Consider the following 57345-nt stretch of genomic DNA (forward strand, 5'->3'; position numbering starts at 1 on the left):
CACGGCGTCTGGCTTCGAGTGGTCGGAGAGGTACGCCTGGAGCTTGGCCACCGCCTGCGCCCCGTCACCACCATCGTCGATGACGGTCAGCTTGACCTGCCTGCCGTCGATACCACCGGCCTTGTTGACAAGGCTTATACCCGCGTCGAGCGAACCCTTTGACTGTGATCCGTACGTCGCCAGCGCACCGCTCGTCGGCAGCACCGCGACCAGGTTGAAGGTCTTGCCACCACCGCCGCTACCCGAACCCGAGCCCGAACCGGAGCTGGATCCGCAACCGCTCAGCGCCAGCGCCCCGCCTAACAAGAGCGCGACAACCCCGTGCGCCCGCCCCAACCCTCTTGGCCCCCTCATCAAACTGCTCCTTCCATGAGCGCACGCCCGGCGCCACGTTCAATGATCACTGTGATGTCAGCCACACGCTAGCGGGTTGCGAGTTAGCCAATCAACCTTTTCCTGCTAATCCTTCAAGGTGACCAGTTTGCTACGGAGAGGATCGGTCGCCGCAACAGAGTCGGTCGTTTTGTCCGGATTTTACGAAGAGTACGGACCATCGTAACTTTCAGTGTTCGGATCAGTCGCGGTGCCAGTCCCGTCAAACAGGCGCACCTCCGGATGGACGGCGAGGGAGGCGCGCAGGTACCGAGCGACCTTCAGGACATCGGGACCGGACATTGGCGAAGGCAGGTTGAGCACCACCAGGGCCAATGTCACGCGGCTCCTGCCGTCCAGCAGAGGCACTCCGATCCAGTCGATCTCGCGCGCATTCGGGTCATCGAAGTCGAGCAGCACGTACGGGGCACGCCGCATCTCGCTCAACAGCGCGGTCACCGACTCGGAGTGTTCGGGCCGCTTACCCAGGTGGAGCTCGTCGAGAGCGCGCTCCAGGCGTGCCTTCGCATCGAGCCGCGCGGCCGCCGCGAAGCCGTTCGTGCGCAGCACGTCGATGGCACTCAGGTTGAGTTCCTGCTCAACCGCACCCAGTGCCGGGCGGGCGCGACCGAGCCAGTCGTGGATCTCGGACATCGTTCGCCCGGGAAGGAAGAGGATTCCCATGGGCGGCGCGAAGGGATTGCTTCTGCCACCCACGCGGAACAGCGTCGTCACCCGGCTGGGTTCACCCGCTGCGGCAAGGGGGACAATCCAGTCACCGATGTCGGCGCTGACGAGGCAGTGGGAGTCGAGTGTCCTGGCGATCGTCTCCATCGCCGGGCGAAGCGAGTCGATCAGGTGACCTCTGCGGCCGAGAGCCGAATGACCGATGCCCGCGAGCACCGGGCCGAGTTCGATCGCCTTCGTATCCTCGTGCCGGATGAGATAGCCGGCTTCGACAAGAGTCTCGACGAGCGCGTGGAGCGTGGACTTGCTGATCTCCAGTTCGCGCGCGAGTTCCGAGAGCGAGTAGGTCCGCCCGGGGTGCCTGCCGAGGAAGTCCAGGAGCGCGACGACCCGCCGAGTCGGGTTAGACATCGCACTCGGTCCGGCCTAAAGTCACGCGTCATCCTTTCCGCTCTTCGGGCTGAGCACGGTGCTGATCGGTGTCCGGTGCAGGGTCCTGGTCGACTGGTACGCGTGCAGGATCCGCGGCGCCAGGCCCGTGAGCCGCACGCCGGCCGCCACGAGTGCCATCGTCAGAAATGCCTTCCTCATACGAGCTGCTCCATTCTTTCGGCGAACGCCGGCGGGGGCGCCTGTTGGGGAAGTCCGCCGACGGTCTCGCCAACCTTGTAGGTGAGCTTCCAGAACGGCGCCCGGAGCAGCTTCGTGAGGATTCCGTAGAGGATCACGCCGTCGGGCCACTGCGTCGCGATGCGACCGGAGCCGCTGCGGTAGTAGTTGTTCTCGTAGTGGAAGGCGGTTCCCGCCAGGCGCTCCTGGAGCTTGTGGTCGTAGATGTCCATCGCCCACGGCTTGATCTCGATGGCCGACGCGCCGCGCCGCCACGCATGTCGAATGGCGGCCAGGATGTACTTGGCCTGCAACTCGAGGTTGGAGACGATCGTCCCGCCATTGGTGTTCGGCCCGTACATGATGAAGAAGTTCGGGAGGTCCTTTGCCATCATCCCGAGGAATCCGGTCTCGTCGCCGGACCAGAGCTCGTGGATGGTCCTGCCGCCGCGGCCGACCACCTCGTAGGTCGAGATGAAGTCCGCCTTGTAGCCGGTGGCGAGCACTATCGCGTCGAAGTCGTGGACGTCGCCCGTCACGTCGACCAGCCCGGTCCGGGTCACCCCCTTCACGGCTCGGGGCACCAGCGTGACGTTCTCCCTCAGCAGCGACGGATAGAATTCGTCCGAGATGACCGGCCGCTTGCCCGAGTACAGGTATGTCGGGGTGACCGCCTCGATCAGATCCGGCCGGCCCTCGAGCGTGCGGTTGATGAAGGCACGGGCGGCCTTCTCCGCGGCGGTGTGCTGCGGCGTTCCCTCCCGCCAGATCGCGCCGCCGAGCTGGGCCCGTTCCCGCTGGAGAAGGATCTTGGTCCGAATCACGCGCTGCGCTACCCGCGAATCCATCGCCCGCCGCTCGGCTGGCGTGAACTCCCGCGACAGCTTCGGCACGATCCAGCCGGGCTCGCGCTGGAACATGGTCACCTGAGCGGCGATCTCCGCGAGCGCGGGAACCACCTGCGTCGCGGTGGAGCCGGAGCCGACGACCGCGACCCGCTTCCCGGCGAGCTTCGCCGAGTGGTCCCATCGGGAGGAATGGAAGATCGGGCCTTCGAAGTCCCCGATACCGGGCCACTGGGGAATCTTCGGGTCGCTCAGCAGTCCGACGGCGCTGATCACGTAGTTTGCCCGCGTGATTTCCCCGGCTGGACCGAACACGTGGTAGATCTGTCGGGCCTCGTTCCAGACCACCCGCTCGACAGTGGTGTTGAAGCGGATGGAGGGCCCGAGCCCGTAACGGTCGATCACCGCCTCCATGTACTCCTGGAGTTCACGTTGCCGGACGTGCGTCCGGGTCCAGTTCCAGGGCATGTAGGAGAAGGAGTAGACCATCGAGGGCGTGTCGACCTCGGCGCCGGGATAACTGTTGTGCCACCAGGTGCCGCCGGGGCCGGCGGCCCGCTCCAGGACTGCTAACCGGTCGAAGCCGGCTTCCTTGAGCTGTATCGCGGCGCCGATTCCGGAGAAGCCCGCGCCGATGATGACGATGGACGGCCGGCCGGCTTCGGGTCGGGCGAAGCCTCTGATCTTCATCTGATTCGCCTTTCTGTGGGTGCCCCGAGTGGGTCCGTGGATATCTCTGACCGCACGCCCGTCACAGATCGATCAATGAGTGCCTGACACCGACGCCACCGTCGACCACAAGCACCTGGCCCGTGATGTAGTCGGCCTTGTCCGAGGCCAGGAACGCCGCCGCCGCCGCGATGTCCGCCGATCGGCCCCTGCGGCCGAGGGGAATTCTGGCCGCCAGATGATCGTCACCCTCGCGGGCCGCGGTCGCGATGGTGCCCGGCGCGACCGCGTTGACCCGGATGCCCCGGCCCGCGTTCTCGATCGCAAGGGTGCGGACGAGGCTGATCAGACCTGCCTTCGCGGCTCCGTAGGCGCCGTGACGGGTTGACGCCGTCAGCCCACTGACGGAGGCGATCGCGACGATCGCGCCCCGCTCGGCCGTCATGACCTTGAGCGCCTCCTGGGCGACGACCCACTGCTGGCGCAGGTTCAGCACGAAGGAACGGTCCCACTCCTCGTCCGATGTCTCGGCCGCGAGCGACCAGTCCGAGCCGCCCACCACGTTGACCAGCACGTCGACGTGCCCATGCTCCGACGCGACCTTGGTCAACGCCTCCCGGACCGCCGCGCGGTCCGTCACGTCGACGACGGCGCTGGTGGCCGTGCCCCCCGCCGCCGCCACCGCCTCGGCGGAGGCCTCCGCCGCCGACTCGTCCCGGTCGAAGCAGACGACATGCGCGCCGTCGGCCGCCACGGCTACGGCGCAGGCCCGGCCGATGTCCGGCCCCGTCCCGACCACCACCGCCGTGCGTTGCGCGCCTAACGCTCCGGGCATCGCGGCCCCTCCACTCCGTAGTTCGAATAGTCGAACTATGTGCCCAACATGCTGAACGGAGGATGTGGCAGGCGACACACCGTGTCAAGCCGTTGATGCGCGATCGTCCCGACACTGTCCGCGCGGAGGATCACCGGAAACGAGGTCCGGCCGGGCGCGGAAACGCGCCGAACCGGTCAGAAGAAATTCTTCCGCAGGTTGACGGGGCACAATCAATCGTGCTGCGCCGGAGGCTGCGCTAAGGCGCGGCGCCAGACGCATGACCGCCGTTTACCCGATTGACCGGCGGGTCGGGCTGGTCAACCTGCCAGCGAATCAAGAAAGGCAGCGGTAAGCCGGAAGGAGTCGAGACCCGCCGGCACCTGTGGATACAGGATGTGCCAGTCGTGGGCCTGGTTCGGCACTTCGCGGAACCACATCTGTACGCCGGCCTCGATCAGGCATCCGGCCAGCTCTCGGGCGTCGTCGCGCAGCACCTCGGTGGTGCTGGTCTCGAGCAGGACGGGCGGCTGGCCCGACCAGGAGCCCAGCACCGGGGAGACCCGGGGATCGGCGACGGGAACGCCCACGGCGTACAGGCCGGCGGCCTCCTCGGCCGCGGCCCGGGAGAACTGCTGATCGTGGTCGGCGTTGGCCTCGTAACTGGCATTGCGGACCCGCAGATCAAGCCACGGCGAGAAGAACACGGAGCCGACGTGCGCGCCGCCGTGCTCCTTCGCCGCGACCGTCAGCGCCAGGGCGGCCGCGATCCCGCCCCCCGCGGAATCACCGGCGAGCACGATCCGGACACCCTGCCCGGCCAGCCACCGGTAGACCACCTCGCCCGCGTCGAGCGCGGCCGGAAAGGGGCTCTCGGGAGCGAGCGGATAGTCGACCAGAAAGCATTCGCGACCCACCGCGGCGACGAGCCGGCTGGCGAACGGCAGCCAGCCGGCCGCCGATCCCAGCCGGAATCCCCCACCGTGAAACCAGAGCAGCGCGCTGTCCGCCCGGGCGTTCAGCGGAGACACCCGGGCGACCGGGACGCCCCCGGGCCCGATCCGCTCGACCGTGACACCCGGCGCCAGCGGCTGCGCGCCCAGCGCCTGCTCGATCATCGCCCGCCGCTCGACGAGCCCGGGATCCGCGGCCCGACCGCGCGCACCGCCTCCGGCGGGATTCCCGATCGTCTCCTCCACCGGCCCACGGAGCTCCATCGGGTCACCGTAACAGGCAAGATTGCCAGGAGACAGGCGTCCGGAACCCTCCAGCCAGCAGGCCAGCCGACGCGAGCCCAGGTCAGGCGAGTCGGGCGGGGAAGCCACCGGTGGCGATCGGACCCCAGCGCACGGGGGTGACGCGGAGCAGGGACTTGCCCTGGTCGAACATCGCCTGGCGGTACTCGTCCCAGTCGGGGTGCTCGCCGGCGATGGTGCGGAAGTAGTCGACGAGCCCGTCGACGGCTTCGGGAACGTCGAGGACCTCGCAGCGGCCGTCGATCTGGACCCACGGCCCGTTCCACTCGTCGGAGAGGATCACCACGCTGGCTTCGGGCCGCTCCCGCAGGTTGCGGGTCTTGGCCCGCTCCGGATAGGTCGAGATCACGACGCGACCGGCGTCGTCCACCCCGCCGGTGACCGGAGATGCCTGCACCGACCCGTCAGCGCGGCGGGTGATGAGCAGCATCCGGTGCCGTTGCCGGGCGAACTCCACCAGTCCGGCGAGATCAACCCGGTCGTTCGTCGCGATCGTCCGTGCCATCACCGACCACCCTCTCCACGTCCGGATTCCCACCCTTGCATCGACACCATCCTCCACGCCGGTCCGGCGCGCCTGCCAGGAGATGCGTCGGTGGCCGCCGGGCTGTGCACATCGGTGAGCGGGCTGCCTCGCGATCACCGGACACGTGCTGGGCAGGGACGCGCGTCTGAACCCTCCGTGAGCGATGGAGAAGGGCACCCGGTGAGAGTGCTTCCGGCGACGCCCCGCGAGTTCGCCTCAGGCATCGCGGGTCGTCAGGGAGTACTGCGCGGCGCCGATGGACAGGGCGAGCCAGCCGGCGACGACGAGGATGGCGGCGCCGATGGGGAGGTACTGCGGCGAGGGCTCGAGGTGGGAGAAGCAGATGCTGTCACTCGCGGCGGTGGGCAGGTAGGCGAGCACGTTGCGCTGCCACCAGACCGGCAGCAGTCCGCCGAGCACCGCGGGCGCGAACAGCAGTCCCAACACCGCCGAGATCGCGCCGGCCGCGCTGCGGAACATCATCGCCAGGGCGAGGCCGAGCAGTGGGAACAGTGGCGACGTCGCGACGCTGGTGGCGACGGCCCGCAGGGCGCCCGCCTCACCGAACCCGGGCATCGGCACGCCGTACGCGCCGAACACCAACCGTGCGGCAACGGCGATCCCGACCGTGGCCACGCCCATCACCGCCCAGCTCATCAGCGTGACCAGCAGGCATTTGGCGGCCAGCACCCGACCTCGGCGCGGGGTGACCGCGAAGGTGACGCGCGCCAGACCCCCGTGGTACTCGGACGCGCCGACCTTCACACCGAGCACCACCACCAGCACTCCGGTGAAGACGGTGCCGACAAGCGGTGCCACCACCGGATCGAACTCCGCCCGGTCCGCGGCGGACCAGCCGTCCCAGGTCGCGCCGACCGCCACCGCCAGCAGCGCGGCGACCGCGATGCCGAGCACCGTGCCGACCGCCACCAGCACCCAGGTGGACCGGATGGAGCGCAGCCGCATCCATTCGGCGGCGAGCGTGGCCGTCAGCGGAGGCCGACTCCCGCCGCGGGACCCGATCGCGGGACGCGGCACGGCAGATGCCGTGTCCTGCGTGGAGGTCCGGTCTGTCCTGCCGGGCTGCCTCGTCGTCGCGTCGGCGTTCATGCTCACCGCTCCTCACCACGGTCGGGGATACCGACAGCAGCAGGGCTGCCGGCGGATGGGACGGCGGCCGGGCCGACGGCACCGGGGCCGGTTGCCGCGCGGTGCTCGACGGCGTCGCGGGTAGCCGCCAGGTAGGCCTCCTCGAGCGACGCCCGACGCTGGACGAGTTCGTGCACCGCGATGCTCCGAGCAGCGGCCAGGTCGCCGACACCCGCCGCGCTCAGCCCGGTGACCAGCACCGCTCCGCTGCCATCGCGGTGGACGGCGGCGCCCGCGTCGCGCAGCAGCGCGGCGAGCTCCTCGGCACGGGGGGAGATCACCCGCACGCGGCCGCCAAGGCCTGATCCGGTGAACTCGGCGACGCTCGCGTTCGCCAGCAGGCGACCGCGGCCGACGACCACCACCCGGTCGGCGGTGTCCTCCATCTCGCTCATCAGGTGGCTGGACACCACGATCGTGCGCCCCTCGCCGGCAAGCCGGCGCAGCAACGTGCGCACCCAGCTGATGCCCTCCGGGTCCAGGCCGTTGACGGGCTCGTCGAGCAGCAGGGTGCCCGGATCACCGAGCAGGGCGGCCGCGATGCCGAGGCGCTGCGCCATCCCCAGCGAGAAGCCACCGATCCGACGGTCCGCCACGGCCCCGAGCCCCACCATGTCGATCACCTCCTCCACCCGGTGGGTCGCCACCCCGCCAGCGCGGGCCAGGCAGGCCAGGTATCGGCGGGCCCGCAGCGCGCCGGGCGCGGCTCTGGCATCGAGCAGCACGCCGACCTCGTGCACGGGGGCCGGGATGTCCCGGTAGGACCGGCCGTGGACGCGCGCCGCGCCGGCGGTCGGGCGTACCAGGCCCACGATCATCGCCAGCGTCGTCGACTTTCCTGAACCGTTCGGTCCCAGGAAGCCCGTCACCTCGCCGGGGGCGAGGTCGAAGGTCAGGTCGTCGACGGCGAGCCGGTCTCCATACCGCTTGGACAGGTTGCGGACCTCGATCACCGTGGATCGCCTTCCTCGGTCTTTCCCCCGCTCGGACCGTCGTCTTTCACAGGACTGCGGTCGGTGGCCGTGCTGCGCGGGGAGGAGCGGCCCTCGCCGGGGGCGTTCTGGTTCGTCCCCCGCCGCCGCCGTCGGAACTCGCCGTACGCGCCGGCCAGGACCAGCAGCGCGACAAGGGCGTTCTTGATCGGCCGCACCACCGCGAGGACGCCATCAGCCCAGCCGGGCAGGTCGATCCAGGTGCGTGGGCTGACGTGCACGCCATCGATCGACGACGGTGCCGGCAGGCCCACCCGCGGCAGCCCGAGGCCAGCCAGGGGAACCAGCGTTCCCACCGCGAGCACGATCAGCACGGCGATCGCTCGCGTGACCCGCGCGCGTCTCGCCCACCGCCGCGTCCCGGCGAGCCATGTCCGCGTACCGCTGGTCTCGTTCATGCCGAGAACGGTAGATCCACATCGGCCGCTCGCCATCAGCCCCGAGACGGGACATCGTCTCCGTCTGAAGGCGGAGGCGCCTGCGACTCGCGGGCGAGAAACTGACTGCCGTCAGGTCGTTCTGGGCCGCACCAGTCCCACGTCGTAGGCGAACACGACGGCCTGCACCCTGTCCCGCAGGCCGAGCTTGCGCAGAACGGAGGAGACATGCGTCTTGATGGTCGCCTCGGTCAGCACGAGCTCGGCGGCGATCTCCGCGTTGGAGAGCGCGAGGGCGACGAGCCGCAGTACCTCGGCCTCCCGGTCGGTGAGCGTCTCGAGGGCCGAGCGGTGTCCCCGCAGGCCCACCCATCCCCCCAACGGCCCACCGCCGGTCCCGGGTGCGGTCGCGATGCTGGTCCGGGAGCCGGTCGGCCGCGCTTCGCCGCCGAGTACGTCGACGAAGCGGTCGAGCAGCCGACGGGTCACCGTGGGGGCAAGCAGTGCGTCGCCGCGGGCCACGACCCGGACCGCGTCGACGAGCTCGGCCGGCCGCACGTCCTTGAGCATGAATCCGCTGGCCCCGGCGCGCAGCGCGGCGAAGACGTACTCGTCCAGGTCGTAGGTGGTAAGGATGATCACCCGGGCGGCGCTGCCGGAGGCGACGATGGCGTGCGTCGCCTCGATGCCGTCGACCGTCGGCATCCGCACGTCCATCAGCACGACGTCGGGCGCCAGGCGAGCGACGAGGTCGACGGCCTCGGCGCCGTCACCCGCCTCGCCCACCACCTCGATACCCGGCCGGGAATCGAGGATCATCCGGAAGCCGCCGCGGACCAGCACCTGGTCATCGGCGACGAGAACTCGCAGCACCGCGGGCACCGCCTCGTCCTCGGGGATGCCGGTCATCGCCCGGCGCCCGTGGTCATGCGGGGAGGAGCGGGGAGGTCCGCGCGCACCTGAAATCCGCCCGCCCGGATCGGCCCGGCCCACAGCTGACCGCCAAGCAGGTTCGCCCGTTCCCGCATTCCGAGGATGCCGTGTCCCTCGCCGGGCGCCGCGTCGGTCAGCACAGAGGCGGGTCCCCCCGGTCCGGTCCCCTGGCCGTCGTCGACGATGTCGATCCCGACCGCGTCGGCCGAGTAGGTGATGGTCACCCCGACCCGGGTCGCGCGGGCATGGCGGACCGTGTTGGTGAGCGCCTCCTGCACGATGCGGTAGGCGGACACGTCCACCCCGGCCGCGAGCGGGCGTACCCGGCCGACGCGGCTGATGCACACGTCCAGACCGGCGGCCCGCAATGGCCCGGCAAGCTCGTCGATCCGGGCCAGGCCCGGTTGCGGCCGGTTGGCCTCGTCAGTGCCGGATCCGACGGCGCCGGGCCCGAGAGCACGGGTGGGCTGACCATCGTCCGGGCGGACCGCGCCGAGAAGACGGCGCAGTTCCGCGAGCGCGTCCCGTCCGGCCGCCTCGATCGAGCGCAGGGCCTGCCGGGCCTGGTCGGGCCGCGACTCGAAGACGTCGTCACCGGCGGCGGCCTGCACGACGATGACGGACACGCTGTGCGCGATCACATCGTGCAGCTCGCGGGCGATCCGGGCCCGTTCCTCCATCACCGCCCGGCGGCTCTCCTCCTCGATCGCCACCCGACGGTTGCGCATGATCTCCCCAAGCGCCCAGGCGACGACCGCCATCGCCATCGTGAAGTAGGCGTCGCCGGCGGGCGCCGTGCGGAAGTTGGCCGCGGCGAGCCCGACGAGGGCCAGCAACGCCGGCACCGAGATGGTCGGCGGCCGCGCGGCGGCCAGCGAGCAGACCGCGACCAGGCCGGCGAACGGGATGACGAGATCCGGTGCGACGACGTGCAGCGCCAGGCCGCCGGCCAGGGTGATCGCCACCACCGGCACCGGCCGGGCCCGCCGCCAGTACAGCGCCACGCCCTGGATCACCGCGGCCGGCACGCCAAGCCAGAGCACCAGCGACCGGGAGGTGGTCACCGACGGGTCCGACAGCGCGGCCAGCAGGAACAGTGCCATGGCCGCCGGCAGGACGACGTCGATCGCCGTGCGCAGCCACCCGAACCACCGCCCCTTCACATCCCGATCGTGCACCATGCGCACCGCCCCGGGGCTCTCACCATCACAAGCACCGACCCCGAGCAACGACACCCGCGGCTCTCGCCCTGGATCCCTCAGCGGCCGCGTTCCGGGCGATCAGGGGCGTCGCGCGACCGCGCCGTAGATGCCGACCTCGGCGTCCTTCAGGCCCGCCGGGACGCTGTCGTCGGGACGCCACCGATGCACGGGCCGCACGCCTGGATCCAGCAGGTCGAGGCCGTCGAAGAACCGCTCGATCTCGGCCCGGCGCCGAAGCCGCAGGGGAATGCCTCGGTTCCGGTAGGCCTGTTCCCCCTGCGCATCCACGGCCGGATCGAAATCGGATGTGCCATGGGTGAGCGCGAGATAGCTGCCGGCGGGCAGGGACTCGACCAGCCGGCGAAGGATGCCGTACGGATCATCGCCGTCGGGAAAGAAGTGCAGGACGGCGACGACGAACAGGCCGACGGGACGCGAGAAGTCGATGGTGTCGCGCAGAACGGCGGAGTCGAGGATCGCTTCGACGTCATGCAGGTCGGCGTCAAGGTAGACCGCGCGGCCGGCTGGGCTGCCGGTCAACAGCGCGCGGGCATGAGTGAGCACGATCGGATCATTGTCGGTGTACACGATCTGCGCGTCGGGCGCGATCCCCTGGACGATCTCATGCAGGTTCGGCGAGGTCGGAATACCGGTGCCGATGTCGAGAAACTGCCGAACTCCGGCCTCGGCCACGTGCCGGGCGGCACGGATCATGAACGCCCGGTTCTGTCGGGCGGTGGTCCGGGCGTGCGGGAAACCAGCCAGCGCCTTCTCGGCGGCCTCCCGGTCGGCGGGGAAGTGGTCCTTGCCGCCGAGCAGGTAGTCGTAGATGCGGGCCGAATGCGGCTGATCGATGTGAAGGTCGACCGGACCGGCATCGGAAGCCGGCTGGCTCCACGTCAGTCGACCACTTGGCCATATCCCATCCGTCGCCACTGCGCCTCCCGGAGAGCCCAAGCCGCCCGAATCACCGTAACTGCACGATTACCCTAACCTCCTATCGCCCTGCACCATTGCCCGGACGCCCAGAGCATCGACGACCGGACGTGCCGGAACCCAGCGACAGCGGCCGGACAGCGTTTTCACGATCAGGATGCCGGGCCGTGACCACCGCGGTGGCGACCGGGATGAGGCTGCGAGGACGCCACTCGAACAGCAGCAGTTCGACGGCGAGCAGGATCGAGGCGAGCGGCGCGTTGAACGTCGCGACCATGCCCCCGGCCGCCCCCGCGACCAGCAGCGTCTTGCGTTCGTCGGCGGTCAGCCGCAACGTCTGGGCGACGATCGATCCGACCGCGCCGCCGGTCATGATGATGGGCCCTTCGGCGCCGAACGGCCCGCCGGTGCCGATGCTGATCGCGGCCGAGACCGGCTTGAGGACCGCCACCCTCGGCGCGACCCGGCTCCCGCCGGCGAGGTTCGCCTCGATCGCCTCGGGCATGCCGTGGCCGCGGATCTTCTCCGATGCAGTAACGTCACTGTTCCTGCACTTGTCGTGGTTTGGCCGAGACTCAACCCGCCCGCACACTACATCTCCGGCGCTTTCATCGCCATCACAGCGGTCGGCGGTCTGGCAATCTTCAGCCTCACAACAGCCTGGTTGAGCCGCATGTCGCGCGCTATGCAGAGCCGCGCTGCGGACGAAATCACGCCAACCATCGAGCGACTCGTAGAGAAGACGCTGGACATCGACCGACTTTCAGCTCCGGAAGCCGGTCGTGTCCATCAGGGCCTGGAAACGGCACTATCCCTGCGCAGCCATATACTCGCCGAGCATCCGGCCCCTCGCGTTCGCATCGTTCTTCAGGCGGTCTCGACAATACTTATACCGGCCATCATGATCACACTTCAGCTACTACTCCAAAAAATGTTCGCCTGATCCATCAAATCTTTCGGAGGGTTGTCCGACGACAATGGGAATCTGACTCAAAGAGATCAGCCGGTAGAGCCGATACCAGGTGGTCAGGCAGGGTCGGTGAAGCCGGTGAAGCCGTAGCGGTCGTTGGGGCCGGCGATCACGTAGTTGACGATGCCGTAGCCGACCTCGCCGGTGTCGGTGGTGAACCGGGAGACGTGGTCGTAGGTCGACGACAGCAGCGCCGCGGGCGGGATCTCCGACATCTTCCAGGACAGGCCCTCGACGGCGAGCGGCCCCTGGTACATGCCGTGCCGCCAGGGCCGCACGTCGGCGGCGCCGCTCTGCGGGACGGCCTCGCCGCCGTAGCCGGTGCCGAGACTGAGCACCATCGGCACCAGCGGTTCGACCTCGATCGTCGTCGGCTCGGCGTCCGGGCGGGTGAACGTCAGGCGGCCGCCGGAGAGCTGCCGGGTGCCCGGTGTGAACGTCCAGTCGTGCCGCGGGACGCCCAGGTGCCGGACTGCCGAGGTCTCGGCGCCACCGGATGTACCCAGACCGTGGTCGATGCGCAGGGCCTCCTCGAACGAGCGCGCGCCGTGCTGGTCCTCCTGGACGGCGTAGAGCACGGTCGCGTCGGCGAACTGGATCGGCGCCCAGTTCCAGAAGTGCCCGGGCGGCGGGGCGGCGCCGTCGATGCCCGGCGGCTCCGGGGCGCCGACGGGACGCACCCCCCACGAACGGTCCCGGACTCCCCAGTACCGGCCGGGCGTCACGGTGATCGTGGCGCCGTCGACGGTGAGATGGCCCGACCAGGTGCCGGTCTGGCAGAACCGGCACATGTCCATGACCACCCGCTCGTTGCGGTAGAGCGTGTGGCGCGGCTCGTGATGCGCGGGAATCGCGCCGGTCCAGACCAGGTCGCAGTCGATCCCCCACTCGTTCGGTTCGCAGGTCAGCCGCAGTCGGCGCAGCCCCTCGACCACCTCGATCCGCAGCGGCCCCACCGACGTGTCGGCTCGGTCGGCGCCGAGGACACGCGACGCGCGCACGACCCGGTGCACGCCGTCGACGAGCACGGCGAGGAAGCCGTCGACGACGCCGACGTTCGGGTAGAAGCCCATCCCGGCGGCGAGGACGACCTCGTCCGAGCAGGAGTGCAGGTTGAAGTAGTAGCGGTCGTAGAAGTTGCGGTCGCTGGTCCCGACCCGTCGAATCGGTTCGATCGTCTGGTGGAGCGGAAGGTCGTCGTACGGAGACAGCATGGTGGCTCCTCGGTCTCGCGACGCTGGGTGACCTTGGCTGCGGGGCTGCCGGGAACGCCCGGTGCGCCCCGGCGCTATGCGGAGGGGACGTGCAGGTCGAAGGTGCGGGCGAGGCGGGCGGTGAGGGTCTCGAGGTTGCCGAACTCGCCGGGGCCGGGCAGCGGCGCGCCCAGTGAGCGACGGATGGCCACCGCCCGCAGCAGGATCACGGCGAGGCGGAGTCCGGCGAACGCCTCGTGCCACTCCAGATCGGCCGTGTGCTGGCCGGTGCGCTCCTCCCAGAACGCGATCGTGGCGGCGCGGCTACCGAGCCCGTCCAGCCGGGGAACGCCGAGGTCCTCGCTGTGGGACAGGTCGAGGCACAGCCACCAGCCGAGATCGGCGAGGCCGCCGGCGAGGGAGACCATCTCCCAGTCCAGTACCGCGACGCAGCGGAACCCATCGAAGATCATGTTGCCCATTCGGGCGTCGCCCCAGGACAGGCCGGTGGGCCGGGCCGCGGGGCGATGCGTGAGCAGCCACTCCCACAGCGCCGTCACGGTCGGGTCGGGCACGTCGGCGACGGCCCGTTCCATCGACAGCCGCCAGTACTCCAGTTCCTGGTCGATGCCGGTGGTGCCACGTTCGGGTCGGTCGAGAAGGCGAAAGGCGGCCGTGTCGGCGCCGATCTCGACGCGGTGGATGGCGGTGAAGGCCTCCATCGCCGAGAGCCACAGCCGCTCCCGCTCGGCCGGTGTCGCCTCGACGAGGAATCCGGCCTGGTTGTAGGGCGGGAAGTCGCTCGGCACGACACCGTCGACGCGGCTCATCACCCAGAACGGGGCGCCGAGCGTCGCCGCGTCAGGTTCGAGGCCGTGCAGCGAGGGGACGGGGACGTCGCCGTGCTCGGCGAGATGGTCGAGCACCGCGTACTGCCTGCCGATGTCCGCCTCCAGAAAGATCTGGAAGCCCGTCGGCGCGAGCCGCACCACCAGCCCTTCGCTGTGGACGGCCCTCCGGTCGTCCCGCCAGGTCGCGGTGCACAGGAACGTCTCGTTGGAGCCGCCCGCGCCCTGCGGCAGGCAGACGTCGGTGATCCGCAGGTCCCGCGCGTGCGGCCACCGGGCCGCCAGCCAGCCCCGCAGGGCGTGGCCGATGGCCTGGGGATCGTGCTGGACCGGTGTCGTCGGCGCCTGGTCCGCACCCCCCGCCATGATCAGTAGCGCTCGGTCGACGGGATCCTTCGGATAGCACTTTCGGGTGGGGCGGGCGAGAGCCGAAACCCCGCCGATAACCCGGGTCGCCTCCGCGCGTCGGACCGGCTGTGCGGGTTTCTGGTTGGGAGTGCGGCCGGAACGTTCATCAAAGCCTCCCGTTTACACGATGCCGGCCCGCTCGGGCCTGGCCCGGAACGCATGGCTCTTCCGTAGGCGGCCGACCTTCGCTCTCGGGTGACACCGGGGACGTCCCACGATCACCTGCCGATAGCACGGCGAATATGCGGCCATTTGTCGCCACCACGCGCTGGACAACAATGCACATAGCGGGCCGATGGCGTCAACAGGTCAGCCGACCGCCCCCGGCGGCGCGAGGGCCGCCGGGGTCCCGCGCCGCGTCAGGGCGGGTGATCGGTTCTCAGCGGGCGCGAAGGCGCACGGGGAGGGACGTCGGGCCGGCGAGGGCATCGGCGGGGCCGCTCCAGGTGATCTCGCCGGCGATCTCGACGTCGTCCACGCGGGCGGCGAGCACGCCGAGGGCCTCCTCCATCTCCGTGCGGGCGAGGCTGTTGCCGATGCAGACGTGCCGGCCGCGGCCGAAGGCGAGGTGCGCCTGGCGATCGTCGCGGTCGGGATCGAAGTCGTCGGGCCGGTCGAAGGCCGCCGGATCGCGGTTGGCGGCGTACGCGTTCACCACCATCGGAGTGCCGGCGGGAATCGCCAGACCATCGGCCTCAAGGTCCACCTCGGGCACCCGCAGCTCCCACGGCACCGCCGGCGCGTAGCGCAGCGACTCCGTGACCGCGCGGCGGGCGAAGGCGCCGTCATCGCGCAGCCGCGCCCAGCCGCCGGGGCGGGCGGCAAGCTGGTGCACGCAGCTCGCCAGCTGGAGCTTGGTGGTGTCGTGGCCGCCCATGATGACGTTGATGATGTTGGCGACGAGTTCCTCGCGAGACAGGCGGTCCAGGCTTTCCTGTGCCTCGATCAGCGCGCTGACGAGATCATTCCCGGGGTCCTTCGACCGCTGCTCGACCAGATCGTTGACGTAGCCGCCCAGATCCCGGATCGCCTGTTCGAGCCGCGGCAGCTCGGGCGCCAGGGGCACCGCCGCCAGCGCGTTCATCTCGGCGCTGGAATGCACGAAGCGCGGAATGTCGTCCACCGGAACGCCGACGAGGCGGGCGAGTACCTCGATCGGATACCAGTAGGAGAAGTCGGCGACGAGGTCCGCGGTCTCCGCGGCCAGCAGCCGGTCGGCGGCCCGCTCGGCGACCTCGCGCATCATCGCCCGCTGCTGGTCGACCGACCGCAGGCTGAACGCCCGTTCCATCACCGACCGGATCCGCCGGTGCCGGTCGCCCTCGATCCAGGCGAGCAGCCCGTTGTCGATGTAGTCGACGACCAGCGGGGTCGCACCCTCGCTGAGGTAGTAGTCGCGCATCGACGACCGGGTGCGCGGCGCCGCCAGCAGCTGCTTCGCCCGCTCGTAGGTCAGCACCTCGATGCCGCGCACGCTGCGGGCGAGACCGCCCCTGGCGCGCAGGCGCCGCACCGTCCCCGCCGGATCGGCCGCGTACTCGTCCCCGAACAGGTCCAGCTCGGGGAGGTCGTCCGTGTCCAGCGGACCGGCAGCCGCCCGGGCTGACCCCACCACGCCGGCTAAGTCGTCCGTCATCGCGCCCCGCTCCCTCCACCGTGAGCTACCCACGGTGTCTGACCTGCTCGGATGTTTCCACCCGCATGCTTTCCCGTCCGTCGGCGACGGGTCAACGGCTGCCCGTCGCAACCAGGCCCGCCGACCGCGGCGGCCGCTGTCCGACGGGCACTGTCGGACGGGCACTGTCGGACGGGCACTGTCCGGCGCACACGCCCTGCTGCCGGCGGACCCGCGCGCGTCGGATTTCGGTGCTTTTCAGCGCGCACGCCGCCCTTGCGGCGATAGATTTGGTGATCGGCGGAATGGCGGCGGCGCGGCGCGACGGGGACGGCGCAGGCGCGGCGGGGAGGGGCTCCGGCATCGGTCAGCGGTGGCTGCGGGCACTCCTTGGACCGGAGGCGGAATCCCGATCGACCCGCGCAGCTTCACGCACAGCGCTGATAGTCGTCCATACGGTCACCGCGCTGACGCGTCTGATGGACGTCCTGCCGGCCTTTCTCGGCGACGGCCGGGTGCGGCTGCTGTTCACCGTGATCGACGGTTCGCCGTTCTCGACCGGCGCGGACGAGTTCCTCGCCGACCTCGGCGCGCGGGTGATTCCCTGGGAACACGCCGTCACGCACCGGTTCGACCTGGCTGTCGCCGCCGGGCGCAGCGGCCCGCTACATAAGATCCGCGCACCACTGATGGTTATTCCCCATGGCGCGGGATACAATAAATTCAAACAGGAAACAGGAAACAGGAAACAGGAAACAGGAAACAGGTTTACGGGTTCGCTCCTGATCAGCTCCTGCATGAGGGACGACTGGTACCGCGCGCCGTCGTGCTCTCCCACGCCGAGCAGTTCGCCCGGCTGAGCCGCAGCTGCCCCGAGGCACTTCCGGCCGCCGTCGTCGGCGGCGATCCCTGCTTCGACCGCATCCTGGCCAGTCGGCACCGCCGCCGCGAGTTCCGCGGCGCGCTCGGCGTCGATCCTGGCCAGAAGCTCGTCGTCCTGACGTCGACCTGGGGACGCGGCTCGCTGCTCGCCCGGGCGGCGGAGCTGCCGGCGCGACTGCTCGCCGAGCTGCCGGTGGACGAGTACCGAGTGGTCGCGGCGATCCATCCCAACGTCTGGGACTGGCACGGTGCGCTGGAGGTTCGCGGCTGGCTGGCCGAGGCCGCCCGGGCGGGGCTGGCGGTCCTGCCGCCGCGGGAGGGCTGGCGGGCCGCGCTCGTCGCCGCCGACCTCGCCATCGGCGATCACGGGTCGGTCGGCGTGTACGCGGCGGCGATCGACCGGCCGGTCCTGCTCGCCGCCGGCGATCCCGCCGAGCTGGATCCGGCCGGCTCGACGGCGCGGCTGCTGGCGCTCGCGCCCACCCTGCGCCCGGCCTTCCCGCTGCGACGGCAGGTCGACGACGCGATCAGCGGCCACACCTCCGGTCGCTACGCCGAGCTCGCCGCGGGCACCTTCGCGCTGCCCGGCGAGTCCCTGGCGACACTGCGCCGCCTGCTGTACGGCCTGCTTGACCTCCCGGAGCCGGCCACACCTGCCCGGGCCCGCGCGCTGGATCCCCCGACGGCCGACGGTGCGCCGCCCACCGCCGTCTGGGTGACGACCACGGTCCTGTCGCCCGCCGCGGAGCCAGCCATGGGGCCAGCCGCAGAGCCAGCCGCGGCGTCAGCGGCGGTGGCGGTCCATCGCCGGCCGGCGGTCGCCGACGTGCCGTGGTACGTCGATCCGCCCGGCACCGACCGGCATCTCGCCGTGGACATCGCCGACACGGATCCGCGTCTGCTCGAAAGCGCCGACGTCCTGCTGCGCGGCGTCGCGACGCCCGGCTACCCCGCCGCCGAGTGGACGGCCGACGTCCTCACGGACCATCCGGGCTGCCGCCTCGCCGCCGACGTGACCATCCCGGGCCGCCTCGCGCTGCGCCCACGCGGCGGCCCCGTCCTCGAGTTCCGCCACCTCCCGCCGACGCCCGCGGCATCGGTGCTGGCCTCGGCGGCGTACGCGTGGATCGCCGACGGTCGCCCCCTCGCCGGGCTGGTCGACGCCGGGGTGGAGATCCGCCTGGGCAGCCGACTCCTGCGCATCCGCGGCGCCGCCCCATCCGACGACGCCACCCCATCCAACGATGCCAAGGCCGGGACCAGGACCGCCTAGGTCGCACCGGCTCTGTTCGGGCGGGGTCAGGACGGGGCGGGGCTGTCGCCGCCGGTGAAGCCGTCGTCCAGCTGCCGTCGCACCCGATCGGCGAGCGGGCTGCCCACCGCGGCGAAGGTCTCGAACGCCTCACGCAGGCAGGATTCCCAGCGGTGCGCGTCGCCGGCCCGGGACGCGACCACGGCCCGAGCCCGCAGGACGAGCGCGACCTGGAACGGGATCGCGCGGCGGCGCATGATGACCTCCGCCTCGCGCAGCACCCCGTCGGCTGGCCCGTCCTCGCGCAGGTCCAGCAGCGCCTCGCCGAAGCTGAGCAGCACCCGACCTCGATTGTGCTCATCGCCGATGGCGGTGAACCCGTCGAGCGCGTCCCGCAGGACCCGCGCCGCCTCCTCGGCTCGTCCCGCGGCACGCAGCGCCCGACCCAGGTGATGGGACTGCAGCGCGACGCCGCGGGCGTTGCCGATCTCCAGGTTGATCTCGCGAGCCCGCTCGAACAGCGCGATCGCCGAGGAGTACACGCCCTGTTCGAGGTACGCCCGCCCGCTGAACTCGAGGACCGACGCCTCCATCCGGCGATCGGCGGCGCCGCGGCTGCACGGCAGCGCCGCGTCGAACTGCGCGTGCGCCTGCTCGTAGCGGCCCTGCTCGTAGAACGCCCGACCCAGCAGGCTGCGCATCCGCGCCTCGGCCGCGGCGTCACCGAGACGGACCGCGGCCTCCACCGCCAGCTCGCACACCTCGGCCCAGTCGCCGTAGCGCTTGCGGTTGAGGAAGTACGCCCACATCGCGTCGGCCAGGAGCACCACGACCAGGTCCCAGCGACGCCGCGCGGCCGCCCGCACGGCACCCAGCAGGGCAGCCCAGTTCGCCTCGAACCACCGCAGTGCCTCGGCCGCCGAGCCGAACGACGGTGCCGGCGGGGCGACGGTCTCGTCCCACCAGGGTTCCGCCGGCGGCGGATACTCCACGAGCCGCATCCGCGACCCGATCACCGCCCGATCGGCGAGCATCGCGTGCCGCAGGTAGACGCCGACCATCCGACCCAGCGCGCTGTCGCGGTCCGCAGGCTCGTCCTCCAGCTCCGCGCGGCGCCGCGCGTGCGACTGGACCAGGTCGGACACCTGGTAGCGACCCTCGACGTCCTCGTCCGCCCCAATCAGGTGCGCGAGCACGAGTTCGGAGTCGAGCACGGTGCGGACACCGGCGAGCGGCCGTCGAAGGCCCGCGGCCAGCACCCCCGCGTCGCAGGAGGTCCCCGGGTGCACGCCCAGCATCCGGTAGACGGTGCGAACGCCCTCCGGAAGCCGCCAGTACGCGCCCTCCAAGGTGACCTCGATCACACGCTCCCCGCTGTCCCCCACGAAGTAGTCGAGTCGCCGATCGATGTCACGTGTCTGGTCGGCGATGGTCGACACGCGGCGCGTCTGGTGCATCTGCCGGTCCACGCCGACCAGTTCCAGCAGCAGCGGCAGGCCACCGCAGTACCGGATGACCTCGGCGGCGGCCTCGGGCTCGCGCCGCAGCCAGTCCGGGCCGGCGTACTCGCCGATCAACTCGGCGCTGTGCACGTCACTGAGCGGCCCGAGGACGATCTCCCGCCCACCAGCCCGGACCAGGGCGGGGAACCGCCGGGCACTGACCACGATCACGACGCAGCCCGCGAGCAGCGGCAGCGCGTCCCGAACGCTCAACGCCTGCGCGGCCGAGAGCACGCCATCGAGCACGATCACCAGCCGCCGCCCGGCGATCCGCCGGGCGAGCATGCCCGCGAGTCGGTCGCGCCGGCCCGCCGGCCGATGACCGGCCCCACCGGGGTCGCGTCGTTCCCGTTCGTCGGACCCGCCAGCGGCATACGGGTCGCCGCCGAGCGCCGCGATGATCCGTTCCAGCAGCTCGGTGACGTCGACGGCGTCGCGCTGCGCCAGGTCGGCGAGGTCGAGGCGAAACTGGCCGCCGTCGAACCGGTCGCCGATGTCGGGGACCCATCGCAGGACCGCCTGCGACTTGCCGACCCCCTGAGGGCCGCTCACCACGATCAGGAGCGGACCACGCTCGTCGCGGGACCAGTCGACGAGCTCGAGGAAGGCGGCACGCTCCTGGAACCGGTTGACGAACACCGGCCTGGGCGCGTCCAGCCGCAGCAGCGCGTCAGACACGTCGACCCACCCCACGAAACCGCATCCTGCGCAGCCGCCCTGCTGCGGAACGTGACAACACGGGATCAACCTAGCCGATCGGACGCCGTCCGGTCCCGCTCTCGGCCTAGCCGATCGGACGCCGGTCCGGTCCCGCTCTCGGCCGTGGTCGAGATACCTACCGGCAACACGTCTACTTCGCCTCTTCTCGTGGCCGCAGCCGTCGGGGGCGACCTAGCGTCGATGGACGTGACCGTCGTCGACACCTCCACTGCGCCCGCCCTGCTGTCGCCCGGGTCTGCGGCGCTGCGCCGGCTGCAGGTGGCGATGGTCGCGGCGGGGCTCGCGGCGTTCGCGATGCTGTACTCGACGCAGGCGTCGCTGCCGCAGATCGCGGCCACGTTCGGCGTCGACGCGACGCTCGCGAGCCTGACCGTCTCGGTGACGACCGGCGCGCTGGCGATCTCGGTGCTGCCGACGTCGACGCTGGCCGAACGGCTCGGCCGGGTCCCGGTGATGATCGCCGGGCTGGTGGTGGGCTGCGTCTGCGTGGGCCTCGGCGCCGCCGCGCCGAACCTGCCGTTGTTCCTGCTGGCACGGGCGCTGGCGGGGGTGTCGCTGTCGTCGGTCGTCGCGGTGGCGATGGGGCACATCGGCGAGCAGGTCCGCCCGGACGCCGCGGCGCCGGCGATCGGCATGTACGTCTCGGCGACGTCCCTGGGCGGGCTGCTCGGCCGGCTCGTTCCCGCCGGGCTGGACGCCCATGGCGGCTGGCGGGTGTCCATCGCGACCATCGCCGCCGTCGGCGCCGGGTGTACCGCGGTGTTCGCCGTGGTCATGCCGCGCGGCCGCGCCGGCGCCAGCGCCAGCGGGCGCCGAGGCCGCGGTCAGGTGATCCGCCGGCATCTGCGCGACCCAGGGATACTGCGCCTGTGCGGGGTCGGCATGGTCGAGATGGGCGGATTCGTCGCCACCTACAACTACCTGACCTACCGGCTCACCGGCGCGCCGTTCCGGCTGTCGAGCACCGCCGTGGGCCTCGTCTTCTGCGCCTACCTGGCCGGGACGGTGACCTCGACCGCCGCCGGCCGGCTGGCCGTACGCGTCGGGCGGCGGCCGGTGCTGCTCGGCGCCGTCGCGACCGGGCTGGCCGGGCTCGCCCTCACCCTGCCGGACGACCTCGGCTGCGTCCTGGCCGGACTGGTCGTGTTCACCGCCGGCTTCTTCGCGGCGCACGCGGTCGCCAGCGGCTGGGTCGGCGCCCGGGCGGGCACCGGGCGATCCGAGGCGTCGGCACTGTACCTGCTGGGCTACTACCTGGGTTCCAGCGTCGGCGGCACGCTGATCGGCCTGGCCTGGACCGCGGCCGGCTGGCCCGCGACCGTCGCCTGCGTCGCCGCCACCCAGCTCGCCGCCGCCCTGCTCGCCCCCCGTACCGAACCGCTTGACACGCCCCCCGCCATCCCCACCGCCCGCGCCCAGACAGCCGCCACCGAGCCCTAGATCGCGTGGGTGGCTGTGCCCAGGGTGCTCTGCGGGAGACAGCGCCGCGCTGCGGGTACCGGGGGTGCGGTTACCGGGGGTGCGGTGCTCGGTGCGGTGCCGGGGTGGTCTTGGGGAGCTCTCTCGGCCTGACTTCTCGCACGGGGGACGTGCGTGCGGGGACACGTGCGGGGAACAGCGGCACCGTGTCGCGAACACCTGGTTCGGTGTCCGGTTTGCCCCAGAGTTCGCGACACACACGGCCACAAGGCTGCCAGGATCACTCGGCGACGAGGATCCGCGAAGATCACGATGCGACACGCACCCCGACTCCGTCACGACCCCCGCCCGTCACCCCCTTGTCCCCCACATGTGATTGACAGATAGCAGACAGTAGCCTGCCTCGGCTGGCGTGATCCGATCAGCAGGGGGGAAAAGGATCATGAGCTACGACCATGGAGGCGACTATCGTCGCCCCCGCGCGGACCCGGGCCGGTTTGACGGTCATCGCGGATATGACGACCGCCGCGGATATGACGACCGTCATGGCCGTGACGACGGATATGACAGCCACGGGCGCCGGGACGGCGGATGGGATCGCCACGAGTACGGCGAGCGTCGCGGATACGGGCCCGCCGCGTACGACGCCGATCCCCAGGTCGCGGCGGCGCCCGGCGGCAGACCCGGCCCCGGTGGGCCGCCGGAGAAGCGGGGCCTCTCCCGCAGGACCACGGTGGGAATCGGGGTCGCGGTGGCGGTCCTTCTGCTCGGCATCGGTGCCGCGCTGGGCGGAGGCGGGACCTCCGCGCCGACCGCGGCCCCCGCCGCCACCGCCAACGCGCTCGCCGAGGGCACCTCGTCCCTCGCTCCGGTGGCGGACGCTGGCGCGGTAGTCCCGGCCTCGCCCGCCACGCCGACGCCGGCACCCACCCGAGCAATCCCGAACGTGGTCGGCATGAACCATCAGACCGCCCAGGACACGCTGCAGGCCGCCGGCTTCTACCGGCTCACCGAACGGGATGGCACCGGCCAGGGGCGAGCGCTCATCTGGGACCGCAACTGGCACGTCATCGCCCAGTCACCGCCAGCGGGGACAGTGATCAGTACGGACGGGGAGATCACCCTGACGTCCAAGAAGTACACGGACGGCTGATTCACGGGATGCCGGCGCCGCGACGGGGAGGTCAGCCGGCGGCGACCCAGGAATCGATCATGTTCCGGGCGATCGAGATCGGGCCGGGGAGCCGCACCGGAACGGCCTCACCGAGCGCCTCGCCCCGACCCGACAAGCCGGAGGAGCCGGTCGAGGCGGACGACACGGTCGAGGCGGACGAGCCGCCGGTCGAGCCGGCGGCACCGGGTGAGGCGCGCCAGTCGCCGCGGGCCAGCGCCGTCCGCAGGTCGTCGCGGGTGAGCCACATGGCCTCGCAGATCTCGGTCTCGTCCAGGCGCAGCGGCTGCTCGGGATCCGCGACCGCGTGATAACCGATCATGAGGGAGCGCGGGAACGGCCAGGCCTGGCTGCCGAGATAGCGGATGTCGGTCACGTCGATGCCGACCTCCTCGGCGATCTCCCGGGCGACGCAGGCCTCCAGGGACTCGCCGGCCTCGACGAAGCCGGCGAGCACCGAGAACCGGCCCGCTGGCCAGTTGCGGTGGCGGCCGAGCAGCATCCGGTCCGCGCCGTCGTGCACGAGGACGATCACCGCCGGATCGGTGCGCGGATACTCCTCGTGCGACTCGGCCTCGCACACCCTCGCCCAGCCGGCGTTGATGAGACGGGTCGGGGACCCGTCCCGGGCGCAGAAGCGGGCGCGCTCATGCCAGCCGAGCAGGGCGACGGCCGCGGCCAGCAGGGCGCTGTCGTGCGGGCCGAGCTCGGCGCCCACCACGGCCAGGTTCGACCACCGCACGGCCGGGTCGTCGCCCACCGCGGCCCGCTCCCGCTCGCCGCGCACCGCCCAGTGGGCGATGCCGTCGACCTCGCCGAGCAGCAGCGCGTCCGCGGGCGGCGCCCCGGCGAGCTCGGCGCCCACCCGCGTCCACAGCCAGGGGCCGGCCGGCGCCTCGGCCGTCGGCGGCGGGTCGGGCCAGACGACGGGGGCACGCCCCTCGTCGTCGACGACGATCACGCGGGCCGTCGCCCAACCCTCCTTCTGCCGGTCGGGATCCTGGCGCTGCGGCTCGTCGCGCACCAGGGCGGCCCCGGCGAAGGTCGGCGTACGAACCAGCCCGAAATCAGTCACGAGGCGCATCCTCCACATACCCGGCATTCAACAGCGACAGGGACATCCCTCGGCCACGTTACGGCGGACGTCGGGCGTTTCCGAAGGCCGGCCACGGACGCCGACGTGACCGACCCGCGATCGTCCGGTGGAGTGACGACTCCGGACCACCGGTCCCCGCAACCGCCCGCGAGGATTGTTGCCCGCTGCCATACTTCCTACGGAAACTCACCCGGCCGCCACGTGCCTCCAGCACATGCTTTCCGGCACCGCGCCGCACCCGCGGCGCCGCGGCCATCCGGGACTGTCCCGCCCGCGCGGGAACGGAGGTTCAGGACGTGCCTGGTGATGTCCCCGCTGGCACACCCGCGGGCTTACTGGCCGCCGCGGGCACGCCGATGCCCGCGATCGCGCCGCACGCGATGCTCGTGTTCCTGCTCGCGGTCACCTCGCTTCTCGCCGGCGCGCTGCTGCTCGGGCGGCTCGCCCAGCGGCTCGGCCTGCCCGCGATCGTCGGCGAGCTGGCCACCGGGATCCTGGTGGGACCCTCGGTGTTCGCCCAGCTGGCACCCGAGGCGGCGCACTGGCTGTTCCCCCCCGACCCGAACCAGTTCCATCTGGTGGAGGCCGTCGGCCAGATCGGCGTGATCCTGTTCGTCGGTATGACCGGAACCGAGATGGACGTTCCCGCGATCCTGCGCCGAGGGCGGGCTGCGGCGCAGGTCAGCCTCGGCGGGCTGATCGTCCCGCTGGGCCTCGGCGTGGCTACCGGGCTGCTGCTGCCGGCGGGGCTGCTGTCCGGCGACGTCGACGACTGGGTGTTCGCGCTGTTCCTCGGCGTCGCGATGGCCGTCAGCGCCATCCCGGTGATCGCGCGGATCCTCGTCGACCTGGGCCTGCTGCACAGTCGGGTGGGCCAGATGACGCTGGCCGCGGGCACGGTCGACGACGCGGTCGGCTGGCTGCTGCTGTCGGTGGTGTCGGCGCTGGCGACGACCGGGGTGCGTACGGGTGACGTGTTGACGTCCGTGGTGTCCGTCCTGGGGACGGTGGTCGTCGCGGGCCTCGTCGGCGGGCCGGTGGCCGAGGTCGTGTTGCGCCAGGCTGGGCGGCGGCGGGCCGCGGGCGACTCGCCGGCGTCGGCGGTCAGCCTGGCCTGCGTCGTGATGATCCTCGGGGCTGCCGCCGCGACCCAGGCGCTGCGACTGGAGGCGATCTTCGGCGCGTTCATCGCGGGCATGGTGATCGGATCGCGCCGTTCCTTCGACCCACGCCTCGTCGCACCGGTACGGCTGGTGGTGACGGGCGTCCTGGCACCGTTGTTCTTCGCCACCGCGGGCTTGCGGGTCGACCTCACCCAGCTGCGCCGGCCCAGCGTCCTCGCGGCCGGCGCGGTCGTCCTCGCGGTCGCCGTGACGGGCAAGTTCCTCGGCGCCTACCTGGGCGCGCGGGCCAGCCACCTCGGCCGGTGGGAGGCGCTGGCGCTCGGCGCCGGGATGAACGCCCGCGGCGTCGTCGAGGTCGTCGTCGCCGGCACGGGGCTGCGCCTCGGTGTCATCGATTCCGCCGGCTACACGGTGGTGGTGCTGGTCGCGGTCGCCACATCGATCATGGCACCACCCCTGCTGCGCTGGACGGTCGCCCGCGGCGCCCTCGCCGACCCGCACGACCACCCGACCGACGCCACCGTGCCACCCGCGCAGCGCAACGAGGGCGCCACCATTCCCGCGCCCTAGGCTGACCGTCCGCGCGCTCGCGGGGATATCTCAGACGAACTTCGGGGCGCGCTTGTCGACGAAAGCGGCGACACCCTCGCGGCCGTCGCCGACCGCGCAGGCCGAGATGCCGCGCCCCTCCAGCTCCAGATGCGTCTCCAGACCATGGTCGAATGTCGACAGCAGCAGCTGGCGGACGGTGCGGTAGGAGTTCTTCGGCCCCGCGGCGAGGCGCTGGGCGAGCGCCGTCGCCTCCGCGTCCAGCTCGGCGGCGGGCAGAACCTGGGTGACCAGGCCCCACTCCAGCGCCTCCGGGGCGCGCAGGGTGCGGTTGGTGAAGATCAGCTCCTGGGTGCGGCGCAGCCCGATCAGCCGCGGCAGCGCGTACGTCGTGCCACCGTCCGGGCTGAGCCCGACGTTCGTGTAGGCCAGCGTGAAACTCGCCGAGTCGGCGGCGAGCACCAGGTCACCCATGATCGCGAGACCGATGCCGGCGCCCGCGACCGTCCCGTTCACGGCGACGACCAGCGGGGCGTCCATCCGGGCGAAGCTCGTGACGGCCTGGTGCAGGTCGTCGGCGAGCTTCTTCATCTCCAGGTCGGCACGCTCGCCGTAGCCCGCCATCTCCTTCACGTCCCCGCCGGCGCAGAAGAACCGGCCGGAGCCGGTCAGCAGCACCGCCCGCACGGACGGGTCGCTCGCGACGTCCCGCGCCACCTGGGCCAGCTCGGCGCCCATCTCCTGGTTCACGCAGTTCGCGGCGTCGGGACGGTCAAGGGTGATGCGCGCCACCGCACCGTCCCGCGCGAGCGTCAGCGTGCGGAACTGGGGGCTCATCGGCGTCTCCGTTCGCAGGGGTTCGCTACACCTTTACCAGCATCGGGCCGCCGCTGCCCCGGCTGGCCGGCCACGCAGGCCCGATGCACATATCGGACGGTCGCGGTCCAGGTGACGCCCCCGAGCCGGCGCAGCGCGCGTCGAGTGACGCCCCCGCACCGGTAGCGTTGCGGCCATGGCGCCGTCACTCGACGACATCGTGGCCCGGTCGAGAAAGGCGGTCGCCGCCGGCTGCCTGCTGCGAGACGAGGCCGGCCGGGTGCTGCTGGTCGAGCCCACCTACAAACCGAACTGGGACGTTCCGGGCGGCATCGCCGAGCCGGGCGAGTCCCCGCGGTACACCGCCCAGCGTGAGCTCGGCGAGGAGCTGGGGCTGGAGCTGCCCGTCGGCAGGTTGCTGTGCGTCGACCACCTCGCCGCGACGCCGCGCCGGGCGGACGCGCTGCGCTTCCTGTTCGCCGTGGACGGCCCGCCCGTCCAGATCGACGCGCTGGCCCTGCAGACCGCCGAGATCCGCTCGGCACGGTACTGCACGCCGGGCGAGGTCGCCGCACGGGCCTCGGCGCGCCTCGCCCGCCGCATCGCCGCCTGCCTCACCGCGCCCCGCCTGCCCGTCTACCTCGAGGACGGCGCCCCCACCCTCTGACGCGTCGCGCCGCCGGCGCGTTGACCACGATCGCCGACTTCCCGCCCGCGTGCGTGGCCGCTCTCCTGGGCCGCGCCTAGAGTTGTGATCTTCGGCAGTGTCGTCGTCGCACCGCCGGTCGTGGCCGCGTTCTGGCATGATCGCGGCGGCCCGTGTCGCATAATCTGGGCAGATCGGACACGTCACGTCGAATCAGCGACACGGGGCCGCTGTCCCACGCAGGTTCTTCCCGCCCGAGGCGTGTTCGTGGGGGGTTCCTCGCGAGGTCGGCCCCGAAGATCACAGCTCCACACGCGAGCTAGCGCGGCGGGGGGCCGAGGTCGGCGAGATAGCCGAGCCAGCCGGCGGCATGGCGGATCTCGGTCCGGCCGGCCAGCGTGCCGGCGCGGGCGCGCATGCTCAGTGAACCGCTGCCGTCAGCCAGTTCGATGACAGTCAGCTCCAGCTCCGGCGGCTCCAGCGGCAGCAGCTCGTCGAGCAGGACCGCGTAGCTGACCTCGTAAAGCTCGCCGGGTACCGCGTACCCGCCGACCTCGACGGGTTCCAGGCCGGGGAACTCGTCGTCGAACGACCAGAACCGGTAGCGCGGCGCGGTGTGGACGCGGCCGAGGAAACGCGCCGCGGCAAGCGGGCCGTGGATCGACCCGCCGCTCATCGCCTGCCCGTTGACGAACATCCGCACCGGCCCGGCACCCAGCCCACCACCGGAGACGCCGCCGGACGCTGGCACGACATCCGCTGGCACGACATCCGCGGTCATGACGTCCGGGGCCGCGGTGGGGACGACGTTCACGACCGCCCCCGTTCGGCCGGCGCGGTCAGGCCGGCTGGTTCGGCGGTTTGGCCACGCTCGAGGCCGTGGGCGGCGCCGCGGACCGCATGGGCGAGGACCGCGGCGACGGCATGTTCCTCGTCCCCGCTCGCCAGCGCCGCGAGCAGGTCGCGGTGCTGCTCGACGGGCTCGTACCCGGCCTGCTGGACGTAGTCGTCGGTCGGGTAGAGAAACGCCTGCGACTCCAGGAAGGTCGAGGTGCGGTCGCTGAACGCGGCCCGGTTGATGGCCATGTGCAGGTCCAGATGGGCCATGGCGAACACGGAGCTGCCGACGCCGCCGCCGCGCAGAGCCTGCTCCAGCGGGACCAGCCGGGCGTGCAGCGCGTCCCAGTCGACCTCGGCGGCCTGCCTGCTGATCAGCCGGGCGACGACCTCGTCGAACGCCACCCGCAGCAGATGCATCTCGGCGCGTTCCCGCGGCCCGACCGCGCACACCTCCAGGTGGCCGCGCCGGATCCGGACCACCAGACCCTCGCTGGTCAGCCGCTGCAGGGCCTCCCGGACCGGGGTGCGGCTGACGGCGAGATCCGCCGCGATCCGGTCCTCCACCAGCCGGCTGCCCGGAGCGAGCTCGCCCATCATCACCGCCTGGCGCAGGTAGCGGTACACCCGGCCGCGGGCGGTGCCGTCGGCAGCGGGCCGGACGGAGGGGTCGGCGCTCACGCGTCCTCCAGTGTCAGGGTCTCGCGGGCCAGAGCGGCCCGACAGGCGTGGGTGGCGCGTTGCATGAGGGTGCCGGAACTGACCGTGCAGCCGGCCCGCAGCGCCCGCGCCTGCAGGTCGGAAAGCCGGTTGTTGAGGTCGAAGAAGGCACCGCCCGGGGCGAGCAGATCGTCGAACGAAAAGGCGAACGGGGCTGTCTCCGACTCGCGGGTCTCTCCCCACGTCGTCGAATTGATCAGTATGGCAGGCGCCTGACCGTCGAGCAGGCCGGTCAGCTCGGCGGCGGGCACGGCCAGCGCCCCGGCCGCCGCCGCCAGCTCCTGGGCCGCCGCGTCCGCGCGAGCGCTGATCACCAGCTCGGTGCCGGGCCAGGCACGACGGAGGCCCAGCGCGACCGAACGCGCCGACGCGCCCGCGCCCAGCAGCACGATCCGCCCCGGTTCCCGGCCGGCGGCGAGTAGTTCGAGCACCACCTGCGCCGCCCACGAGTTCGTGTTGACGCCGAGCAGTCCACGCGGGCCGCGCAGCACCGTGTCGACCACCCCGGTGGTCACCGCCGCCGGGCTCAGCGCGGTGAGCTGGACCGCGACGGCCTGCTTCCACGGTGAGAGGACGACGGCGAGCCGCCAGCCGGGGTCCGCGGCGAGCGCGGCGGGATCGGCGACGTGCCGTGCGGCGCCGAGGACGAGGCCGGCGTCGGCGATCGCCCGGGCGAGCATCGGGCTCGCGACGGCGTGCGCCGCGGTGGTCCCGATCGCGCCGATGTCCAGCCGACCCCCGCCGCTTTCCGCCGCGGTCAGGTCGCGGCCGACCTCGGCGGCGAGGCAGCCGCGGACCGCCGCCCGGATCGGGTCGACACCGGCGGGCGGGCCGGCGGGCCAGATCGGCCCGGCGGCCGCGGCGTCCCAGCGCGGCGTGGTCATGTCGTCCCCGGATGGGCGGTGGCGGTGGCGATCATGCGGAGACCAGGGGCGTGGGCAGCCCGGCCCGTCCGGGCGAGGCTGCGTCCCCCGTCCGCGGTCCCGTCCCGGCAGAGCCCGAGGCCGTGCCGGTGGGGCCGGTCTCCTGGTCCGAACGGGCGAGGTCGTCGCCGCCGGGCAGCGGGCGGGGGGTGAGCTGTCGGCCGGTTGGGTCGCCCACCGCCCGGCCGTCCTCGGCGATCAGCTCGCCGCGCAGGTAGGTGGCCCGCACGGCGCCGACGGTCGGCCAGCCAGCGTAGGGCGTGACGGGGTGGCGCGAGTGCAGGTGGCCGGGGTCGACCTCGCCGGCCGCGGTCGGGTCGACGAGGACGAGGTCGGCGTCCGCACCGATGCCGAGATGACCCTTGCGGTCGTCGATCCGCCAGGTACGGGCGGGCGTGTGGCAGCACAACCGGACCAGGTCGGGCAGCGACAGCCGTCCCCGGTGCACCTCGGTCAGCAGCAACGGCAGCATCGTCTCGACGCCGATGAACCCGCCGTGCGCCGCCCAGACGTCGGTCTCGGCCTGCTCGTCGGCGGTGTGCGGGGCGTGGTCGGTGGCGATCAGGTCGACGTCACCGGCGGCGATGCCCTGCCACAGGGCCGCGACATCGGTGGCCGGGCGGATGGGCGGGTTCAGTTTGACCAGGTTGCCGTGCCGGTCGTAGGCGCTGTCGTCGAGCAGCAGGTGGGCGACGAGGACCTCGACGGTGAGCCGGTGCCCGAGCATGCGCATCAACCGGACGCGGTCGAGCCCCGCCGCCGTCGACAGGTGATGGATGTGCAGCTGGGCGCCGGCGTCGCTGGCCAGCGTGATGATCCTGGTGACGGCCTCGACCTCGACGACGGCGGGCCGGCAGGCGAGGTGCGCGCGGGGGTCGGTGCGCCCGCTGGCGCGCAGTTCGCGGCCGAGCCGGCGCAGCAGCGCGTCGTTCTCGGCGTGCACGCCGACGACGAGCCCGGCCGCGGCGGCGGCGCGCAGGCCCGCGTGGATCGCGCCGTCGTCGGGGCACGGGTTGTCGCCGGTGGTCTGACCCATGAACAGCTTGAGCCCCATCGCGCCGGCGGCCGCCAGCGCGGCGATCTCGTCGGCGTTGTCCTGGCCGAGCATGCCGTACAGGCCGAAGTCGACGTGCGCCTTCGGGGCGACGAGCGCCAGCTTCTCGGTGAAGCCGGCGGCCGTCGCGACCGGCGGCAGCGTGTTCGGCATGTCGACGACGGTGGTGACCCCGCCGGCGGCGGCCGCACGGGTGCCGCTGCGGAAGTCCTCCTTGCGGGTCATCCCGGGCTCGCGCAGGTGAACGTGCACGTCGACGAGCCCGGGCAGCACGACCAGGCCCGTGGCGTCGACCTCTCGCCGCCCGGGAGACAGGCCTGTTCCGGCGGCCACCACCTGGCCCGCGCGGATGCCCAGATCCTGGCGGGTGGCCCGATCGGCGGAGACGACCGTCCCGCCGCGGATGACCAGGTCGAAGTCGGTGGTCAAGGGAAGCTCCTTGTGGAATGTCGGCCGGCGGCTCATGGGTTGCCGGCCCGGTCGGGGGATGCGGACCCAGCCGGGGGATGCGGGCGCTGGCCCGATCAGGCGGGCAGCTGCAGCGATTTCACCTCGGTGAGCTCCGCCAGTCCCTCCCGGCCGTGCTCGCGGCCGTTGCCGGACTCCCGCACCCCGCCATAGGGCGCGGCCAGGTTGAACGCTCCGCCGTTGACGACCACCTGCCCCGCGTTGAGCCGCCGGGCGACGGCGATCGACCGGTCAAGGTCCGCACTCCAGACAGCGGCGGTCAGGCCATACCGGGTCCCGTTGGCGACCGCGACCATGTCGTCGACGTTGTCGCAGGCCAGGATGGTCAGCACCGGGCCGAAGATCTCCTCCTGGGCGAGCCGGTGGCCGGCGGCCACGTCGGTGAAGACGGTCGGCCGGAGGTAGTAGCCGCCGTGATGGCTGGCCGGCAGCCCCTCCGGCAGTCCGAGCCCGCCGCGCAGCAGACGCAGCCCCGAGCTCAGCCCGTCGGCGATGAACCCGCTCACCCGCGCCTGCTGGGCGGCGCTCACCACCGGGCCGAGACCGGTGCCGGCTGCGCGCGGCGGTCCGACGACGGTGCGGTCGACGATCTCGGCGACTCGCTCCTCGACCTCCGCCAGCAGTGCGCGTGGCACGATCAGGCGGCTCTGCGCCCCGCACACCTGACCGTTGTTGAACAGGCAGCTGCCGAGCACGCCGGGCAGCGCCTCGTCCAGCGACGCGTCGGGCAGCAGCAGCGCCGGGTTCTTGCCGCCCAGTTCCAGCACGCTGCGGGTGATGGTGGTCGCGGTGGTGGCGAGGATGCTCCGGCCCACCTCCCGCGAACCGGTGAAGCTGATCATGTCGACGTCGGGGTGGGCGACCAGCGCCGCGCCGACCTCGGGGCCGGTGCCGCCGACGACGTTGACGACGCCCGGCGGCAGCCCCACCTGCGCGAGCAGCCGGGTGGCAGCCCAGGCGGCCAGCGACTTGATCTCGGACGGCTTGATCACGACGGTGTTGCCGAGGGCGATCGCCGATGAGATCTTGCTGACCAGCATGTGTAGCGGGAAGTTCCAGGCGGTGATCGCCGCGACCACGCCGGCCGGCTCCCGCACGACGAGCGACGTGCCCTCCCTGCGGGGGGTGAGCACCGCCTCGGCAAGCTCCCCCAGATGCTCCAGGCAACCGACGGCTCGTCCCACGTGCACACGGCGGGCGAACTCGGGTATCAGTCCGAGCTCGTCGACGACCAGTTCAGTGAGGGCGTCCGCGGCGGCGGCGAGCCGTTCCCGCCAGGCGTCGAGGTAGCGCATCCGCTCGGCGAGTGGTCGGGCCGCCCAGCCGGGCGCGGCGGCGCGGGCGGCGGCCAGTGCCCGGGCGACGGTCGCCGGGCCGGCATGCCCGGTGACGCCGATCAGCTCGCCGGTGGCCGGATCGTGCACGGGCGTGCCCCCCGACCGGGCCCCCTCCACGAGCACCCCGTCGACGTAGTGCCCGGTGACGGTTGGCCCGCTGGCGACGGAGAGGCCAGCGGCTGGAGCGTCCATGGGCCGAACGGGCGACGGCGCGCCGGGGCTGGCTGCGGCCGGGTCGGCGACGGTCAGGCCGGGTGTGGGCACGATGCTCCTCCAGAACGGCGGGGGTCCGCCGAGACAGCGACAGCGGCCGGGGCGGCGGGGACGTGGCCCGCGGCAGCGGCGGGGACAACGGCCGGCGCGGGGGTGGGAACGGACACCGGGGGGTCGATCATCGGAACGCCGAGGTCGACGACCTCCACCTCGCGGGCCAGCGCCCGGCGGTGGTCACGCTCGGCGGGCGTCCCGGCGGCCAGGTAGTGCGCGGCGTGCCGGGTTCCAGCGGCGAGCAGCGCGCCGGCCAGGGCGTGCGCGCCGTCGGCGAGCAGCAGCCGGGCGCTCGGCGAGGCCGCCGCGGCGGTGAAGGCCGGCTCGTGGTTGCCGCTGCCGCCGGTGTCGAGGCGCAGCATCGGCTGGATGGTGGGGACGAGCCACGACAGGTTCCCGACGTCGGTGCTCGCCGCCCGCCCGGACGGCGGGGTGTACGTCTGGTCCGTTCCGGCCAGGTCGGCGTCGGCGAGGCCGGGTCCGGTCAGGTAGGACAGGTCGGCGTCGGCGAAGCGGTGGCAGGAGCGGGCGAACAGCAGCGAGAGCAGCCGGTCGTAGCGGATCTCGGCGAAGCGGGGCAGCGCGCGTTCGATGGTCGTCTCGCAGCCGGTCGCGAGCCCACCGGCGCGCAGGCAGTCCCCCACCCGGGCGGTCACATCGTCGAGCGTGGCCACGTCGGCAGCGCGGATCTTCACCGTCATCGCCGCCCGCTCGGGGATGATGTTCACCGCCTCGCCCGCCTGGGTGACCAGCGTGTGGACGCGCACGGTGGCCGGTAGCTGCTGGCGCAGCAGCCCGATCGCGACGTTCGCCACGGTGATCGCGTCGTAGGCGTTGCGGCCGCGCTCGGGAAACGAGGAGGCGTGCGCGGGATGCCCGTGATAACGGACGGTGAGAGTGTCATTCGCCAGCGTCGCGGGGCACAGCTCGTCCCGGTTGGCCGGATGGATCTGCGCGGCCAGGTGGATGTCGTCGAAGACACCGGCCTCGGCCAGGTAGATCTTCCCGCCGGCGTTCTCCTCGGCGGGGCAGCCGACGACGACCACCCGCAGGCCGGCCTCGGCCGCGACGGGGGCAAGCGCGGCGGCGGCGGCGATCGCCATGGCGCCGATGAGGTTGTGCCCGCAGGCGTGGCCGATGCCGGGCAGGGCGTCGTACTCGGCGGTGAGCGCGACGGTCAGCGGGCCGGTGCCGTACTCGGCGCGGAACGCGGTCGGCATCCCGGCAAGACCGCGGGTCACCGCGAAGCCCCGCTCCTCGAGCGCCGCGGTGAGCAGCCCGGCGGCGTGGAACTCGACGAGGCCGAGCTCGGGCCGGGCGTGCACCGCCTGGGCCAGCTCCCACCAGCGCCGTTCGTGCGCGGCGAGGTGGTGGTCGACCCGTGCCAGCAGCTCCGCCGGCGGTGCGAGGGTGTCCTCCCCGCGGGTCTGGCCCGCCAGTACGGACGGTCCGGATGTCGACGGTGCGGTCATCGGCGTCCTCCCTCGGTTCCGGTGCTGGGCACCACCGCGTAGCCCAGGTGGGCGGCCCACGCGACGAGCAGGGAGGGCAGTCCGTAGGCGGCGAGGCCCAGCAGCGCGGCGACGACGCTGGTCGCCCACAGCAGGTCGGTGTCCCGGTTCGCCAGCGCGGACGTCATCAGCTCGCCGACGCCGCCGAGACCGGACAGCCATTCGGCGAGCAGCGCCGCGAGCACCGCCATCGGCGCGGCGACGCGCAGCCCGACGAGCAGGCTGCCGACCGCGCTCGGCAGGGCGCCGAGCCGCAGCCGGCACGAGAAGGACGTGGCATAGAGGTCCTGCAGCTCGCTTACCTCGGCGGGCACGGCCGCGAAGCCGTCCAGGGCGGCGATCAGCAGCGTGAACACGGTCACCACGACGACGCAGGCCACCGACGTGCCGAGACCATGCCCGGTGACCAGGGTGAACAGCGGCGCGACGCCGACGATCGGCAGGGTGCGCACCAGCAGCGCGTAGGCGGTCAACGGCGTACGGATGATCGGCCAGCGTAGCGCCGCGACGGCGAGCAGTAGCGCGAGCGCCGCCGACGCGGCGAGCCCGAGCACGGCGCCCTGCGCGGTCACCCAGATCCGGCTCAGCAGCAGGCCGGCGTGGGAACCGATGGCGCCGGCGGTGTCCGCCGGGGACGCGACCTGGTAGCGCGGCACGTCACCGATCGTGATCGCGAGCTGCCAGGCCACTACCAGCGCGACGAGCACCCCGGCAACGCTCAGCGGCGTGCCGTACCGCCGGGCCGACCCGGCGGGACGGGCGGGGCGGGCGGGGCGGGCGGGGCGCGGGCTGGTCCGCTCAGGCCGGGCCGATCGGGCCATGCCAGTGGTCGTCACCGCACCCTCCGACGGAGCGGGGCCATGATCGCGGCCGCGATGGCGAACAGACCGAGGGCCGCCGCCGCGGCGACCAACAGCGAGGCCCACAGCAGCGCCGGCTGGTAGCTGAACAGCGCGTTGACCATCACCTGGCCGAGACCGCGGGTGCCGGTCGCCCCCGACCACTCGGCGACGATCGCGCCGACGAAGCAGGCCGGCAGCATCGCCCGCAGGCCGAGGTCGAGCACGGGCACGGTGTGCCAGAAGCCGACGTGCCGCCACCAGCGCAGCCGGGGAGTGGCGTAGAGAGCACCGAGGTCCTCCCGGCCGCGGGCCGCCGCGACCGCCGCGCCGACCAGCATCGCGGCCACCGGCACCAGGCCGGAGAGCACGGTGACCGTGGTGACCAGCCGGGCTCCTCGCGTGATCACCAGGGCGAGCGCGGGCGTCACGGCGATCAGCGGCAGCGAGCCGACCACCACCGACAGCCCGCCGAGCGCCGTGGCGATCGCCGGGATGACCGCCACGACCATCATCCCGAGTACGGTGACGGCGAGCAGGATGACGGCGCCGGTGACGGTCGCGCTCAGCGTCGGGCGTGCGTTGTACCAGATCATCGACCATTCGTCGTGCAGCGTGCGGACGGTGTCGACCGGGCCGACGAAGCCCGGGCCGAGCCAGCCGGTCGCGGCGAGCACCGCCCAGGCACCGGGCAGCGCCGCGATCGCCACGGCCGTCACCACCGCCCGGGTGAGCGGTGATCCCCCGATCGGGCCAGCGGCGACGGCGACGGGGGACGCACCGCCCGCACGGGCCAGGCGCCCCGGCCTGACCCACCGCTGCGAGGTGAGGGTCATCGTCCGGCCTCCAGCTCCTCGCGCACGGCCCGGCAGCGGGCCGAGAACTCCGGGGTGTCCCGCGCCGCCCGGCGCTGCGACCGCGGCTGCGGCACGTCCAGGACGGCGCGCACCGCGCACGGCCGGCGCCCCAGCACGACGACGACGTCCGCGAGCAGCACCGCCTCGTCCACGGAGTGGGTGACCAACAGGCAGGTCGTGCCCGTGTCGGACAGGATCCGCAGCAGCTCCAGGTTCAGGTCCGAGCGGGTGATCTCGTCGAGCGCGCCGAACGGCTCGTCGAGCAGCAGGACCTCGGGCCGCGTCGCCAGCGCGCGGGCGAGGGCGACCCGTTGACGCATCCCGCCCGACAGCTCCCGCGGGCGCCGGTCGGCCCACTCGGTGAGCCCGGTGATCTCCAGCAGGTGGTCGGTCCAGGCCCGGTCCTTCGGCAGACCGGCCAGGTCGAACGGCAGCTCGATGTTGCGGCGCACCGTGCGCCACGACAGCAGCCCCGGATCCTGGAAGGCGAACCCCGCCCGCCGCTGCGCGCGCAGCCGCGCCGGGGTCACTCCGCCGACGTCGATGCTGCCGGTGTCGGGTTCGAGCAGCCCCGCCACCAGCCGCAGCAACGTCGACTTCCCGCAGCCCGACGGGCCGACGAGCACGCCCATCCCGCCGCGGGGCACGTCGAAGCTCACCCTGTCGACCGCGGGCAGGGCACCGCGCCGGCCCCGGTAGCCGTAGCTGACGGCCTGGATGCGCAGTCCCCCGTCTGTTGGGGCGGATGGGTCGGCCGCGCCCGTGGCGGGCGCCGCGAGCTGGGCTGGTGCCGGGTTCATGCGGGGACCTCCCGGGAAGCGGGTGTGCATGGGCCGGTTGGGTCAGGGCGGGGGTGGGCGCGGCGGCCGGCCACCCAGACCTCCCGCACCTGGGCGGGGCCGGCGGCCGCGGTGAGGATGTCGGCGAGCGGCCAGGCCGGATGGCCGAGCAGATGCCGCCACGGGCCGACGTCGACCAGGGCGAAGTCGGCGGGACCGCCCTGCGCCGGCGAGGCGGGCGCCGCCGATCCGAGCGCCGCGCGGGCGCCGGCCGCGGCGAGGGCGAGGGCGTCGGCGCCGGGAACCCGGCGGCGCGTCTGGCCCTGCCACAGGCCGCGGGCGAGCCGCAGCTCGGCCCAACCGTCGTGATCGTCGGACAGGGCCAGCCCGTCCAGGCCAAGGCCGACCCGGCCCATCCGGGCGACCGCTCTGGCCACCGGGGCGACGCCGGAGGCCAGGCGCAGGTTGGACGACGCGTTGAGGACGAGCGTCACCCCGCGGGCGTCGAGCAGCGCCAGCTCGTCGTCGCGAAGGTGGGTGCCGTGGGCGACGGTGGTCAGGGGGCTGAGCACGCCGAGCCGGTCCAGCGCGGGCAGCAGCCCGTCCGGGTAGACACGGTCGGCCCAGTGGCGCTGGCCCGGGCTTTCCAGCAGGTGCAGGTGCAGCCGCCGGCCGGTCTCGGCGCTGTGCGCGGCGAGCCGGGCGAGGGTGTCCTCGGCGACCCACTGCGGGCCGACCGGCCCGAGCTGCACCTCGCAGCCGACCCCCTCGACCCGCGCGGCCACCCGCTCCGCGGCGGCGATCACCGTCTCGGTCGCCGCCCGCCCGGCACCCGGCGCCGTCCGGGACCGCCCGGCCGGGTCCTCCATCGTGTCGTGCACCGGGTAGACGACCGCGGCCCGGATGCCCGCCGCCGCCGCGGCGTGGGCCGCGGCGAGCACCTCGCCCTCGACGTCCGATGTCTGCGGGTTCACGCACAGGACGGCGGCGCCGATCCCGGCGCGCAGCATCGCGGCGGCCGCGAGGCCGACGAGCTCGTCCTGGCCGCACCGCCGGACCGGCCGGGACAGCAGCGGCAGCCACTCCTCCAGCGGGGCGTCCGGGATGCCGGCGTCGACCGTGCCCGCCCCGCGACCGTGGTCATGACCGTTACACAGCAGTGGGACCAGGACGAGCGCCGGTTCGCCGCCGTCGCCGTGCGCGTCGGCGCAGGGCGAGGCCGGGCCGGGCCCGGTCAGCGGCCGCAACGACGTGATCACGCCGCCGTCGACGGTGAGTCGCCAACGGCCCACGGCACCGCCGGTCGCGAGGAACGGGTCGTCCAGGCGGCCGACCACCGTCCACTGGCCGCGGTCGACACCGGTCCCGGCGCTCGTCGAGATCATCCGGACGCGCTCCCTACGCGCCGGCGCCGGTGAGGATGGTGTCGGTCATGACCTTGGAGTAGTCCACCGGCTTGGTGATCAGCCCCGCCGTCCTGTACAGCTCGTAGACGGCTGCGAAGGACGACTGCTGAATCCACATCAGACCGTGGTCCTTCGCCGCGCCGCCGTTGATGAGCGGCACCGCGGCCTTCGCGGACACCTTCTCGTCGGCGAGCACCGCGCCCGATTCGTTGTGGTACTGGTCGTAGGTGTACTGAGCGATCTCCTCGGGATGGGCGACGAAGTACTCCCAGCCCTTGCGGTCGGCGCGCAGCCAGCGCGTCATGAGGTCCTTCTTGCCGGACAGTGTGGCCGCCTTGGCGAACAGCGCGTTGCCGTAGTCCGGGTTACCCAGGTCGGAGAAGTAGATGATCTTCACGTCGTTGCCGGCCTGCTGCAGCGACAGGCCCTGCTGGGTGCCGTACCCGATGTAGGCGTCGACCTGCTTGGAGGTCAGGATGCTCGGGTCGGTGCCGACCGGCAGCATCTTCACCGAGGTCGGGTCCACGCCGGCCCGGGTCAGCATCGCCGTCAGCAGGGGGCGTTCCGTGGTCGGCAGACCGACCTTCTTCCCGGCCAGCGCGGACAGCGTCGGCACCGGGTTGCTGCCGAGCGACATCAGCGCGTTCGGCGTCATCTGGTAGATGGTGGCGAACGCCTGCACCGGAATGCCCTTGCTGACCGCCAGCATGATGTCGGAGCCGTTGGCGTCACCGATGTCGGCCTGACCGCTGGACACCACCGAGACGGGATCGATGTTCGGGCCGCCGGACAGGAACTTCGCGTCGATGCCCTCGGCGGTGAAGTAGCCGTTCTTCAGAGCCGCGAAATGCCCACCGAACTGGGCGAGCTTCTTCCAGCCGAGCTGGCAGGTGACGGTCGTCAGGCCGCTGGACGTCGCCGACGCGCTGGTCGTGTCGCTGTCGTCGTCGGAACCGCAGGCCGCGATCACCGGCGCGGCGGCGAGCAGCGCGCCGCCGCCGAACATGCCGCGCAGCAGCGTCCGCCGACTGGCGGTGGAGTCGAGCACACTCATGGGGTTTGTCCTCTCAGGACGGGACGCGCTGCATGCGTTTGCGGGCGTGCACCCAGGCTCCGACATCGATCGGCCCGGGTGCGGTCGTGCCCGGGCTGACGCGGAAGGGCTCGAGGACCAGCGCGTCGTGCGGGCGGAAGAAGAAGGGGATGGACAGCCGGTCGCGGGCGAGGGTCGCCTCGGTCGGACGCACCTCGTGCGGTACCGCCCACCAGTCGTCGCCGGTGAGGAAGGTGAGCAGTTCGCCGATGTTGACGACGAACTCGCCGGGTGCGGGCACGACGTCGTGCCAGGCACCGGAGCGGTCCCGCATCACCAGGCCACCGGGGCCGGGCGGGTCCTGCAGCAGGATCGTGAACAGGGTGAGGTCCGAGTGCACCGCGTTGCGCATCCGCACCTCGGCGCCGGCGGGCTGCGCCGGGTAGTGGTTGGCGGCGAGGTCGGCCCAGTTGTCGTGGGCCATCGCGGCCCAGCGGGCGGACTCGACGCCCATCGCGGCGGCCAGCGCGAGCCCGAGCTGGGCAGCGGCGTGCTGCATCGCCGCGTAGAACCGGTGCCAGACGAGGACGAAGCCGGGCAGGTCGGCCGGCCACAGCGAGCAGTCCGCGAGCGCCGCCTCGACCAGCTCCGACTCTCGCCGCCCGCCGTCACCATCGACGAGCCCGGCGCCGGCGGCGAGGGTGGCGCTCACCCGCGGGCCGATGTGGAACATCTCCTTGTCGTCGGATTGGCCGTACTCGTTGCGGTTGTCGGCGCCGCGCCAGCCGACGTACTGGTCGTCGGGATCACGCAGCTCCCGCTTCACCGCCAGGGGCAGGGCGAACAGTGCCCGGGTGCGCTCGAGCAACTCGGGCGGCAGGCCGGCGGGCAGCGCGAGGTCGGTGAGCCGGAAGACGCCCTGTTCCCGGCAGGTCCGGTCGAGCTCGCCGAGCATGGTCGACCGGCCGTCCCGGGCCGCCTCGACAAGATCCGGCAGCGCGAATCCGGGAACACCCACCCCGACCACCTCCTGGCTTTGGATCCGAACTTGGATCCGAACGCTAGGAGCAGCTCGTTTCGGACAGGTCACGTGTCGCCGGACGTCTCGTTACGGCACCGCGGCCGCGCCGGGGACTCTTGTCACAGCCAAATCCGCAGGTGAGCCGGGCTAGCATCACAAATCATGACCATCGACGCACCGCCGCGTGACCGTCCCGACGGGCCGATCGACCTGCGCAGCGACACCGTGACCCGCCCGACGCCAGGTATGCGGGAGGCGATGGCGCGGGCGGAGGTCGGCGACGACCACTACGGCGAGGACCCGTCGGTCCGCGCTCTGGAGGAGTACGCGGCCGACCTGCTCGGCCACGAGACGGCCGTGTTCGTCCCGAGCGGGACGATGGGAAACTTCGTCGCCCTGCGGGCCAGCGCACCGGTCGGCACCGAGATCATCGCCGACACCGAGGCGCACATCGTCACCTACGAGATGGGCGGGCTCGCCGCACTCGGCGGCGTGCAGACCCGCACCCTGCCCGGACTCGCCGACACCGCGGACCCGGCCGCCGTGCGCGCCGCGATCCGCGCGCACGACATCGGCGGCAACTACAACATGGTCCGCACCAGCGTGCTGGCCGTGGAGAACACCCACGCCCGCGGCGGCGGGCGCGCCGTGCCACAGGCCCGGCTCGATCTGCTGGCCGGCATCGCGCAAGACGCCGGTATCGTGCTGCACTGCGACGGCGCCCGGCTGTGGAACGCCGCGGTCGCCCGCGGGGTCGAACCGCGCCGGCTCGCGGCGCCGTTCACCACGCTGTCGGTCTGCCTGTCCAAGGGACTGGGCGCGCCGGTGGGATCACTGGTCGTCTGCGACGCCGGCCGGGAGGCGGCCGTGCGGGAGTGGCGCCGCCGGCTCGGCGGGGCGATGCGCCAGGCCGGCGTGCTGGCCGCGGCCGGCCTCCACGCGCTGCGCCACCACCTCGACCGCCTCGCCGAGGACCATCTGCGGGCAGCGGACCTCGCCGCCCTGCTCGCCGACGCCGCGCCGAACCGGGTCGACCCGAAGCTGGTCGAGACGAACATGGTGCTCGTCGAGGTCACCGACGCGGGCCGTTTCGCCCGGCAGGCCGCGCAGGCCGGCGTGCTGATCGGCGCGATCAGCCCGACCACCCTGCGTCTCGTCACCCACCTGGACCTCGACGACGGCGACATCCGCCGCGCCGGCTCGGCGCTGGCCACCCTGCTGCGCGCCGAGCCGACCACTCCCTGACAAGGTAGATCAGCTTTCCTTGATCAAGACAACCTGGGCTGTCATCCGTCGAGCGGGTAGACCCTGTGGCCGGGGTGCGCCCGGTAGCCAGACCGGGCCGCGGGGTCAGCCCGCGGCGGGCGGGGTCGCCGAGACGTTCGGCCCGACCAGTTTGAACGTCGCGCCGGTCGGGTCCGCGGCGACGCCGAGCCGGCCGTACGGGGTGTCGATCCCGGGCTCGATCACCCGGCCACCGAGGGTGGCGACCCGCTCGAGCGACGCGTCCGTGTCCGCGGTGCCGAAGTAGACCGCCCAGTGCGGGGGCACGCCGTCCGGCAGGAAAGCGGAGCCGTCCATGATCCCCGCGCAGGCGGACTCGCCCTCGCCGTTGGTCGCGTACCGGAACTCCGGGGTGTCCCCGACGATGTGGACGTCCCAGCCGAACACCTCGCGGTAGAAGTCCAGAGCCGCGGGGAAGTCGCGGGTGTAGAGCTCGAACCAGCCGGGTGCGCCCGGCTCGGCGACGACGCCGAACCCGGTGTGCACGCCCGGCTGCCAGATCCCGATGGCCGCGCCGGTCGAGTCGGTGATCACCGCCATGACGCCGAGGTCACCGACGGCCATCGGCGGCACGATGACCCCGCCGCCGTGCTCGGTCGCCGCCGCGACGGTCTTCTCCGCGTCCGGGGTGGCCAGGTAGATCGACCAGCCGTCGGGCGCCTCCATGCCGGGCTGCTTGGGCATCAGCCCGCCGATGCGGACGCCGTCCTTCGTGAGGTTGGTGTAGCCGCCGAACTCGGCCGCGGGCTTCTCCGCCCCCCAGCCGAACAGCTCCCGGTAGAACGCCTTGGCCCCCTCGGCGTCCGACGTCATCAGGTCGGCCCAGCAGGGGGCTCCGGCGGGGGTGTTCTCGCGCGTGGGCATCGTGAACTCCTTCGGGTGCGTCAGACGGGCGCGGTCAGCGGACGCCGTCGGGCGCCGCGAACCGTGTCATCACCTTGGACCCCACCTCCGACAGGATTTCATCGCTCGCCGCCGACCGCCCGCCCACAAGCCCGTCGACCGTCCGCCTGGCCTACATCCGGACCACATGGAGCCCGCCCGCAGGCGGATCGCTCGCCGGATCGTCTCCCCTCGATCGCCGGACCAGGGGAGGATGGCGACCATGAACGCATACCAGCGGGAGCGCGACCGGGCCGCGACGGATCCCGCGGGATTCTGGGCGGACGCCGCCCAGGCCATCACCTGGACCAGGCCGCCGCGGCAGGTCCTGGACGACGCGCGCCCCCAGTTCACCCGCTGGTTCCCCGACGCCGAGCTCAACACGTCGGCGAACGCCCTCGACCGGCACGTCGACGCCGGTCGCGGCGGCGACGTCGCGCTGATCTACGACTCGCCGGTCACCGGGACGGTCCGCCGGTTCACCTTCGCCGAGCTCACCGACGAGGTGGCCCGGGCCGCGGGCGCGCTGGCCGCCCTCGGCGTCGGCCACGGCGACCGCGTGATCATCTACCTGCCGATGATCCCCGCGGCGGTGGTGAGCATGCTCGCCTGCGCCCGCCTCGGCGCGGTGCACTCGGTGGTCTTCGGCGGGTTCGCCGCCGCGGAGCTCGCCGCCCGGATGGACGACGCCCGGGCGAAGGTCGTCGTCAGCGCGTCCTGCGGGATCGAGCCGACCCGCATCGTGCCGTACAAGCCGATGCTCGACGAGGCGATCGCACAGGCCACCCACGCGCCCGAGGCGACGCTGATCGTCCAGCGCGACCAGCAACGCGCCACCATGGTCGCCGGGCGCGACCACGACTGGGACGAGGCGCTCGCCGCCGCCGCGCCGCATCCGCCGGTCCCCGTCGCCGCCACCGATCCGCTGTACATCCTGTACACGTCCGGCACGACCGGGCGCCCCAAGGGCATCGTCCGTGACAACGGCGGGCACGCCGTGGCGATGGCCTGGTCGATGCGCAACATCTACGACATCGGGCCCGGCGACGTGATGTGGGCGGCCTCCGACGTCGGCTGGGCCGTCGGCCACTCGTACACCGTCTATGCGCCGCTGCTGGCCGGCGCGACGACCGTGCTGTACGAGGGCAAGCCGGTGGGGACGCCGGATGCCGGGGCGTTCTGGCGGGTCGTCTCCGACCACGGGGTCAACGTCCTGTTCACCGCGCCGACCGCGATCCGCGCGATCCGCCGCGAGGACCCCGCCGGCGACCTGGTCCGCCGGTACGACCGCGCGTCGCTGCGCGCGCTGTTCCTCGCCGGCGAGCGCCTCGACCCGCCCACCTACGAGTGGGCCGTCGCCACGCTCGGCATTCCGGTCATCGACAACTACTGGCAGACCGAGACGGGCTGGCCGATCGTCGCGAACCCGCTGGGCCTGGGCCTGCTGCCGCCGCGCGCCGGCTCGCCGACGGTGCCGATACCCGGCTACGACGTGCGGGTGCTCGACCCGGCCGGCGAGCCCGTTCCCGCCGGCACGGAGGGTGCGATCTGCCTGCGCCTGCCGCTGCCGCCCGGCGCCCTGCCGACCCTGTGGGAGGACGACGAGCGGTACGTCGCGTCCTACCTGTCCGCGTTCGACGGCTACTACCTGACCGGCGACGGCGGCTACCTGGACGAAGACGGCTACGTGTTCGTCCTCGGCCGCACCGACGACGTGATCAACGTGGCCGGCCACCGGCTGTCGACCGGATCGATGGAGGCGGTGCTCGCCGCGCATCCCGCGGTCGCCGAATGCGCCGTCGTCGGCGTCGCCGATCCGCTGAAGGGCCAGGTGCCGCGCGGGTTCGTGGTGGTGAAGGTCGGTGCGCAGATCGCCCCCGAGACGCTGGCGGCGGAGCTGGTCGCCCAGGTCCGCGCGCGGATCGGCCCGGTCGCGGCGTTCGGGCGGGTCGATGTGGTGCCCGCGCTGCCCAAGACCCGCTCCGGCAAGATCCTGCGCCGCACCATGCGCGAGATCGCCGACGGCCGCTCCCCCGCCGTCCCGCCGACCATCGAGGACCCCGCCGTCCTCGACGTCCTGCTCCCCGTCCTACGCCCGTCCTGATCTGGACGCTGGCACACGGACATGACCCGACACGCGGCCGGCCTGAGGCACGCCGACCGCTCGATGTCCCCGTCGGCGAAGGACGTCCGGTCAGTGGTGGAACGAGGCGGCCTTCTCCGGGGGTAGTGGCGGGATCCTGCGGCCGGTGGAGGACAGCCGATCGACGACCCGGCGCAGGTCGGCGACGAGGAGCTCGGCGAGATCGCGGCTGAACTCGTGCCGGACGACGATCCGCAGCACGGCGAGGTCCTCCAGGGCCGGCGGGAAGTGGTAGGCCGGCACCAGCCAGCCCCGGATCCGCATCAGCTCCGAGACGTCGAACACGGTGTAGTCGGTGACGTCCGCGCGCAGCCGGAACGCGAACGCCGGGATGCCGCTGCCGTCGGAGACCAGCTCGAACGGCCCCATCTCCGCCACCCGCGCGGCGATCCAGCGGGCGTTGTCTCGGCATCCCCGGGCCACCCGCTGGTAGCCGGCGAATCCGAGCTGGAGCAGCGTGTAGTACTGCGCGACGACCTGCGCGCCCGGCCGGGAGAAGTTCAGCGCGAAGGTCGGCATCGTGCCACCGAGGTAGTCGACCTTGAAGACGAGCTCGTCAGGCAGATGCGCCTTGTCCCGCCACAGCACCCAGCCGACGCCCGGGTACACCAGCCCGTACTTGTGCCCCGACGTGTTGATCGACACCACCCGGTCGAGCTGGAAGTCCCAGACCAGGTCGGGGTCGCAGAACGGGGCGATGAACCCGCCCGACGCCCCGTCGACGTGCACCGGGACGTCCGGTCCGCCCTCGCTCGCGGCGAGCTCGTCGAGGGCGGCGGCGATCTCGGCGACCGGCTCGTAGCTGCCGTCGAAGGTCGACCCGAGGATCGCCACGACACCGATCGTGTTCTCGTCACAGCGGGCGACCGCCTCGTCGGCCGTCAGATGGGTCCGACCGGGCGCCATGGGTACCAGACGCGGCTCCACGTCCCAGTAACGGGCGAACTTCTCCCAGCACACCTGGACGTTGATCCCCATCACGATGTTCGGCCGGTCGGTCGGGGCACCCGCCTCCCGCCGCCGCGCCCGCCAGCGGCGCAGCATCGCCAGTCCCGCGAGCATGCACGCCTCGGACGATCCGGTCGTCGAGCATCCGACCGCGTGCTCGGCGTCCGGGGCATGCCACAGATCCGCGAGGATGTTGACGCAGCGCCCCTCCAGCTCGGCGGTCTGCGGGTACTCGTCCTTGTCGATCATGTTCTTCGACGAGCACTCCGCCATCAGCCGGTCGGCAGCCGGGTCCATCCAGGTCGTGACGAACGTGGCCAGGTTCAGCCGGGCGTTCCCGTCGAGCATGAGCTCGTCGTGCACGATCTGGTAGGCGGTCTCCGGCGGCATCGACTCCGCCGGTAGCCGGAACCGCGGCACGCTCGTGTCGACGGCCCCCGGCCGCACCAGCCGCGGCCGCACCTCGACCGTCCGCCCCGCCCGCTCCCCACTCGCCTGCCCGTGCAGCGCCATCCGTGTGCATCCCTTCCGACTCCCGCGGTCGCAAAGCGGCCCGCTCTGGGCAAGCACCTGATCACACCGTCATGGGACCAACGGATCGTCGGATGTCAGATCCTCGCGCCAGGATTGCCCAACAACCGGTCCACCTCTCGGCGCTGGTGCGGCAGCAGCGCGGGCCGACGCGCCTCCACGGCCCGCCGAAGCAGCTCGTCAGCACGCGTGTCGTCGCCGATCACACGGAACACCCCGGCCGCATGCCACAGCACCGGCCCGTTGTCCGCCGCGTCGTCCAGGATCGCCGTCGTCTCCGCGGAGGCCGTCGCCGGCTGACCGAGCCGGGCGAGCGCCAGTGCCCGGGCCGCGCGGGTCTCCGCGGCCCCAGCCACCGCACCGAGGGCCGCCACACTGCCAGCGGCGACTCCCGTGGCCAGCCGGCCCAGGCGGTCAAGGTCCTCGAGCGCCGCCGCGTCGTCACCGAGCTCGACGCGCAGCCGCCCGCGTTCGGCCAGCGCTGTCGCCGACCGGGGGGCAAGCGTGAGCGCGGTCGAGAAGAGCGCGGCGGCAGCCCAGCGCTGGCCCGAGTACCACAGGGCCCGACCAAGATCGATATGAATGTCGGCATCGTCCGGGATCCGGGCCGCAGCCGACTGCAGCTCCCCGATCGCCGCCCCGATCCGGCCGGTGCGCAGCAGCAGTCGGGCGGCCTGCGCCAGCGCGTGCCCCGATGCCTCGACATCCGGCAGCGACCCGTAGAGCTCCGCCGCCTGCCGATATCCCCGCACCGCCCGGTCGAAGTACCCCTGCTCGCCGTCGATGTCGGCGAGCAGCTGCAGGGCCTGGGCGCGGGTACGCGGATGGACGGAGTCCGGCCGCAGCACCTCGCCGGCGTGACCGCGGGCGGCGGCGGCATCACCGTCGGCCCGGCTGATCAGTGCCGCCTGGAGATAGTCGGCCGCGCTGATCGCCGTCACCGCCGAAGCGGTGACCGGCCAGTCCGGCACTGCCGCCTGCAGCACCGGGATCAGGCGGTCGTCGAACAGCTCGAACCGGCGGGCGCCCGCACGCCACTCGCCGACGAGCACATACCGTTCGACGAGCGCATCGAGGAGCTCCGTGGGCATGCCGGCGGTCATGGCGAGACCCTCGTCGACGCCCGCACGACGGCCTCGCTCGGTGATGAAGGTGTGGGCCAGCCAGTGGCGTACCTCGCCGGCGTCGAGGTCGTGCCGCCGGGCCTCCCGCGCGACGACCTGGGTCAGGTACGCGGACAGCGGAGCGTTGGTCGCGGTCCACGCCGGTGCTCGCCCGAGCGCGACCGCGGAGCGGCCGGTGCGTTCCCGCCACAGCGCGCTCGCGACGAGCTGCAGGTGCAGCGGTTGGACGCGGTCGCTTGCCAGGGTGGCGGGAGTACCCGCGGCGTCCATCACCCGGCTGGTGGTCAGATCGTCCAGACAGGCGTCGACGGACTCCGGGGACAGCGGGCTGCCCGCCAGCCGGGCCGGTTCGGCGAGCGCCAGAGCGGCCGCGTCACGATCCAGGGGTGCGATGACGACCTGGGCGGCCTCGCGGCCGGCCGCGAGGACCGGCAGGTGCGGCTCGAGCGAGGCCAGCCCGCTCTGCCGGACGACCAGGAGCAGCCGAAGATTCGGCAGCGCGGCCACGGCCGCGCCGAGAAGGGCCAGGAACTGCTCGCGCAGGGCGTCCATGGGCGGCGGGGCCGGCGCGAACAGCTCCTCGAACTGGTCCACCGCGGCCAGGACCAGCCGATGGTTCGAGCCCACGGCGGGACGCGCGTGGTCGCTTTGGCCCGGATGACCCGGATGACCCGGCCGGCCCGGGGCTGGCCCGGCCGGCGGATGTCCGTACAGCGCGTCGCGCAGCTCCCGCGGCAGAGGCGCGTCTCCACCCGGGCCGGACCAGGTGCGCAGCAGCTCGGCGGCGAACGGGTTGATGTCCTGGCGGCGCCGGGTCCAGGGTTCGCCCGCCTCCGGGGTCGCCAGCGCGCTCGCGGCCAGCACGCCGTCGCCGTCGGACTCGGCGGCGGGTCGCCGTACCCGACCTACCGCCAGTACGTCGGCGTCCAGAGAGGAACAGTTCGGAAGGAGACCGGCACGCAATAGTGAAGTCTTTCCCGCGCCAGATGGTCCGCACACGACAACCAGCCGGTTATCCAGCCAGTTCGCCAGCAACAAATGCGCGGCCGCGGCCCGCCCGAAGAACCGGCCCGCGTCGGCCTCCGAAAAGGGCCGTGTCCCGGGAAACGGGCCGGGGTCCGGGCGAGGCGTCATCGCGCGACCCTCGTACATCTGCGACCAGCCAGCCGCACCCTGCCTGTCCAGCAGGCAACGCCATCCGGCGCCGAGCCGGCTGGTCCCGACGGAGGCCGACAGGCAGGAGCTGTGCCGACCAGCCCGCAGCCCGGGAACGGCGCAGCCATGGGCGCTCCAGGTGCAATCGCGCTGCCGCCATCCGCTACGACTGATTCGACATCCAATGTGGTGGTGCCCCTCGTCGACCGTCCCCGACGTCGGCAAATCCTATCGGAGACCGGGTCGGCCGACTCCCGGACCAGTTGGCTCGGCCACATCGGCAAAAGCCTGCCAGGCTGTCCGAATAGTGGTTGACCACCGTCTGCCAACGGTCCGGCGATCCATGCCGGCCGAGCCAGCGAACCATGGGCCCCGGTCGTGGAGCCGTTGCCCGGGGGTCAGGGCGGCGGGACACGCGCCCATACGTGGCAGGGCGTCCGCGCCGCCCGGTGCGCCGGCGTCGGCCAGCTCCGGGTCCACTGGCTGACCTGCGCGTTTTCGCAAAATCCCAGCGCAGACCAACATCAGGATCAGGATTTGGTGCACGCGCTCCCAAGATGGACGGATTCCCGACAACCGAACTGGACTCACAACAGGGTGAACGCCCTCTATCCCCCGCCCCGTGGAGGTAGCATTCAACCTCTCAGTACAGTTGTAGTTTCCGCAGGGTCGGGCGCTCGGGCACCGCAGCACGAAGCCAGCTCACGAGGCGTGGGAAGCTCCAGGAGTCCATGCCTCGCGTTGATGACTGACGCGGGGCCAGCCGACTGACGCGGGGGACAACAGGGTGGACGCGGTGGTAAGTTCGGTTCCGGTGCAGGACACCGGTCGGCGTGTGCCGATCGTGTGGGGAAGCGTGCCGCAACGGAACAAGAACTTCACCGGCCGGGAAGGTCTGCTCGCCGAGCTGCGAGGCCGGATCACGTCGGACAGCCTCGATGTCACGGCGGTGTTGCCGCACGCCCTGCAGGGGATGGGCGGGGTCGGTAAGACCCAGCTCGCCGTCGAGTACGCCCACCGCTATCAGACCGACTACGACCTCGTGTGGTGGGTCGGCGCCGAACAGCCGGCGGTCATCCGTTCCGCCCTCGCCGCACTCGCCCCGCGCCTCGGCCTGACGGAGGGCGGCCCCCTGCGCACCGAGGACGCCGTCGCCCTGGTCCTGGACGCCCTGCGCCGCGGCGACCCCTACCGGCGCTGGCTGCTCGTCTTCGACAACGCCGAGAGCCCCGAGCTGATCCGCTCCCTCATCCCGCATGGCCCGGGCCATGTCCTCGTGACCTCACGCGACCGGAGCTGGCTGGGCCAGGTCGACGCGATCGAGGTCAACGTCTTCGACCGTGCCGAGAGCGTGCAGTTCCTGAGCCGGCGGGTCCCGGGGATCACCGCGAGCGACGCGATCGAGCTGGCCGGGGCGCTCGGTGACCTCCCGCTCGCCCTCGAGCAGGCTGGCGCGCTGCAGTTCGAGACGGGCATGGCCGCCCAGGAGTATCTGCAGCTCTTCCGCGAGGCGTCCGGCCGGCTGCTCGCGGAGAGCCAGCCCACCGACTATCCGATGTCGGTGGCGGCGGTGTGGAGCCTGTCGATGAGCCGGCTGGAGGAGCAGTCGCCGTTCGCGCTGCGGCTGCTGCGTCGCTGCGCCTTCTTCGGCCCGGAGCCGATCTCCCTGGAGCTGCTCGACCGCGGCAAGTACATCCTCAACTCCGACTTCGGCACGGCGATGCGGGACCGCCTCGCGGTCAGTCGCGCGATCCGCGACATCGGCCGCTACGCCCTGGCCCGCATCGACACCAGCGCGCGGACGCTGCAGGTGCACCGGCTCGTCCAGATCGCCATCCGCGAGGAGCTGCCCGCCGAGGATCGGGAGCGCATCCGTGACGAGGTGCACCAGCTGCTGGTCGCCTCCGACCCCGGCGACCCGGACCGCCAGCAGAACTGGCCGCAGCTCAACCAGTTGCTGCCGCACATCGTGCCCTCGGAGGTCTACCGGGCGAAGGAGCCCCCCGCGCGCCGGCTGGTCGAGGCCATCGTGCGCTATCTCTTCCATACCGGCGACCTCACCATCGGCCTGGTCGAGGCGGACCGGGCGCTCGAGTCCTGGATCGCCGATTCCGGGCCGGACGACCCGGACGTGCTCGTCCTCCAGGGCATCAAGGCGAACATCCTGTGGACCCTCGGTCGCTATCGGGAGGCCTACGAGCTGCGCCGGCCCACCCTCGAGGCCATCACCCGGGTGCTTGGCGCGGACCACGAGGAGACCCTGCTGATCCTGAACGGCCACGGCGCGGATCTGCGTGCCCGCGGCGAGTTCCAGGAGGCATGGCGGCTCGACGAGGACTCCCTGGCCCGGCACCGGGCGCTGTTCGGTGAGGAGGATCCCGCCACCCTGCGGGCCGCCAACAACCTCTCCGTCGACTACGGACTGATCGGCTCCTACGGCCGTGCCCTCGAGGCCGACGAGCGCACCCTGGCGGATCGTCGTGCGGCGGCGGGCGGGGAGGACATGTGGGTGGCCCAGTCCATGACCGCGGTCGCCCGCGATCGGCGCCAGGCCGGCCTCTACCTGGAGGCCAGGCAGTTGGCGGAGCAGGTCAATCTCCTCTGCCGGGATCTGGTTCAGCGCCGCGTGATCCCCGCTGATCACAGTTATGTTCTGCTGGCGGCGAAGGACCTCTCCGTGGCGCGGCGCAAGGCCGGCGACTTCGTCGGTGCGCTGGAGCTCGCGCGCGAAGTGTACGAGCGGTACACCGATGCGCCGAACTTCGGCTCGGAACATCCCGACAGTCTCGCCGCCGCGATCAGCCTGGGAAACGCGCAACGGGTGGCTGCCGACCCGTACGAGGCGACCGAACGGATCGAGAAGACCATCCGCCGGTTCCGCGACGTCCTCGGCCCCGAACACCCGTACACCCACGGCTGCGCGTTGAACCTCGCTCTGGTGTACCGCCAGCTCGACCGGGTTCCGGACGCCGAGGAGCTGCTCACCGACGCGCTCACCGGCCTGCGGGCACGGCTGGGTGAAGACCATCACTACACCCTGACCTGTGTGACGAATCTGGCCACGGTGCGCGCCGCGCTCGGGCACCCCGACGAGGCGCTGGCGATGGGCGAGCGGACGCTGGCCAACTTCCGGGAGCTGCTCGGTCCCGACCACCCGCACACCCTGGTCTGCGCGACCAATGTGGCGCTGGACATGGATGCCACGGGACGGGCGGACGAGAGCAAGGCGCTCGCCGAGGACACGATGCGCCGCTACCGGCGCGTTCTTAGCGAGGAGCATCCAGACGTGCAGGCGGGCCTGCGCGGCGAGCGCCTCGACTTCGACTTCGAGCCGCCGCCGCTATAGCCCGGGGCCCGCGTTGGCCGAGTGCGCCGACGAAGCGGGCAACCAGGACGAGAGGAGCACGGGATCGGGCCGCCGCCCGCTCAGCTCCTCGACCGCATGATGCAACGCGCGGACGAGTTCCGGGCAGGTGGCCAGCGTCCGAGCGCTGGCTGCCTTCGACTCCCAGGCGCACAGGGCAAGCCCGGACCAGGCATCGAGGCGGCGCGGATCCTCTGCGATTCGGGCCCGATAGCCGTCCTCGGCCGCCGCGAGGTCTCCGAGCGCGTGCGCCTGCTCCGCCGCCGGGACGTCGTCGCCAAGGGCACCGGGTACGCCCTCCCACGCGGCCTGGAAGGCTTTCGGCTCGCGAAGCCGGAGATGTGCGAGCTCCAGCTGGATGCTCCGCGGCAGCGCTCGCGGCCCCGCCTGCACCCGGGCGGACACCCGCAGGTCAGCGGGAGCCGGCCGCCCCGCGAGCCACGCTCGCGCGAGCGGCACGACCTGGTCGGCTGACGGCTCGAGATTGCGCAGCCGCCAGCTGAGCCTGCTCTCGGCGCTGATCCACGCGGCCAGCCACCGCGGCTCGTCCGGCACTGTCGCCAGCCGGTGCGCCCAGACCGCCGCCTGCATGCCGTCCAGGAAGCGCAGCCCGAGCGGGGTCATCGCCCCGGACAACCGCATGATGATCAGAACTCGCCACACGTCCTCCCGCCACCGGGCGAACTCGAAGTGCGCATATCGATGGTCCGGATGCGCCCGGCGTTCGTCGTCCCAGAACTTCGTGAGGCCGAGATAGGCGTAGGCACCCTGCAGAAGGCCGGCAAGCGGGCGCGGATCGGCCCGCCAGGGCGCGTAGAACAGCCGGCCATCCGCCGGTTCACACAGTGTGAACAGGTCGAGCAGGGCGGACAGCTTGTTGTGCTGGAACTCGTGCAGCAGGGCCGCGGCGCAGGACAGGCCGTCCCGCGGCAAGGTCATCGCGACCGCTCCGAAGGCATCCCCGGCCGAGGCGCTCAGTTCGGTCGCGCCGTCCGTCGCGCGCAACGGGAAGATCGTGGTGACCGCCGCGGCAAGGGCCCGGGCCGCCACCTGATCCCGCTGCCACAGGATTCGCCATCCGTCGTCCAGGCGTCTCTGCCACTGCTCGATCATTTCCGGCTCGAGGTCACCACTCACGGGCAGTCCGAGGTGGTGACGAACCGGGTCGACGAAGTCGAGCCGCAGGTCTATCCCTCGCCCGGCCATCTCGCTGCGCAGGGCCGGAACCCGCCGCCAGGAACGGGCCGAACCGCAGGGTCCTGGGTCGTCGCCGGACTCCGAACGCCACGAGATCCTCATCCGCGTGACGCCCCCGGGCCGCGGAACGCGCGCATGGATGGTGAGCTCGCCGCCGGCCACCCGCCCCCGCAGCCAGCCGGCCAGCACTCCGCGATGGCGACCAACCGTGGGCAGCACCAGCTCACCCTGCCAGGCGAAGAGGGTCACCTCGATGTCGATGCCGGTCCGCAGCGCGGCCACGACGGCCAGGGCGCCGAGGCCAGCGAGATCACCCGCGATCGGAACGGCGGACGACACCGTGCCACGCATTCGCCGTAGGCAGTACATCGTCCACAGCCCGAATCCCGGCGACGTCAGCAGTTCGGCGACCGTGTCCGGGCGCGCCTGCTGGGCCGCGGCGAGGGCTCCGTAGCTGTGGGCCAGCCCACTGTCGGCGGCCGCGTCGGGGACGAGCCGCGCGGCGTCGTCCATGACGGCGCGTAGCGCCAGCATCCGCCGGCTCAGCTGGGTCGCCCGCAGGCGATGGATGAGATCGTCCCCCGCACGCCCGGCCGCCAGCTCGTCGAAATCGGACTCGGCGAGCTGGTGGAACCGCACGCTCACTCGGTCCGGCGCCGGGCATCGTCGAGATCGGCCCGGATCCGACGGCCTATGTGCGTGATGAGTGCGAACAGGTCCGGACAGTACACCGAGCGGTTCCGGAAGCCCGATCCGGGCCGGTAGCGATGTGGGTAGTACCCGCCGCCGCAGACTCGATGGACGGGGCAACGCGAGCACTCGGCGCCGAGCGCCGCCGCGCCGATCTGCCGCGCCACGATGCCCGGATGACGCAGCGCGGCATCAAGGTCGTCCCGGTCAACGTGCAGACCAGTCCCCGCCGCGCCGTGGTAGGCGGACTTGAGCGCGTCGACCTGCTCCAGCGAGCCGTCCGTCTCGACCACGATCACGGCGGACGGGGTGAGGCCCACGGTCTCGATCCTGCTGTGGCCACCGAGGAGCATTACGATGATCTCCTCGAACAGACGTACGTCCGTTTCGTGCTCCGGCGCGGAGTACCACCGGTCGAACAGAGTTACGAGCCAGTCCGCATACGGCGTACGCCGATCGTCCGCCACCCGCCCGGGTGGGCGGGCCGACCAGTTCCCGTGCGGTAGCAGGAAGTCGACCGCGGGTGGATGCCACGCGAGCAGACCCTCGTAGACCTCCACCGGGTCGTTCGCCGGATCGACGACGCAGAGCAGGCCCCCGAAAACGACACGGAATGGCTCGGCTGTCAGCCGCGCAAGCCCGGCCCGCACCGCGTCGAAGCTGTCGCGGCCGTTCCGCCGCGGCCGCCGCCGGTTGTGCCGAGCCGCTCCGCCGTCGAGGCTCACCCCGATCTGGATCTCCCGGGCACGACACAGCTCAAGCATGGCGCCGTCGAGCAGCGTCGCATTGGTCTGCAGGCTGAACGTGAGCCGGCTCGCTGCCGGCATTACGTCCCGAAACGTGTCGACCACGTGCTCGAGCAGATCGGTTCCGGCCAGCACCGGCTCGCCGCCGTGCAGGACTATCTGCACGTCCGCAAGGCTGTGCCTGCGTGCGTGAGCCGCGACCCGCGCGGCCGTCGCCTCTACAGTCCGCCGGCTCATCACCACGGGCTGATCTCGCCAACCCTGGTCCGCCTGGTGATAGACGTAGCAGTAGGTGCAAGAAAGATTGCACCTGCTGTGCACCTTGAGAACGACCTGCTGGAAGGGCTCGCCTAGCCAGTACGATTGGCCGACGAGCTCCTCGAACGGGACATTATACGGCCATTCGGAGGTGGCGGGCGGACCCGCCCCGGAAAACTCAAGCGTCATTGCCAGGGCCGACCGAGACCACCTGGTCTGCCGATGGCGCGACGCTCGCGAAACCCGAGTATCGGGACAGTGAGGCAGTAGCCTCCCGGCGGAGTCGGCGCAGCGCGCGACCGAGCTCCACACCGGGGACTTTCAAGATCATTTCTAGATCGAGTCCGGTCATATCGGGCTGGTGAGACTCGATGCCTGCCGATCCGCTGGACACTGCATTACCTCCCCGGCCCACCCTGATCTTCCAAATCTAGCCGTCCCCGGCGGCCGGCGCGCGCAATGCGGCCAACCCACCGGCCCAACCTGGGAACCGATGCTCACACCCGATCCGAGACCACGTCGTAGACTCGGATTCCGCGACTCATCGACACCTGTCGCGGCCGGGAAGCGGGCTGCGCGGGGTGCGGGGGCACTGGATGGGAAACGACAGACCACGGCGGGCGCCCGCGGAAGCCCTCCGCGAGCCGCCGAACCACCGACCGGGCTGCCCGAGGCCAGCGGATCAAAAGCCCGGTATCCTGGCGGGCAGGTCTGATCGACGCCCGCGGTCGCGCCCGCCTGTGTGGCTCTCTCCGCGCCAGCGGCGACGCGGTTGACGCCAGATGGCCGGGCTGCCCCTGTACTTCTTTCTCAGCTATGCGCGCCTCGACGGCCAGGGTGACAGCTACCTGCACCGCTTCGTGGGCGATCTGCGGCGAGAGGTGCGCGCCCGCTGTGGCCATCCCTCCGCCGAGGAGGTCGGTTTCCTTGACACCACCAGCATCCAACCCGGCGAGGCGTGGTCCGCGGAGCTCGCCGAGGCGCTTCGCCGGTGCCGGACCTTCGTCGCGATCTGTTCCCGGAGCTTTTTCGCCAGCGAGTACTGCGGCCGGGAGTGGCGTGCATTCGAGGACCGCCGCCAGCACGGGCAGGAGAGCGGCGGAGTGCGCTCGCCGACACTTCTCCCCGTGATCTGGACCCCGCTGCCAGATCCGCCGGCGGTCCTCGCGGAACTGCAGTATGATCACGTCGGTTTCGGGAAGCTTTACGCTCGCCACGGGCTGCGCTACCTGCTCCAGCTGACACGGAACCACGACGAGTACCAGGAGTTCCTGGTGACGCTGGCGGAACGGATCGTGTATCTCGCGGAGAACTCAGCGTTACCTCCACTGACCAGGGCGCCAGATTTCGACAAGATCCATAGCGCCTTCCAACCGTCCGGCCCCGTTGCCGATCGGCCGAGCATCGCGGTCGTGGGCTCCGCCCTCGGCCCGGATGCGGCGGCGGGTGAGGATGACTACCCGGGCGAGCGGGACGATGCGCCCGGCTCTGGGGCCATGGGTGTTTCCCCGCCGGGCACGCCACGCGATGACCGTGCCGGGGCCCCGGCTGAGATCGCCACCACCGTCGCCCGGGGCCTTCCTCCCGGGATCATGGGCGAGCCGGCCGGGGCAGGCGAGGAGGGTGGAGGTCCCAAACGGGTGACGTTCGTGCTGGCGGTCGCCTCGACCGCGGAACTGTCACGTCTGCGCAGCAAGCTGGAGTCCTACGGCAACCAGTACGACGAGTGGATGCCGTACCACCCTCGCTTTCCCCAGCGGGTGTGCGTCTCCGCTCAGGCGGTTGCCGCTCGCCACGACATGTCCTCTCAGATCGTCAGACTCCAGAACGGGATCAGCGAGCTCCTCGAGACCTCTCGTAAGCGCAACGAGGTGGTCATCTTCATCGTCGACGCCTGGGCGTCCCAGCTCGACTACTACTACAGCGCGCTGCGGGAGTACGACGACCGCAACGAGCCCTTCACCGGCGTCCTGGTGCCCTGGAACCCGGAGGACGCCGAGACAGCCACGCACGCGACCGCCCTGAAGGAATCGCTCGAGCGCGCGCTGTGGAAGAACGTCGTTCGGGGAGACAACTTTCTCCGTATGGAGATCCACAGCCAGGAGGAGTTCGACACCTCGCTTCTGCAACTACTCGTGGACACCCAGGCCCGCGTCTTCCGGGCGCCATCCGCGGTCCGCCGGCCGAGCTCTCCCCCACGTCGTCGGCCGTTTCTCGACGGCCCGTAGGAGAAGACCGTGTCAGTCGCATCGGAGGGGCGCATCGTCACCTTCTACTCCTACAAGGGTGGTACGGGGCGTTCGATGGCGCTCGCCAACACCGCCTGGCTGCTGGCGAGTAACGGCCGGCGGGTCCTCGTCGTGGACTGGGATCTCGAAGCACCCGGCCTCCAG

At 72.2% G+C, this 57345-nt stretch carries 50 protein-coding genes (1 of these 50 only partly in view); 12 read left to right on the top strand and 38 right to left on the bottom strand.

Annotated elements, in window-relative coordinates; all coding sequences use genetic code 11:
* The 14 genes from AC6EXY_RS22075 to AC6EXY_RS22140 form a co-directional block, all read right to left on the bottom strand.
* Positions 1–354 (bottom strand): ABC transporter substrate-binding protein (locus AC6EXY_RS22075; protein WP_499817967.1); only part of this gene is annotated, 354 nt, incomplete at its 3' end.
* A gap of 180 nt (positions 355–534) precedes the next feature.
* The gene (locus tag AC6EXY_RS22080) at positions 535–1470 is read right to left on the bottom strand and encodes a helix-turn-helix domain-containing protein (RefSeq protein WP_101829898.1); all 936 of its coding nucleotides are present in this window, start codon (positions 1468–1470) and stop codon (positions 535–537) included.
* A 21-nt stretch (positions 1471–1491) separates the two neighbouring features.
* On the bottom strand, positions 1492–1650 hold the full coding sequence (locus AC6EXY_RS22085; protein ID WP_165818194.1) for a hypothetical protein: 159 nt from the start codon (positions 1648–1650) through the stop codon (positions 1492–1494).
* On the bottom strand, positions 1647–3203 hold the full coding sequence (locus AC6EXY_RS22090) for a flavin-containing monooxygenase (RefSeq protein ID WP_101829899.1): 1557 nt from the start codon (positions 3201–3203) through the stop codon (positions 1647–1649). The genes AC6EXY_RS22085 and AC6EXY_RS22090 overlap by 4 nt, the downstream gene beginning before the upstream one ends.
* A gap of 61 nt (positions 3204–3264) precedes the next feature.
* A complete protein-coding gene (locus tag AC6EXY_RS22095) occupies positions 3265–4017 on the bottom strand; it encodes an SDR family NAD(P)-dependent oxidoreductase (RefSeq protein ID WP_101829900.1) in 753 nt (250 codons plus the stop codon).
* 299 nt (positions 4018–4316) lie between these two features.
* Positions 4317–5213: an alpha/beta hydrolase fold domain-containing protein gene (locus AC6EXY_RS22100; RefSeq protein WP_133150543.1), complete on the bottom strand. Its 897-nt coding sequence runs from the start codon at positions 5211–5213 to the stop codon at positions 4317–4319.
* An 82-nt stretch (positions 5214–5295) separates the two neighbouring features.
* Entirely contained in the window at positions 5296–5757 is a 462-nt protein-coding gene (locus tag AC6EXY_RS22105) for a PPOX class F420-dependent oxidoreductase (RefSeq protein ID WP_101829902.1), read from the bottom strand.
* Between the two features lie 237 nt (positions 5758–5994).
* On the bottom strand, positions 5995–6888 hold the full coding sequence (locus AC6EXY_RS22110; RefSeq protein WP_101829903.1) for an ABC-2 transporter permease: 894 nt from the start codon (positions 6886–6888) through the stop codon (positions 5995–5997).
* A 2-nt stretch (positions 6889–6890) separates the two neighbouring features.
* A complete protein-coding gene (locus AC6EXY_RS22115) occupies positions 6891–7880 on the bottom strand; it encodes an ABC transporter ATP-binding protein (protein WP_101829904.1) in 990 nt (329 codons plus the stop codon).
* On the bottom strand, positions 7877–8317 hold the full coding sequence (locus AC6EXY_RS22120) for a hypothetical protein (protein ID WP_101829905.1): 441 nt from the start codon (positions 8315–8317) through the stop codon (positions 7877–7879). The genes AC6EXY_RS22115 and AC6EXY_RS22120 overlap by 4 nt, the downstream gene beginning before the upstream one ends.
* A 111-nt stretch (positions 8318–8428) precedes the next feature.
* Entirely contained in the window at positions 8429–9205 is a 777-nt protein-coding gene (locus tag AC6EXY_RS22125; RefSeq protein ID WP_101829906.1) for a response regulator, read from the bottom strand.
* A complete protein-coding gene (locus AC6EXY_RS22130) occupies positions 9202–10410 on the bottom strand; it encodes a sensor histidine kinase (RefSeq protein WP_101829907.1) in 1209 nt (402 codons plus the stop codon). The genes AC6EXY_RS22125 and AC6EXY_RS22130 overlap by 4 nt, the downstream gene beginning before the upstream one ends.
* A 99-nt stretch (positions 10411–10509) precedes the next feature.
* Entirely contained in the window at positions 10510–11367 is an 858-nt protein-coding gene (locus AC6EXY_RS22135) for an SAM-dependent methyltransferase (protein WP_423748027.1), read from the bottom strand.
* Between the two features lie 61 nt (positions 11368–11428).
* Positions 11429–11872, bottom strand: coding sequence for a chloride channel protein (locus AC6EXY_RS22140; RefSeq protein WP_499817969.1), 444 nt, complete (start codon positions 11870–11872; stop codon positions 11429–11431).
* 3 nt (positions 11873–11875) lie between these two features.
* On the opposite strand from AC6EXY_RS22140, the gene AC6EXY_RS22145 reads away from it, so the two are divergent.
* Complete coding sequence (locus AC6EXY_RS22145) at positions 11876–12310, top strand: hypothetical protein (protein WP_165818193.1); 435 nt, start codon at positions 11876–11878, stop codon at positions 12308–12310.
* 83 nt (positions 12311–12393) lie between these two features.
* Here AC6EXY_RS22145 and AC6EXY_RS22150 read toward each other — a convergent pair whose 3' ends face one another.
* The 3 genes from AC6EXY_RS22150 to AC6EXY_RS22160 form a co-directional block, all read right to left on the bottom strand.
* Positions 12394–13551, bottom strand: coding sequence for an Rv3169 family protein (locus AC6EXY_RS22150; protein ID WP_101829908.1), 1158 nt, complete (start codon positions 13549–13551; stop codon positions 12394–12396).
* Positions 13552–13625: 74 nt separating this feature from the next.
* Positions 13626–14744, bottom strand: coding sequence for a phosphotransferase family protein (locus AC6EXY_RS22155; protein ID WP_101829909.1), 1119 nt, complete (start codon positions 14742–14744; stop codon positions 13626–13628).
* A 421-nt stretch (positions 14745–15165) separates the two neighbouring features.
* A complete protein-coding gene (locus tag AC6EXY_RS22160) occupies positions 15166–16422 on the bottom strand; it encodes a cytochrome P450 (protein ID WP_101829910.1) in 1257 nt (418 codons plus the stop codon).
* Between the two features lie 230 nt (positions 16423–16652).
* Here AC6EXY_RS22160 and AC6EXY_RS22165 point away from each other — a divergent pair, with 230 nt between their 5' ends.
* The gene (locus AC6EXY_RS22165; RefSeq protein ID WP_499817970.1) at positions 16653–17261 is read left to right on the top strand and encodes a hypothetical protein; all 609 of its coding nucleotides are present in this window, start codon (positions 16653–16655) and stop codon (positions 17259–17261) included.
* Positions 17228–18556: a hypothetical protein gene (locus AC6EXY_RS22170; protein ID WP_499817971.1), complete on the top strand. Its 1329-nt coding sequence runs from the start codon at positions 17228–17230 to the stop codon at positions 18554–18556. The genes AC6EXY_RS22165 and AC6EXY_RS22170 overlap by 34 nt, the downstream gene beginning before the upstream one ends.
* 26 nt (positions 18557–18582) lie before the next feature.
* On the opposite strand, the gene AC6EXY_RS22175 is transcribed toward AC6EXY_RS22170, so the two are convergent.
* Complete coding sequence (locus AC6EXY_RS22175) at positions 18583–20715, bottom strand: tetratricopeptide repeat protein (protein ID WP_165818195.1); 2133 nt, start codon at positions 20713–20715, stop codon at positions 18583–18585.
* Between the two features lie 222 nt (positions 20716–20937).
* Between AC6EXY_RS22175 and AC6EXY_RS22180 the strand changes: the two genes are divergently transcribed.
* A complete protein-coding gene (locus tag AC6EXY_RS22180; RefSeq protein WP_499817972.1) occupies positions 20938–22197 on the top strand; it encodes an MFS transporter in 1260 nt (419 codons plus the stop codon).
* A 421-nt stretch (positions 22198–22618) separates the two neighbouring features.
* A complete protein-coding gene (locus AC6EXY_RS22185) occupies positions 22619–23329 on the top strand; it encodes a PASTA domain-containing protein (protein ID WP_101831735.1) in 711 nt (236 codons plus the stop codon).
* Between the two features lie 31 nt (positions 23330–23360).
* On the opposite strand, the gene nudC is transcribed toward AC6EXY_RS22185, so the two are convergent.
* Positions 23361–24422, bottom strand: coding sequence for an NAD(+) diphosphatase (gene nudC, locus AC6EXY_RS22190; RefSeq protein WP_499817973.1), 1062 nt, complete (start codon positions 24420–24422; stop codon positions 23361–23363).
* A 317-nt stretch (positions 24423–24739) separates the two neighbouring features.
* Between nudC and AC6EXY_RS22195 the strand changes: the two genes are divergently transcribed.
* Positions 24740–26137, top strand: coding sequence for a cation:proton antiporter (locus tag AC6EXY_RS22195; protein ID WP_243407474.1), 1398 nt, complete (start codon positions 24740–24742; stop codon positions 26135–26137).
* A gap of 30 nt (positions 26138–26167) precedes the next feature.
* On the opposite strand, the gene AC6EXY_RS22200 is transcribed toward AC6EXY_RS22195, so the two are convergent.
* The gene (locus AC6EXY_RS22200; RefSeq protein WP_101831737.1) at positions 26168–26953 is read right to left on the bottom strand and encodes an enoyl-CoA hydratase/isomerase family protein; all 786 of its coding nucleotides are present in this window, start codon (positions 26951–26953) and stop codon (positions 26168–26170) included.
* A 175-nt stretch (positions 26954–27128) separates the two neighbouring features.
* On the opposite strand from AC6EXY_RS22200, the gene AC6EXY_RS22205 reads away from it, so the two are divergent.
* Positions 27129–27599: an NUDIX domain-containing protein gene (locus AC6EXY_RS22205; protein ID WP_101831738.1), complete on the top strand. Its 471-nt coding sequence runs from the start codon at positions 27129–27131 to the stop codon at positions 27597–27599.
* A 298-nt stretch (positions 27600–27897) separates the two neighbouring features.
* On the opposite strand, the gene AC6EXY_RS22210 is transcribed toward AC6EXY_RS22205, so the two are convergent.
* From AC6EXY_RS22210 to AC6EXY_RS22265, 12 genes are all read right to left on the bottom strand, one after another.
* Positions 27898–28392 carry an allophanate hydrolase-related protein gene (locus AC6EXY_RS22210; RefSeq protein ID WP_207770285.1) on the bottom strand — a complete coding sequence of 165 codons (495 nt, stop codon included), beginning with the start codon at positions 28390–28392 and terminating at the stop codon, positions 27898–27900.
* Complete coding sequence (locus AC6EXY_RS22215) at positions 28389–29096, bottom strand: GntR family transcriptional regulator (RefSeq protein ID WP_207770286.1); 708 nt, start codon at positions 29094–29096, stop codon at positions 28389–28391. The genes AC6EXY_RS22210 and AC6EXY_RS22215 overlap by 4 nt, the downstream gene beginning before the upstream one ends.
* Positions 29093–30019 (bottom strand): hypothetical protein, encoded by a 927-nt coding sequence (locus AC6EXY_RS22220; RefSeq protein WP_115537944.1) that lies wholly within the window; start codon positions 30017–30019, stop codon positions 29093–29095. The genes AC6EXY_RS22215 and AC6EXY_RS22220 overlap by 4 nt, the downstream gene beginning before the upstream one ends.
* Positions 30020–30050: 31 nt before the next feature.
* Complete coding sequence (allB, locus tag AC6EXY_RS22225; protein ID WP_207770287.1) at positions 30051–31541, bottom strand: allantoinase AllB; 1491 nt, start codon at positions 31539–31541, stop codon at positions 30051–30053.
* Between the two features lie 95 nt (positions 31542–31636).
* On the bottom strand, positions 31637–33181 hold the full coding sequence (locus AC6EXY_RS22230) for an aldehyde dehydrogenase family protein (RefSeq protein ID WP_101831741.1): 1545 nt from the start codon (positions 33179–33181) through the stop codon (positions 31637–31639).
* A complete protein-coding gene (locus AC6EXY_RS22235; protein WP_499817974.1) occupies positions 33163–34656 on the bottom strand; it encodes a M20 family metallopeptidase in 1494 nt (497 codons plus the stop codon). Before AC6EXY_RS22235 ends, AC6EXY_RS22230 begins: the two co-directional genes overlap by 19 nt.
* Positions 34653–35531 carry an ABC transporter permease gene (locus tag AC6EXY_RS22240; RefSeq protein ID WP_499817975.1) on the bottom strand — a complete coding sequence of 293 codons (879 nt, stop codon included), beginning with the start codon at positions 35529–35531 and terminating at the stop codon, positions 34653–34655. The genes AC6EXY_RS22235 and AC6EXY_RS22240 overlap by 4 nt, the downstream gene beginning before the upstream one ends.
* Positions 35528–36370: an ABC transporter permease family protein gene (locus AC6EXY_RS22245; protein ID WP_101833760.1), complete on the bottom strand. Its 843-nt coding sequence runs from the start codon at positions 36368–36370 to the stop codon at positions 35528–35530. Before AC6EXY_RS22245 ends, AC6EXY_RS22240 begins: the two co-directional genes overlap by 4 nt.
* Positions 36367–37191: an ABC transporter ATP-binding protein gene (locus AC6EXY_RS22250; protein WP_101833758.1), complete on the bottom strand. Its 825-nt coding sequence runs from the start codon at positions 37189–37191 to the stop codon at positions 36367–36369. The genes AC6EXY_RS22245 and AC6EXY_RS22250 overlap by 4 nt, the downstream gene beginning before the upstream one ends.
* Complete coding sequence (locus AC6EXY_RS22255) at positions 37188–38555, bottom strand: amidohydrolase family protein (RefSeq protein WP_499817976.1); 1368 nt, start codon at positions 38553–38555, stop codon at positions 37188–37190. Before AC6EXY_RS22255 ends, AC6EXY_RS22250 begins: the two co-directional genes overlap by 4 nt.
* Before the next feature lie 13 nt (positions 38556–38568).
* Positions 38569–39630, bottom strand: a complete 1062-nt coding sequence (locus AC6EXY_RS22260; protein WP_165818676.1) for an ABC transporter substrate-binding protein — start codon at positions 39628–39630, stop codon at positions 38569–38571.
* Between the two features lie 13 nt (positions 39631–39643).
* Positions 39644–40627 carry a 2OG-Fe(II) oxygenase family protein gene (locus tag AC6EXY_RS22265; protein WP_133150901.1) on the bottom strand — a complete coding sequence of 328 codons (984 nt, stop codon included), beginning with the start codon at positions 40625–40627 and terminating at the stop codon, positions 39644–39646.
* Between the two features lie 165 nt (positions 40628–40792).
* Between AC6EXY_RS22265 and AC6EXY_RS22270 the strand changes: the two genes are divergently transcribed.
* Positions 40793–41875 carry a GntG family PLP-dependent aldolase gene (locus AC6EXY_RS22270; protein WP_101836111.1) on the top strand — a complete coding sequence of 361 codons (1083 nt, stop codon included), beginning with the start codon at positions 40793–40795 and terminating at the stop codon, positions 41873–41875.
* Positions 41876–41980: 105 nt separating this feature from the next.
* Here AC6EXY_RS22270 and AC6EXY_RS22275 read toward each other — a convergent pair whose 3' ends face one another.
* Positions 41981–42778 (bottom strand): VOC family protein, encoded by a 798-nt coding sequence (locus tag AC6EXY_RS22275; RefSeq protein WP_101836112.1) that lies wholly within the window; start codon positions 42776–42778, stop codon positions 41981–41983.
* 241 nt (positions 42779–43019) lie between these two features.
* Here AC6EXY_RS22275 and AC6EXY_RS22280 point away from each other — a divergent pair, with 241 nt between their 5' ends.
* Positions 43020–44900, top strand: coding sequence for an acetate--CoA ligase (locus AC6EXY_RS22280; protein ID WP_101836114.1), 1881 nt, complete (start codon positions 43020–43022; stop codon positions 44898–44900).
* 90 nt (positions 44901–44990) lie between these two features.
* On the opposite strand, the gene gad is transcribed toward AC6EXY_RS22280, so the two are convergent.
* Entirely contained in the window at positions 44991–46400 is a 1410-nt protein-coding gene (gad, locus tag AC6EXY_RS22285; protein WP_101836127.1) for a glutamate decarboxylase, read from the bottom strand.
* A gap of 95 nt (positions 46401–46495) precedes the next feature.
* Positions 46496–48694, bottom strand: coding sequence for an nSTAND1 domain-containing NTPase (locus AC6EXY_RS22290; protein ID WP_341477284.1), 2199 nt, complete (start codon positions 48692–48694; stop codon positions 46496–46498).
* A gap of 799 nt (positions 48695–49493) precedes the next feature.
* On the opposite strand from AC6EXY_RS22290, the gene fxsT (AC6EXY_RS22295) reads away from it, so the two are divergent.
* The gene (gene fxsT, locus AC6EXY_RS22295) at positions 49494–52043 is read left to right on the top strand and encodes an FxSxx-COOH system tetratricopeptide repeat protein (protein WP_499817977.1); all 2550 of its coding nucleotides are present in this window, start codon (positions 49494–49496) and stop codon (positions 52041–52043) included.
* On the opposite strand, the gene AC6EXY_RS22300 is transcribed toward fxsT (AC6EXY_RS22295), so the two are convergent.
* The 3 genes from AC6EXY_RS22300 to AC6EXY_RS22310 are packed head-to-tail and all read right to left on the bottom strand — an operon-like array spanning position 52038 to position 55304.
* The gene (locus tag AC6EXY_RS22300) at positions 52038–53897 is read right to left on the bottom strand and encodes an HEXXH motif domain-containing protein (RefSeq protein WP_499817978.1); all 1860 of its coding nucleotides are present in this window, start codon (positions 53895–53897) and stop codon (positions 52038–52040) included. The genes fxsT (AC6EXY_RS22295) and AC6EXY_RS22300 overlap by 6 nt on opposite strands.
* 2 nt (positions 53898–53899) lie before the next feature.
* Entirely contained in the window at positions 53900–55141 is a 1242-nt protein-coding gene (locus AC6EXY_RS22305) for an FxsB family cyclophane-forming radical SAM/SPASM peptide maturase (protein ID WP_101836131.1), read from the bottom strand.
* On the bottom strand, positions 55131–55304 hold the full coding sequence (locus AC6EXY_RS22310; protein WP_499817981.1) for an FxSxx-COOH-like cyclophane-containing RiPP peptide: 174 nt from the start codon (positions 55302–55304) through the stop codon (positions 55131–55133). Before AC6EXY_RS22310 ends, AC6EXY_RS22305 begins: the two co-directional genes overlap by 11 nt.
* A 430-nt stretch (positions 55305–55734) precedes the next feature.
* Between AC6EXY_RS22310 and AC6EXY_RS22315 the strand changes: the two genes are divergently transcribed.
* The gene (locus AC6EXY_RS22315; RefSeq protein ID WP_101836133.1) at positions 55735–57180 is read left to right on the top strand and encodes a TIR-like protein FxsC; all 1446 of its coding nucleotides are present in this window, start codon (positions 55735–55737) and stop codon (positions 57178–57180) included.
* 9 nt (positions 57181–57189) lie between these two features.
* Positions 57190–57345, top strand: partial view of an FxSxx-COOH system tetratricopeptide repeat protein gene (fxsT, locus tag AC6EXY_RS22320; RefSeq protein WP_499817979.1) — the 5' portion only. Its footprint extends 3774 nt past the window's final position; only the first 156 of its 3930 coding nucleotides appear in the window; it begins with the start codon at positions 57190–57192; the stop codon falls past the right edge of the window.

It is taken from the genome of Frankia sp. RB5 (assembly GCF_059816245.1).

Excerpts from the sequence above, each read along its gene's own strand:
- AC6EXY_RS22130 (WP_101829907.1), bottom strand. The coding sequence starts at position 10,410 with ATGGTGCACGATCGGGATGTGAAGGGGCGGTGGTTCGGGTGGCTGCGC.
- AC6EXY_RS22270 (WP_101836111.1), top strand. The coding sequence starts at position 40,793 with ATGACCATCGACGCACCGCCGCGTGACCGTCCCGACGGGCCGATCGAC.
- AC6EXY_RS22125 (WP_101829906.1), bottom strand. The coding sequence starts at position 9,205 with ATGACCGGCATCCCCGAGGACGAGGCGGTGCCCGCGGTGCTGCGAGTT.
- AC6EXY_RS22255 (WP_499817976.1), bottom strand. The coding sequence starts at position 38,555 with ATGATCTCGACGAGCGCCGGGACCGGTGTCGACCGCGGCCAGTGGACG.
- AC6EXY_RS22290 (WP_341477284.1), bottom strand. The coding sequence starts at position 48,694 with ATGTACGAGGGTCGCGCGATGACGCCTCGCCCGGACCCCGGCCCGTTT.
- gad (WP_101836127.1), bottom strand. The coding sequence starts at position 46,400 with ATGGCGCTGCACGGGCAGGCGAGTGGGGAGCGGGCGGGGCGGACGGTC.
- AC6EXY_RS22150 (WP_101829908.1), bottom strand. The coding sequence starts at position 13,551 with ATGCTGTCTCCGTACGACGACCTTCCGCTCCACCAGACGATCGAACCG.
- AC6EXY_RS22250 (WP_101833758.1), bottom strand. The coding sequence starts at position 37,191 with ATGAACCCGGCACCAGCCCAGCTCGCGGCGCCCGCCACGGGCGCGGCC.
- AC6EXY_RS22110 (WP_101829903.1), bottom strand. The coding sequence starts at position 6,888 with ATGAACGCCGACGCGACGACGAGGCAGCCCGGCAGGACAGACCGGACC.
- AC6EXY_RS22090 (WP_101829899.1), bottom strand. The coding sequence starts at position 3,203 with ATGAAGATCAGAGGCTTCGCCCGACCCGAAGCCGGCCGGCCGTCCATC.
- AC6EXY_RS22245 (WP_101833760.1), bottom strand. The coding sequence starts at position 36,370 with ATGACCCTCACCTCGCAGCGGTGGGTCAGGCCGGGGCGCCTGGCCCGT.
- AC6EXY_RS22235 (WP_499817974.1), bottom strand. The coding sequence starts at position 34,656 with ATGACCGCACCGTCGACATCCGGACCGTCCGTACTGGCGGGCCAGACC.
- AC6EXY_RS22305 (WP_101836131.1), bottom strand. The coding sequence starts at position 55,141 with ATGACGCTTGAGTTTTCCGGGGCGGGTCCGCCCGCCACCTCCGAATGG.
- AC6EXY_RS22220 (WP_115537944.1), bottom strand. The coding sequence starts at position 30,019 with ATGACCACGCCGCGCTGGGACGCCGCGGCCGCCGGGCCGATCTGGCCC.
- AC6EXY_RS22200 (WP_101831737.1), bottom strand. The coding sequence starts at position 26,953 with ATGAGCCCCCAGTTCCGCACGCTGACGCTCGCGCGGGACGGTGCGGTG.
- AC6EXY_RS22140 (WP_499817969.1), bottom strand. The coding sequence starts at position 11,872 with ATGCCCGAGGCGATCGAGGCGAACCTCGCCGGCGGGAGCCGGGTCGCG.
- AC6EXY_RS22100 (WP_133150543.1), bottom strand. The coding sequence starts at position 5,213 with ATGGAGCTCCGTGGGCCGGTGGAGGAGACGATCGGGAATCCCGCCGGA.
- AC6EXY_RS22120 (WP_101829905.1), bottom strand. The coding sequence starts at position 8,317 with ATGAACGAGACCAGCGGTACGCGGACATGGCTCGCCGGGACGCGGCGG.
- AC6EXY_RS22205 (WP_101831738.1), top strand. The coding sequence starts at position 27,129 with ATGGCGCCGTCACTCGACGACATCGTGGCCCGGTCGAGAAAGGCGGTC.
- AC6EXY_RS22280 (WP_101836114.1), top strand. The coding sequence starts at position 43,020 with ATGAACGCATACCAGCGGGAGCGCGACCGGGCCGCGACGGATCCCGCG.
- AC6EXY_RS22180 (WP_499817972.1), top strand. The coding sequence starts at position 20,938 with ATGGACGTGACCGTCGTCGACACCTCCACTGCGCCCGCCCTGCTGTCG.
- AC6EXY_RS22260 (WP_165818676.1), bottom strand. The coding sequence starts at position 39,630 with ATGAGTGTGCTCGACTCCACCGCCAGTCGGCGGACGCTGCTGCGCGGC.
- AC6EXY_RS22105 (WP_101829902.1), bottom strand. The coding sequence starts at position 5,757 with ATGGCACGGACGATCGCGACGAACGACCGGGTTGATCTCGCCGGACTG.
- AC6EXY_RS22095 (WP_101829900.1), bottom strand. The coding sequence starts at position 4,017 with ATGCCCGGAGCGTTAGGCGCGCAACGCACGGCGGTGGTGGTCGGGACG.
- AC6EXY_RS22275 (WP_101836112.1), bottom strand. The coding sequence starts at position 42,778 with ATGCCCACGCGCGAGAACACCCCCGCCGGAGCCCCCTGCTGGGCCGAC.
- AC6EXY_RS22155 (WP_101829909.1), bottom strand. The coding sequence starts at position 14,744 with ATGGCGGGGGGTGCGGACCAGGCGCCGACGACACCGGTCCAGCACGAT.
- AC6EXY_RS22080 (WP_101829898.1), bottom strand. The coding sequence starts at position 1,470 with ATGTCTAACCCGACTCGGCGGGTCGTCGCGCTCCTGGACTTCCTCGGC.
- AC6EXY_RS22085 (WP_165818194.1), bottom strand. The coding sequence starts at position 1,650 with ATGAGGAAGGCATTTCTGACGATGGCACTCGTGGCGGCCGGCGTGCGG.
- AC6EXY_RS22185 (WP_101831735.1), top strand. The coding sequence starts at position 22,619 with ATGAGCTACGACCATGGAGGCGACTATCGTCGCCCCCGCGCGGACCCG.
- AC6EXY_RS22160 (WP_101829910.1), bottom strand. The coding sequence starts at position 16,422 with ATGACGGACGACTTAGCCGGCGTGGTGGGGTCAGCCCGGGCGGCTGCC.
- AC6EXY_RS22315 (WP_101836133.1), top strand. The coding sequence starts at position 55,735 with ATGGCCGGGCTGCCCCTGTACTTCTTTCTCAGCTATGCGCGCCTCGAC.
- AC6EXY_RS22310 (WP_499817981.1), bottom strand. The coding sequence starts at position 55,304 with ATGACCGGACTCGATCTAGAAATGATCTTGAAAGTCCCCGGTGTGGAG.